The 55151-nt window shown below is 70.7% G+C and carries 55 protein-coding genes and 1 tRNA gene (1 of these 56 running past the window's edge); 27 read left to right on the top strand and 29 right to left on the bottom strand.

Annotated features, from left to right (window positions below):
• From ACFYWI_RS33960 to ACFYWI_RS33945, 4 genes are all read left to right on the top strand, one after another.
• Window positions 1-622, top strand: the 3' end of a protein-coding gene (locus tag ACFYWI_RS33960; protein WP_389239627.1) for an ABC transporter ATP-binding protein. It extends 707 nt beyond the left edge of the window; only the last 622 of its 1329 coding nucleotides appear in the window; its start codon lies beyond the left edge, outside the window; the stop codon is at window positions 620-622.
• A gap of 108 nt (window positions 623-730) precedes the next feature.
• A complete protein-coding gene (locus ACFYWI_RS33955) occupies window positions 731-2125 on the top strand; it encodes an aldehyde dehydrogenase family protein (RefSeq protein WP_389239626.1) in 1395 nt (464 codons plus the stop codon).
• Between the two features lie 17 nt (window positions 2126-2142).
• Window positions 2143-3222 carry a Zn-dependent alcohol dehydrogenase gene (locus tag ACFYWI_RS33950; protein WP_389239625.1) on the top strand — a complete coding sequence of 360 codons (1080 nt, stop codon included), beginning with the start codon at window positions 2143-2145 and terminating at the stop codon, window positions 3220-3222.
• Between the two features lie 200 nt (window positions 3223-3422).
• Window positions 3423-4754 (top strand): MFS transporter, encoded by a 1332-nt coding sequence (locus tag ACFYWI_RS33945; protein WP_389239624.1) that lies wholly within the window; start codon window positions 3423-3425, stop codon window positions 4752-4754.
• On the opposite strand, the gene ACFYWI_RS33940 is transcribed toward ACFYWI_RS33945, so the two are convergent.
• The 4 genes from ACFYWI_RS33940 to ACFYWI_RS33925 are packed head-to-tail and all read right to left on the bottom strand — an operon-like array spanning window position 4717 to window position 7459.
• Complete coding sequence (locus tag ACFYWI_RS33940) at window positions 4717-5688, bottom strand: DMT family transporter (protein ID WP_389239623.1); 972 nt, start codon at window positions 5686-5688, stop codon at window positions 4717-4719. The two genes, ACFYWI_RS33945 and ACFYWI_RS33940, sit on opposite strands and share 38 nt — an antisense overlap.
• 32 nt (window positions 5689-5720) lie before the next feature.
• Window positions 5721-6419: an ArsR/SmtB family transcription factor gene (locus ACFYWI_RS33935; protein WP_389239622.1), complete on the bottom strand. Its 699-nt coding sequence runs from the start codon at window positions 6417-6419 to the stop codon at window positions 5721-5723.
• Window positions 6420-6437: 18 nt separating this feature from the next.
• Window positions 6438-6815 (bottom strand): hypothetical protein, encoded by a 378-nt coding sequence (locus ACFYWI_RS33930; RefSeq protein WP_389239621.1) that lies wholly within the window; start codon window positions 6813-6815, stop codon window positions 6438-6440.
• Entirely contained in the window at window positions 6794-7459 is a 666-nt protein-coding gene (locus ACFYWI_RS33925) for a TetR/AcrR family transcriptional regulator (protein WP_389239620.1), read from the bottom strand. Before ACFYWI_RS33925 ends, ACFYWI_RS33930 begins: the two co-directional genes overlap by 22 nt.
• Window positions 7460-7523: 64 nt before the next feature.
• Here ACFYWI_RS33925 and ACFYWI_RS33920 point away from each other — a divergent pair, with 64 nt between their 5' ends.
• The 3 genes from ACFYWI_RS33920 (at window position 7524) to ACFYWI_RS33910 (ending at window position 9728) form a co-directional block, all read left to right on the top strand.
• Window positions 7524-8675: an acyl-CoA dehydrogenase family protein gene (locus tag ACFYWI_RS33920; RefSeq protein ID WP_389239619.1), complete on the top strand. Its 1152-nt coding sequence runs from the start codon at window positions 7524-7526 to the stop codon at window positions 8673-8675.
• A 74-nt stretch (window positions 8676-8749) separates the two neighbouring features.
• Entirely contained in the window at window positions 8750-9037 is a 288-nt protein-coding gene (locus ACFYWI_RS33915; RefSeq protein WP_389239618.1) for a YiaA/YiaB family inner membrane protein, read from the top strand.
• A 64-nt stretch (window positions 9038-9101) separates the two neighbouring features.
• Window positions 9102-9728 carry a TetR/AcrR family transcriptional regulator gene (locus ACFYWI_RS33910; RefSeq protein ID WP_389239617.1) on the top strand — a complete coding sequence of 209 codons (627 nt, stop codon included), beginning with the start codon at window positions 9102-9104 and terminating at the stop codon, window positions 9726-9728.
• Here ACFYWI_RS33910 and ACFYWI_RS33905 read toward each other — a convergent pair.
• Window positions 9716-10177, bottom strand: coding sequence for a MaoC family dehydratase (locus ACFYWI_RS33905; RefSeq protein WP_389239616.1), 462 nt, complete (start codon window positions 10175-10177; stop codon window positions 9716-9718). The genes ACFYWI_RS33910 and ACFYWI_RS33905 overlap by 13 nt on opposite strands.
• Before the next feature lie 106 nt (window positions 10178-10283).
• Here ACFYWI_RS33905 and soxR point away from each other — a divergent pair, with 106 nt between their 5' ends.
• A complete protein-coding gene (soxR, locus tag ACFYWI_RS33900; RefSeq protein WP_389239615.1) occupies window positions 10284-10763 on the top strand; it encodes a redox-sensitive transcriptional activator SoxR in 480 nt (159 codons plus the stop codon).
• 8 nt (window positions 10764-10771) lie between these two features.
• Here the strand turns inward: soxR and ACFYWI_RS33895 are convergent, their stop codons facing one another.
• The 4 genes from ACFYWI_RS33895 to ACFYWI_RS33880 form a co-directional block, all read right to left on the bottom strand.
• On the bottom strand, window positions 10772-11845 hold the full coding sequence (locus ACFYWI_RS33895; RefSeq protein ID WP_389239614.1) for an RNA ligase (ATP): 1074 nt from the start codon (window positions 11843-11845) through the stop codon (window positions 10772-10774).
• A gap of 247 nt (window positions 11846-12092) precedes the next feature.
• The gene (locus tag ACFYWI_RS33890) at window positions 12093-12704 is read right to left on the bottom strand and encodes a hypothetical protein (protein WP_389239613.1); all 612 of its coding nucleotides are present in this window, start codon (window positions 12702-12704) and stop codon (window positions 12093-12095) included.
• Window positions 12705-12933: 229 nt separating this feature from the next.
• Window positions 12934-14268 (bottom strand): serine-threonine protein kinase, encoded by a 1335-nt coding sequence (locus ACFYWI_RS33885; RefSeq protein WP_389239612.1) that lies wholly within the window; start codon window positions 14266-14268, stop codon window positions 12934-12936.
• A gap of 163 nt (window positions 14269-14431) precedes the next feature.
• Entirely contained in the window at window positions 14432-15676 is a 1245-nt protein-coding gene (locus tag ACFYWI_RS33880; protein ID WP_389239611.1) for an exo-beta-N-acetylmuramidase NamZ domain-containing protein, read from the bottom strand.
• 222 nt (window positions 15677-15898) lie between these two features.
• On the opposite strand from ACFYWI_RS33880, the gene ACFYWI_RS33875 reads away from it, so the two are divergent.
• The 3 genes from ACFYWI_RS33875 to ACFYWI_RS33865 are packed head-to-tail and all read left to right on the top strand — an operon-like array spanning window position 15899 to window position 18957.
• A complete protein-coding gene (locus ACFYWI_RS33875; protein WP_389239610.1) occupies window positions 15899-16663 on the top strand; it encodes an SDR family oxidoreductase in 765 nt (254 codons plus the stop codon).
• Window positions 16664-16689: 26 nt separating this feature from the next.
• Complete coding sequence (locus tag ACFYWI_RS33870) at window positions 16690-18312, top strand: AMP-binding protein (RefSeq protein WP_389239664.1); 1623 nt, start codon at window positions 16690-16692, stop codon at window positions 18310-18312.
• Window positions 18313-18363: 51 nt separating this feature from the next.
• The gene (locus ACFYWI_RS33865; RefSeq protein WP_389239609.1) at window positions 18364-18957 is read left to right on the top strand and encodes a TetR/AcrR family transcriptional regulator; all 594 of its coding nucleotides are present in this window, start codon (window positions 18364-18366) and stop codon (window positions 18955-18957) included.
• 174 nt (window positions 18958-19131) lie between these two features.
• Here the strand turns inward: ACFYWI_RS33865 and ACFYWI_RS33860 are convergent, their stop codons facing one another.
• From ACFYWI_RS33860 to ACFYWI_RS33830, 7 genes are all read right to left on the bottom strand, one after another.
• Window positions 19132-20343 (bottom strand): acyl-CoA dehydrogenase family protein, encoded by a 1212-nt coding sequence (locus ACFYWI_RS33860; RefSeq protein WP_389239608.1) that lies wholly within the window; start codon window positions 20341-20343, stop codon window positions 19132-19134.
• 7 nt (window positions 20344-20350) lie between these two features.
• Complete coding sequence (locus tag ACFYWI_RS33855; RefSeq protein ID WP_389239607.1) at window positions 20351-21373, bottom strand: phosphotransferase family protein; 1023 nt, start codon at window positions 21371-21373, stop codon at window positions 20351-20353.
• Between the two features lie 194 nt (window positions 21374-21567).
• Window positions 21568-22482 carry an MBL fold metallo-hydrolase gene (locus ACFYWI_RS33850; protein WP_389239606.1) on the bottom strand — a complete coding sequence of 305 codons (915 nt, stop codon included), beginning with the start codon at window positions 22480-22482 and terminating at the stop codon, window positions 21568-21570.
• A gap of 100 nt (window positions 22483-22582) precedes the next feature.
• A complete protein-coding gene (locus ACFYWI_RS33845; protein ID WP_389239663.1) occupies window positions 22583-22879 on the bottom strand; it encodes a hypothetical protein in 297 nt (98 codons plus the stop codon).
• A gap of 145 nt (window positions 22880-23024) precedes the next feature.
• Complete coding sequence (locus tag ACFYWI_RS33840) at window positions 23025-23366, bottom strand: DUF202 domain-containing protein (protein WP_389239605.1); 342 nt, start codon at window positions 23364-23366, stop codon at window positions 23025-23027.
• Window positions 23351-23740, bottom strand: a complete 390-nt coding sequence (locus tag ACFYWI_RS33835; protein WP_389239604.1) for a YidH family protein — start codon at window positions 23738-23740, stop codon at window positions 23351-23353. The genes ACFYWI_RS33840 and ACFYWI_RS33835 overlap by 16 nt, the downstream gene beginning before the upstream one ends.
• Before the next feature lie 62 nt (window positions 23741-23802).
• Window positions 23803-24324: an NUDIX domain-containing protein gene (locus ACFYWI_RS33830; protein WP_389239603.1), complete on the bottom strand. Its 522-nt coding sequence runs from the start codon at window positions 24322-24324 to the stop codon at window positions 23803-23805.
• 233 nt (window positions 24325-24557) lie between these two features.
• Between ACFYWI_RS33830 and ACFYWI_RS33825 the strand changes: the two genes are divergently transcribed.
• Together ACFYWI_RS33825 and ACFYWI_RS33820 are read left to right on the top strand one after the other, a co-directional pair.
• Window positions 24558-25223 (top strand): molybdopterin-dependent oxidoreductase, encoded by a 666-nt coding sequence (locus ACFYWI_RS33825; RefSeq protein ID WP_389239662.1) that lies wholly within the window; start codon window positions 24558-24560, stop codon window positions 25221-25223.
• Window positions 25165-25827, top strand: coding sequence for a cytochrome b/b6 domain-containing protein (locus ACFYWI_RS33820; RefSeq protein ID WP_389239602.1), 663 nt, complete (start codon window positions 25165-25167; stop codon window positions 25825-25827). The genes ACFYWI_RS33825 and ACFYWI_RS33820 overlap by 59 nt, the downstream gene beginning before the upstream one ends.
• 20 nt (window positions 25828-25847) lie before the next feature.
• On the opposite strand, the gene ACFYWI_RS33815 is transcribed toward ACFYWI_RS33820, so the two are convergent.
• A complete protein-coding gene (locus ACFYWI_RS33815) occupies window positions 25848-27245 on the bottom strand; it encodes a gluconate:H+ symporter (RefSeq protein ID WP_389239601.1) in 1398 nt (465 codons plus the stop codon).
• Window positions 27246-27304: 59 nt separating this feature from the next.
• A complete protein-coding gene (locus tag ACFYWI_RS33810) occupies window positions 27305-27817 on the bottom strand; it encodes a gluconokinase (protein ID WP_389239600.1) in 513 nt (170 codons plus the stop codon).
• A 130-nt stretch (window positions 27818-27947) separates the two neighbouring features.
• Here ACFYWI_RS33810 and ACFYWI_RS33805 point away from each other — a divergent pair, with 130 nt between their 5' ends.
• Together ACFYWI_RS33805 and ACFYWI_RS33800 are read left to right on the top strand one after the other, a co-directional pair.
• Complete coding sequence (locus tag ACFYWI_RS33805; protein ID WP_389239599.1) at window positions 27948-28649, top strand: FadR/GntR family transcriptional regulator; 702 nt, start codon at window positions 27948-27950, stop codon at window positions 28647-28649.
• Window positions 28650-28915: 266 nt separating this feature from the next.
• The gene (locus ACFYWI_RS33800) at window positions 28916-30373 is read left to right on the top strand and encodes an amino acid permease (protein ID WP_389239598.1); all 1458 of its coding nucleotides are present in this window, start codon (window positions 28916-28918) and stop codon (window positions 30371-30373) included.
• A gap of 90 nt (window positions 30374-30463) precedes the next feature.
• On the opposite strand, the gene ACFYWI_RS33795 is transcribed toward ACFYWI_RS33800, so the two are convergent.
• Both ACFYWI_RS33795 and ACFYWI_RS33790 read right to left on the bottom strand, forming a co-directional pair.
• Window positions 30464-31393: a pseudouridine synthase gene (locus ACFYWI_RS33795; RefSeq protein ID WP_389239597.1), complete on the bottom strand. Its 930-nt coding sequence runs from the start codon at window positions 31391-31393 to the stop codon at window positions 30464-30466.
• A 117-nt stretch (window positions 31394-31510) separates the two neighbouring features.
• Window positions 31511-31598 (bottom strand) — tRNA-Leu (locus ACFYWI_RS33790).
• Window positions 31599-31784: 186 nt separating this feature from the next.
• Between ACFYWI_RS33790 and ACFYWI_RS33785 the strand changes: the two genes are divergently transcribed.
• The 3 genes from ACFYWI_RS33785 to ACFYWI_RS33775 all read left to right on the top strand — a co-directional run bounded on the left by ACFYWI_RS33785 (window position 31785) and on the right by ACFYWI_RS33775 (window position 34497).
• Window positions 31785-33110, top strand: a complete 1326-nt coding sequence (locus tag ACFYWI_RS33785; protein ID WP_389239596.1) for a M20/M25/M40 family metallo-hydrolase — start codon at window positions 31785-31787, stop codon at window positions 33108-33110.
• 166 nt (window positions 33111-33276) lie between these two features.
• Window positions 33277-33510, top strand: coding sequence for a chaplin (locus ACFYWI_RS33780; RefSeq protein WP_389239595.1), 234 nt, complete (start codon window positions 33277-33279; stop codon window positions 33508-33510).
• A 141-nt stretch (window positions 33511-33651) separates the two neighbouring features.
• A complete protein-coding gene (locus ACFYWI_RS33775; protein WP_389239594.1) occupies window positions 33652-34497 on the top strand; it encodes a chaplin in 846 nt (281 codons plus the stop codon).
• 112 nt (window positions 34498-34609) lie between these two features.
• Here ACFYWI_RS33775 and ACFYWI_RS33770 read toward each other — a convergent pair whose 3' ends face one another.
• Window positions 34610-34798, bottom strand: a complete 189-nt coding sequence (locus tag ACFYWI_RS33770; protein ID WP_389239593.1) for a DUF5703 family protein — start codon at window positions 34796-34798, stop codon at window positions 34610-34612.
• Window positions 34799-34845: 47 nt separating this feature from the next.
• On the opposite strand from ACFYWI_RS33770, the gene ACFYWI_RS33765 reads away from it, so the two are divergent.
• Window positions 34846-35505 (top strand): hypothetical protein, encoded by a 660-nt coding sequence (locus tag ACFYWI_RS33765; protein WP_389239591.1) that lies wholly within the window; start codon window positions 34846-34848, stop codon window positions 35503-35505.
• 131 nt (window positions 35506-35636) lie between these two features.
• Here ACFYWI_RS33765 and ACFYWI_RS33760 read toward each other — a convergent pair whose 3' ends face one another.
• Entirely contained in the window at window positions 35637-37850 is a 2214-nt protein-coding gene (locus tag ACFYWI_RS33760) for a helix-hairpin-helix domain-containing protein (RefSeq protein WP_389239590.1), read from the bottom strand.
• Window positions 37847-38830 (bottom strand): aldo/keto reductase, encoded by a 984-nt coding sequence (locus tag ACFYWI_RS33755; protein WP_389239589.1) that lies wholly within the window; start codon window positions 38828-38830, stop codon window positions 37847-37849. Before ACFYWI_RS33755 ends, ACFYWI_RS33760 begins: the two co-directional genes overlap by 4 nt.
• 129 nt (window positions 38831-38959) lie before the next feature.
• Here ACFYWI_RS33755 and ACFYWI_RS33750 point away from each other — a divergent pair, with 129 nt between their 5' ends.
• The 3 genes from ACFYWI_RS33750 (at window position 38960) to ACFYWI_RS33740 (ending at window position 42720) form a co-directional block, all read left to right on the top strand.
• Window positions 38960-40009 carry an LLM class F420-dependent oxidoreductase gene (locus ACFYWI_RS33750; RefSeq protein WP_389239588.1) on the top strand — a complete coding sequence of 350 codons (1050 nt, stop codon included), beginning with the start codon at window positions 38960-38962 and terminating at the stop codon, window positions 40007-40009.
• 337 nt (window positions 40010-40346) lie between these two features.
• Window positions 40347-41132, top strand: a complete 786-nt coding sequence (locus ACFYWI_RS33745; protein ID WP_389239587.1) for a ferritin-like domain-containing protein — start codon at window positions 40347-40349, stop codon at window positions 41130-41132.
• Between the two features lie 73 nt (window positions 41133-41205).
• Entirely contained in the window at window positions 41206-42720 is a 1515-nt protein-coding gene (locus ACFYWI_RS33740; RefSeq protein ID WP_389239586.1) for a hypothetical protein, read from the top strand.
• Here the strand turns inward: ACFYWI_RS33740 and corA are convergent.
• The gene (gene corA / locus ACFYWI_RS33735; protein ID WP_389239585.1) at window positions 42717-43709 is read right to left on the bottom strand and encodes a magnesium/cobalt transporter CorA; all 993 of its coding nucleotides are present in this window, start codon (window positions 43707-43709) and stop codon (window positions 42717-42719) included. The two genes, ACFYWI_RS33740 and corA, sit on opposite strands and share 4 nt — an antisense overlap.
• An 82-nt stretch (window positions 43710-43791) precedes the next feature.
• Here corA and ACFYWI_RS33730 point away from each other — a divergent pair, with 82 nt between their 5' ends.
• The 5 genes from ACFYWI_RS33730 to ACFYWI_RS33710 all read left to right on the top strand — a co-directional run bounded on the left by ACFYWI_RS33730 (window position 43792) and on the right by ACFYWI_RS33710 (window position 48389).
• Entirely contained in the window at window positions 43792-44496 is a 705-nt protein-coding gene (locus tag ACFYWI_RS33730; protein WP_389239584.1) for a histidine phosphatase family protein, read from the top strand.
• An 87-nt stretch (window positions 44497-44583) separates the two neighbouring features.
• Window positions 44584-45174: a DUF3090 domain-containing protein gene (locus tag ACFYWI_RS33725; protein ID WP_389239583.1), complete on the top strand. Its 591-nt coding sequence runs from the start codon at window positions 44584-44586 to the stop codon at window positions 45172-45174.
• Complete coding sequence (locus ACFYWI_RS33720; protein WP_389239582.1) at window positions 45138-45956, top strand: SCO1664 family protein; 819 nt, start codon at window positions 45138-45140, stop codon at window positions 45954-45956. Before ACFYWI_RS33725 ends, ACFYWI_RS33720 begins: the two co-directional genes overlap by 37 nt.
• Before the next feature lie 103 nt (window positions 45957-46059).
• Window positions 46060-47289 carry a cysteine--1-D-myo-inosityl 2-amino-2-deoxy-alpha-D-glucopyranoside ligase gene (gene mshC, locus ACFYWI_RS33715; protein ID WP_389239581.1) on the top strand — a complete coding sequence of 410 codons (1230 nt, stop codon included), beginning with the start codon at window positions 46060-46062 and terminating at the stop codon, window positions 47287-47289.
• A gap of 128 nt (window positions 47290-47417) precedes the next feature.
• On the top strand, window positions 47418-48389 hold the full coding sequence (locus tag ACFYWI_RS33710) for a superoxide dismutase (protein ID WP_389239580.1): 972 nt from the start codon (window positions 47418-47420) through the stop codon (window positions 48387-48389).
• A 59-nt stretch (window positions 48390-48448) separates the two neighbouring features.
• Here the strand turns inward: ACFYWI_RS33710 and ACFYWI_RS33705 are convergent, their stop codons facing one another.
• From ACFYWI_RS33705 to ACFYWI_RS33685, 5 genes are all read right to left on the bottom strand, one after another.
• Complete coding sequence (locus ACFYWI_RS33705) at window positions 48449-49474, bottom strand: PAC2 family protein (RefSeq protein ID WP_389239579.1); 1026 nt, start codon at window positions 49472-49474, stop codon at window positions 48449-48451.
• Window positions 49475-49822: 348 nt separating this feature from the next.
• Entirely contained in the window at window positions 49823-51427 is a 1605-nt protein-coding gene (locus ACFYWI_RS33700; protein WP_389239578.1) for an FAD-dependent oxidoreductase, read from the bottom strand.
• A 6-nt stretch (window positions 51428-51433) separates the two neighbouring features.
• Entirely contained in the window at window positions 51434-52957 is a 1524-nt protein-coding gene (gene glpK / locus ACFYWI_RS33695; protein ID WP_389239577.1) for a glycerol kinase GlpK, read from the bottom strand.
• A gap of 36 nt (window positions 52958-52993) precedes the next feature.
• The gene (locus tag ACFYWI_RS33690) at window positions 52994-53764 is read right to left on the bottom strand and encodes an MIP/aquaporin family protein (RefSeq protein WP_389239576.1); all 771 of its coding nucleotides are present in this window, start codon (window positions 53762-53764) and stop codon (window positions 52994-52996) included.
• A gap of 256 nt (window positions 53765-54020) precedes the next feature.
• The gene (locus ACFYWI_RS33685; protein ID WP_389239575.1) at window positions 54021-54785 is read right to left on the bottom strand and encodes an IclR family transcriptional regulator; all 765 of its coding nucleotides are present in this window, start codon (window positions 54783-54785) and stop codon (window positions 54021-54023) included.
• Window positions 54786-55151 lie beyond the last annotated feature (366 nt).

The raw sequence follows: 55151 nt of genomic DNA, 5'->3' as shown, positions 1-55151 counted from the left end.
GACCCCGCGTATCAATCTGCTGCAGGCAGTGGTGCACGCGCCGCCGGACGGCCGGATGTCCATCGACCTCGGCCGGCAGCGGCTGCCACTGCCCGAACCCCTCAGCACCGACCACCAGTTGCTCCGTATCCAGCAGGGCCGGCAGATCGTCGTCGGGCTGCGCTCAGAGGCCACCCGCATCGCGCCGCCGAGCCAGGCCCGCCCCGGCGAGGTCGCGCTGACCGGGATCGTCCAGCACATGGAGTACCAGGGACATGAGGCGCTGGTGCACTTCAACACCGGTTCCACACCTGCGGTGGTCGCCGACCTGGAGTCGCCACGGCTACAACAGGCCGGCCGACGGCGCAGAAACGTCGGCCCCGGGGTGCTGACCCGGATCAAGGGCCGTGCGGTCGCGCATGTCTCCGGGCCCGTTGTGGTGCTCGACGAACCGGAACCTGTCCGAGAGGAGCGCCCGGCGGTCGCCGCGAGCGATCTGGTGGTGCGTACCGGCCCGGATCTGCGGCTGCGCACCGGGGCGCAGGTGCCGCTCCTGGTGGACCTCGCGCATCTGTACGTCTTCGACCATCACGGCAGGAGGATCTGCCCGGCCCCGGCGGACCTGCCGGGCCTGGACGCCTAGCCTCACCGTCCGCCCCGTACGCTCGCTCGTCGAGACGCCCCTGGCGCCAGAAAACTAACAGCGCTAGTTTGGGGCGCGGACGACGCCGGCTAGGTGTGGAGGAGTGGCATGAAGGCTCACGACGGCATGTACATCGGCGGCCGGTGGCGGCCCGCCGAGGGAGCGGACACGATCGCCGTGGTCAATCCGGCCGACGAACAGGTCATCGGCCATGTCCCGGCCGGTACCGCCGAGGACGTCGACGCCGCGGTACGGGCCGCCCGCGAGGCGTTCCCGGCCTGGGCCGCGACGCCACCCGCCGAGCGCGGCGCCCATCTCTCGGCGCTGCGCGACGAGATGGCGCGACGGGCGGACGAGATCGCCGAGACCGTCACCGCGGAGCTCGGCGCGCCGTCCGTGCTCGCCCAGCGCGTCCATGCGGGTCTGCCGCTGATGGTGGCGGGCTCGTACTCCGAGCTCGCGGCCTCGTACTCCTTCGAGGAGAGCATCGGGAACTCCACCGTTCTGCTGGAGCCGGTCGGCGTGGTCGGCGCGATCACGCCGTGGAACTACCCCCTCCACCAGGTCGTGGCCAAGGTGGCCCCCGCCCTTGCGGCCGGCTGTACGGTCGTGCTCAAGCCGGCCGAGGACACCCCGTTGACCGCCCAGCTGTTTGCCGAGGCGGTCCATGACGCGGGCCTGCCGGCCGGTGTGTTCAACCTGGTGACCGGTCTCGGGCCGGTGGCCGGCCAGGCCCTCGCCGCGCACGAGGGTGTCGACCTGGTCTCCTTCACCGGCTCCACCGCCGTCGGCAGGCAGATCGGTGCGACGGCGGGAGCCGCGATCAAGCGGGTCGCCCTGGAGCTCGGCGGCAAGTCCGCCAACGTCATCCTGCCGAGTGCCGACCTTGCCAAGGCCGTGTCCGCCGGCATCGCCAATGTGATGTCCAACTCCGGTCAGACCTGCAGTGCCTGGACCCGGATGCTGGTCCACAAGGACCAGTACGAGGAGGCCGTCGCCCTCGCGGCGGCCGCCGTCGCCGCGTACCTGCCGGGCGAGCGGGTCGGGCCGCTGGTCAACGCCAAGCAGCAGCAGCGCGTACGCGGCTACATCGAGCAGGGTCTGGCCGAGGGTGCCCGCCTGGTCGCCGGCGGCCCCGAGGCCCCGCTCGGGACGGGGTACTACGTCAGCCCGACCGTCTTCGCCGATGTCACTCCCGGTATGACCATCGCGCAGGAGGAGATCTTCGGCCCGGTCGTCTCCCTGCTGAAGTACGAGGACGAACAGGACGCCCTCCACATCGCCAACGACACCGTCTACGGTCTCGCCGGCGCGGTCTGGGCAGGGGACGAGGCCGAGGCGGTCGCCTTCGCCCGCCGGATGGACACCGGCCAGGTCGACATCAACGGCGGCCGCTTCAACCACCTGGCCCCCTTCGGCGGCTACAAGCAGTCCGGCGTGGGCCGTGAGCTCGGCCCGCACGGTCTGAGCGAGTACCTCCAGACCAAGTCCCTCCAGTTCTGAGCCGGGAGAAGCCGATCGTGGTCCGCGCCGCCGTCCTGCCCGCCGTCGGGTCTCCGCTGGAGATCACCGGCATCGAACTCCCCGAGCCCGGCCCCGGCCAGGTGAGGGTCCGCCTCGCCGCCGCCGGTGTCTGCCACTCGGATCTGTCCCTGTCCAACGGCACCATGCGGGTGCCCGTCCCCGCCGTGCTCGGTCACGAGGGCGCGGGCACCGTCGTCTCCGTCGGCAAGGGCGTCACCCACGTCGCCCCCGGGGACGGCGTGGTCCTCAACTGGGCGCCCTCCTGCGGAAGTTGCCATTACTGCACCATCGGCGAGGTCTGGTTGTGCACCGAGGCCCTGGCCGGAGCGGGCCGCGTCTACGCCATCACCGAGGACGGCACCGAGCTCCATCCCGGCCTGAACGTCGCCGCGTTCGCCGAGGAGACCGTCGTTGCCGCGAACTGTGTTCTGCCCGTCCCCGACGGCGTCCCGCTCACCGACGCGGCCCTGCTCGGCTGCGCCGTGCTCACCGGATACGGGGCCGTGCACCACTCCGCCAGGGTCCGCGAGGGCGAGTCGGTCGTGGTGTTCGGTGCCGGCGGGGTGGGCCTGGCCACGCTCCAGTCGGCCCGTATCGCGGGCGCCGGGAGTGTCATCGCCGTCGATGTGTCCGAGGAGAAGGAGGAACTCGCCCGCCGGGCGGGCGCCACCGAGTACGTCGTCGCCTCCGACATCACCGCGAAGGAGATCCGTAAGCTCACCGCGGGCCGGGGTGCGGACGTGGCCATCGAGTGCGTCGGCCGAGCCGTCACCATCCGTACCGCCTGGGACTCCACCCGGCGCGGCGGCCGCACCACCGTCGTCGGCATCGGCGGCAAGGACCAGCAGGTGACGTTCAATGCCCTGGAACTCTTCCACTGGGGGCGCACGCTCTCGGGCTGTGTCTACGGCAACTGCGACCCCGCCCAGGACCTCCCGGTCCTGGCGGAGCACATCCGCGCGGGGCGCCTGGACCTGGGTGCCCTGGTGACCGAACGCATCGGCCTGGACGGCATTCCGGCAGCCTTCGACAACATGCTCGCAGGCAGGGGCGGCCGGGCGCTGGTCGTCTTCTAGAGCCGCTCGCAGCAACACCCCGGCCGCCGAGCGGCCGGGGTGTTCGTGCTGCCCGATACCGGGTTACCGGAGGGTAATAACCTCGTAAAAAGTCCTGGTGTTCAACCCGTTGACCTACATACCCACCGGTCGGTACGGTCCCCGCAATCTCCATCGCCATACCCCGCTCCGTCCCCGCACCCCCGGAGTCTGCAACCCTCATGGACACCGCCGCTCAACTCACGGACCCCACTCCCACCGCTCCCACCGATCGTCACCGCAGGCGCGTCGCGACCGCCGCGGCCCTCGCCTCCGCGGTCGAGTGGTACGACTACTTCGTCTTCGGAATCGCCGCCGCCCTGGTCCTCGGCGATCTCTACTTCCCCACGGGCAGCTCGTCCGCCGGCGTGCTGGCCGCTTTCGCCACCTTCGCCGTCGGCTTCCTCGCCCGGCCCGTCGGCGGCGTCATCGCCGGCCAGCTCGGCGACAAGCGCGGCCGCAAGCCCATGCTGGTCATGGCGCTCGTCCTGATGGGCGTCGCCACCGTCGGCATCGGCCTCCTCCCGACGTACGAGACGATCGGCATCGCCGCCCCCGTGCTGCTGGTGCTGCTCCGCGTCGTCCAGGGCATCGCCGTCGGCGCCCAGTGGGGCGGCGCGATGCTGATGGCCACCGAGTACGCCCCCGAGGGCAAGCGCGGCCTGTACGGCAGCCTGGTCCAGCTCGGTGTGCCGATCGGTGTAGTGACTGCGAACACCACTTTCCTGGTCGCCGGCTCCGTCACCAGTGACGCGACCTTCGCCACCTGGGGCTGGCGCGTGCCGTTCTTCGTCGGGTTCCTGGTCCTCGGCCTTGCCTGGTACATCCACGCCAAGGTCGAGGAGACCCCCGCATTCCGTGAGGCCGAGCGCGCGCTGGCCGAACAGGAGAAGAGCGAGAGCGTGACCCGCTCGCCGCTGCGCACCATCCTGCGCAACCACCTCGGCACCGTCTTCCTGGCCGGCGGCTCGTTCGCGGTCAACACCGCGACCTTCTACATCATCATCACCGGCGTGCTGGACTACGCGACCCGTCATCTGGCGATGGAGCGCAGCGCGGTTCTCGCCGTCTCCCTGGGCGTCAGCCTCACCCAGCTGGTGATGATCCCGGCCGCGGCGGCCCTGTCCGACCGCATCGGACGGCTGCGCATCTACGCGGCCGGAGCCGTCGGGCTGCTGGTGTGGGCCGTGCCGATGTTCCTTCTCATCGACACCGCGTCGCTGCTGTGGCTCGGTATCGGCACCTTCGTCACCAGCTGCTTCCTCAGCATCATGTACGGGCCCCAGGCGGCGCTGTTCGCCGAGCTGTTCACCGCGGAGATGCGCTACACCGGCGCCTCCCTCGGCTACCAGATCGCCGCTGTGCTCGGCGGCGGCCTGGCCCCGTTCGTCATGGTCCTGCTGCTGGAGGTGACCGGCACCTCGATGGCCGTCTCCGCCTACATCATCGGTCTCGCCGTGATCGCCCTGATCTCCATCAAGATCCTGGCTTCACGGGCCGCCGCCGCCCGCTGACCCCGGTCCGCCCCCGGGAACTCCCGCCCTCGCGGTCCACCGACCGGCGGGGGCGGGAGCGCGAGACGGCCACGCCGGCCAGACACAGCGCTCCGCCCGCCAGGGTCAACAGCCCCGGCACCTCGTCCAGGACCAGCCAGGACATCAGGACCACCAGCGCCGGAACCGCGTACGTGGTGGCGCCCATCCGGCCCGCCGTCGTACGCGCCAGGGCGTACGCCCAGGTCGTAAAGGCGAGCGCGGTCGGGAAAACGCCCAGATAGACCATGTTGAGCGTCGCCGCGAGGGGAGCCTTCGCCGCCTCACTGAGCAACTGCCCGGTGAACGGCAGACAGGCCACCGTCCCCACCAGAGCGCCGAACGTCGTGACCTGCAGCGCGCTCGCATGCGCAAGTGCCGGCTTCTGTGCCACCACACCGCCCGCGTAACCCACCGCGGCCAGCAGACACAGCAGCACACCGAGCGCGGAGGCGCTGCCCTCACCCGACATCGACAGGCCGACGGTCACCGCACCCGCGAACGACACCGTCATCCCCGCGAGCAGCCGCGGCGGCAGCGCTTCGCCCAGCAGCCGCGCACCGAGCAGCGCGATCAGCACCGGGCCGATGTTCACCACCATCGCTGCCGTGCCCGCGTCCACCTCGCGCTCACCCCAGTTGAGCACCACCATGTAGACGCCGAACCAGAGCAGTCCCGAGACCGCGATCCCGGGCCACGCGGCACGTGGCGGCAGCCCTTCGCGCCGGACCAGCAGGACACAGCCGAGCGCGAGCGACCCGGCGAGCAGCCTGCCGAGGGCCAGTGCGCCGGGGGAGTACGTCGTACCGGCGCTGCGGATCGACACAAAGGCGGAGGCCCACAGCACCACCGTGACGGCCGCCGCGGCGAGTGCGGGCCACCGGGAACGGTGGGTGGTGCCGGTGGGGTTCGTCATGGGGCGACCGTACGGGCCGAAGGGTTCGGCGCTCACCGCAATGTCCCCGGCTCGATGCCCAGCAGCCGCGCCAGCGCCTGCTCCCCGGCCTCGGTCACCTTCACCGCGCGCTCGGAGCCGATGCGTACGCACCAGCCCGCCTCCAGCGCATGGCGGCACAGTTGCGCCCCCGCGACACCGGCCAGATGGGGGCGGCGCTCGGTCCAGTCCAGGCAGCCGCGCACCAGCGGCCGCCGCCCCGTGCGCGGCAGGGGGATGCCCAGCTCATCGAACCAGGCGGCGCCCCGGCCGGTCAGGGCGAAACCGGTGTCCTGGCTCAGCAGCCCGCGCTCGGTCATGGCCTCGGTGATCGTGATGCCCAGCCGTCCTGCGAGATGGTCGTAGCACGTGCGTCCACGGGCCATGGCGGCGGCGGTGCCGGCCGCTTTGAGGCTGTGCGGCCCCGGAGCGGATCCGGGCGGCGTCGCGTGGGCGGCGAGCTCCTCGACGAGGTGCGCGACCCGATGGTCGGCGAGCCGCACGTAGCGGTGCCGGCCCTGTCGTTCCTCGGCCAGCAGCCCGCCTGCGGCGAGCTTCCCCAGATGCTCGCTCGCGGTCGAGGGCGCGACGCCCGCATGCCGCGCCAGTTCGCCCGCGGTCCAGGCGCGCCCGTCGAGCAGGGCGAGACAGAAGTCGGCGCGGGTGTCGTCGGCGAGCAGGGCGGCGAAGGCGGCGAGGTCTCTGGGGGCCATGTCCCCAGGATCGCGCAGTCACTGTTCGGCGGCGGCCGAACCTTCTCCCGCTCCCACCTCCAGCGCCGGAGCGCGGAGTCCCGGTGGTCGTGCTCGAACTCGGGGCCGAGCGGCGCCACCCGGTTCACGGCCCAGGACGGCCCGGAAGACCGCCGGGGAGCCGGGATCGACCGCCCGCAGCAGCGTCGTCGTCCCGTCCGGCACTCGCCGGTCCTGATCCGCGCCGCCCTCCACCAGTTCGCCGGCGACCGACGCGTCGTACGCGGCCACGGCCGGGCACAGCACCGGGAGCCCGTCCTCCCCGGCCATGTCCGGGTCCGCCCCCGCCTCCAGCGGGGCCCGGATCGCCTCCGCGTCCCCGCCCCGTATCGCCGCTACGAACTCTGCGTCGCCCACTTCCCCCGTGCCCCCGTCTCGTACTGCAGCGCCAGCCCGTCGAGCAGCGCCCGCAGCCCCGTCTCGAACGCCCCCTCGTCGACCTTCTCCTGACGCTCCGCCAGCAGATGGGCCTGGCCCAGGTGAGGGTAGTCGGCAGGGTCGTACGCCGTCGCGTCGTCGACGAAGCCGCGCGCGAAGGAGCCGAGCGCGGAGCCGGTGATGAAGTAGCGCATCAGGGCGCCGATGTACGTGGCCTGGGCGGGCGGCCAGCCGGCCCTGACCATGGCGCCGAAGACGGCGTCGGCGACCTTGAGGCCGGCCGGGCGGCGGCCGGGGCCCTGGGCGAGGACCGGAACGATGTGCGGGTGGTCGGCCAGGGCGGCGCGGTAGGAGACCGCCCAGTCGTGCAGGGCGGTGCGCCAGTCGCGCCCGTCGTGCTCGTCGAACATCGAGAGGTCAACCTGCGCGCTGACCGCGTCGGCCACCGCGTCGAGGATCTCGTCCTTGTTGCGGAAGTGGTTGTAGAGGGAGGGCCCGCTGACGCCGAGCTCCGCGGCGAGGCGGCGGGTGGAGACCGCGTTCAGGCCTTCCGCGTCCACGAGCGCGCTCGCCGTGTCGACGATGCGTTCTCGGCTGAGCAGGGGCTTGCGCGGTCGGGCCATGCGGCACATAGTAGGGCCTGCGACAAAGAAACTAGCAGTGATAGTTAAAAGTGGGGTGTCCCGTATGAACCTGGAGCTCACCGAGGAGCAGACGGCCGTCCGCCGGTTGGCCAGGGAGTTCGTCGACCGTGAGATCACCCCGCATGTCGTCGGGTGGGACCGCGCCGAGAGCGTCGACCGCGCGATCGTGAAGAAGCTCGGCGCACTCGGCTTCCTCGGGCTCACCGTCGACGAGGCCTACGGCGGCTCGGGCGGCGACCATCTCGCCTACTGCCTCGTCACCGAGGAACTCGGCCGAGGCGACTCCTCGGTGCGCGGCATCGTCTCCGTCTCCCTCGGCCTGGTCACCAAGACCATCGCCGCCTACGGCGACGAGGAGCAGAAGCGCCGGTGGCTGCCCCCGCTCACCGCCGGTGAGGCGCTCGGCTGCTTCGCACTCACCGAGCCCGGCACCGGCTCCGATGCCGGCAGTCTGACCACCAAGGCGGTCCGCGACGGCGACGACTACGTCATCAACGGCTCCAAGATGTTCATCACCAACGGCACCTGGGCCGATGTGGTGCTGCTGTTCGCCCGGACCAACGACCTGTCCGGCCACAAGGGCGTCTCGGCCTTCCTCGTGCCCGCCGACGCTCCCGGGCTGAGCCGCCGCACCATCCACGGCAAGCTCGGACTGCGCGGCCAGGCCACCGCCGAGCTGATACTCGAGGACGTCCGCGTCCCCGCCACCACGATGCTCGGACCTGAGGGCAAGGGCTTCTCCATCGCCATGTCCGCGCTCGCCAAGGGGCGGATGTCCGTGGCCGCGGGCTGCGTCGGCATCGCACAGGCTGCGCTGGACGCGGCCGTCGGCTACGCGGGGGAGCGTGAGCAGTTCGGCAAGCCCATCGCCCGCTACCAGCTCGTCCAGGAGCTGATCAGCGACATCGCGGTGGACGTCGACGCGGCCCGGCTGCTCACCTGGCGGGTCGCGGATCTCATCGACCGCGGCGAGGACTTCGCCACCGCCGCGTCCAAGGCGAAGCTCTTCGCCTCCGAGGCGGCCGTGCGCTGCGCCAACAGCGCACTGCAGGTGTTCGGCGGCTACGGCTACATCGACGAGTACCCGGTCGGCAAGCTGCTGCGCGACGCCCGTGTGATGACGCTGTACGAGGGCACCAGCCAGATCCAGAAGCTGATCATCGGCCGGGCCCTGACGGGGGTCTCCGCGTTCTGAGCCGGCGGCTTTGAGTACCTCGGTGAGTACGAGCGCCCATCCCGGCCGGCACCGCGTCCCGCGAAGCTGTGCTCATGAGTGAGACACCGGTCAAGCAGCAGAACACAGCGGCGTACTACGGCCAGGCCGTCGCCTCCTTCGCCCTCGCGCTCGGAGCCGTCGCCCTCGGGATCTTCAACCTGGAGACGGACGCCTGGGTGCGTGCCTTCCTGGCCATTGCCGTCCTCTACCTCACGACCTCGGCCTTCACCCTTGCCAAGGTGGTCAGGGACCGGCAGGAGGCCGGGCAGATCGTCAGCCGCGTCGACCAGGCCCGGCTGGAGAAGCTGCTCGCCGAGCACGATCCGTTCCAGAAGCTCTAGGAAGATCTAAGCGCTCGCTCACCCTCGGGGTATGGTGTTCGTCCTGCCACGGAAGGGGCGAGCGATGAGTGCGGCGGACCAGACGCCCGACGAGGAAAACCCATGGGACGAGGTCATTCCCGAGGCGGCCAGAAAGCTGCTCGTCGCCGCCGTCGAGGCGTTCGCGGAGCGCGGCTACCACGCCACCACCACCCGGGACATCGCCGGCCGGGCCGGGATGAGCCCGGCCGCGCTCTACATCCACTACAAGACCAAGGAAGAGCTGCTCCACCGCATCAGCCGCATCGGGCACGACAAGGCCCTGGGGATTCTCGCGGCCGCGTACGACGGTGAGGGGACGCCGACCGAGCGGCTCTACGACGCCGTGCACTCCTTCGTCCGCTGGCACGCCGGACGGCACACCACCGCGCGGGTGGTTCAGTACGAACTCGACGCGCTCGGCGACGCCCACCGCACCGAGATCATGGAACTGCGCCGGCAGACCGACGCCGTGGTGCGCCGCATCCTGAACGAGGGTGTCGAATCAGGCGAGTTCGACGTACCCGATGTCCCTGGCACCGCCGTCGCCGTGCTCTCGCTGTGCATCGATGTGGCGCGGTGGTTCAACGTCCGCGGCCGCCGTACGCCCGACGAGGTCGGCGCGCTCTACGCCGACCTCGTCCTGCGCATGGTGAGCGCTCAGAAGAAGTAGCGGGACACCGACTCGGCCACGCACACCGGCTTGTCGCCGCCCTCGCGCTCGACCGTGACGAGGGCGGTCACCTGCACGCCGCCACCCGTGTCCTCGACGCTCTGCAGCACCGCGGTGGCGCGCAGCCGCGAGCCCACCGGCACGGGGGAGGGGAAGCGCACCTTGTTGGCGCCGTAGTTGATGCCCATCTTCATGTTCTCGACGCGCAGCACCTGCGGGACAAGGGCCGGCAGCAGCGACAGCGTGAGATACCCGTGCGCGATCGTCGTACCGAAGGGGCCGCTCGCGGCCCGCTCCGCGTCCACATGGATCCACTGGTGATCCCCGGTCGCGTCGGCGAAGAGATCGATCCGCTTCTGGTCGACCTCCAGCCAGTCGCTGTGCCCCAGCTGCTCGCCGACCCCGGCGCGCAGCTCGTCCGCGGAGGTGAAGATCCTCGGCTCTGCCATATCCCTGGTCCCTGCCTCTCAAGCGTTCGCCGCTCATGTCTAAGCGCTTGCTCAGCATGGTTGGGCGGAGCCCTCCTGTCAACGGACGACCAGTAGGGTTCGAGGAGTGCCGCAGATTCCCGAGAAGATCCACGAGCTCACGGTCGGCCAGCTCTCCGCGCGCAGCGGGGCCGCCGTGTCCGCCCTGCACTTCTACGAGTCCAAGGGCCTCATCGTCAGCCGCAGGACCAGCGGCAACCAGCGCCGCTACAGCAGGGACACGCTGCGACGGGTCGCTTTCGTGCGTGCCGCGCAACGGGTCGGCATTCCGCTCGCCACGATCCGCGACGCCCTGGCCGAACTGCCCGATGAGCGCACGCCCGACCGCGAGGACTGGGCGCGACTCTCGGCGGCCTGGCGCGGCGAGCTCGACAAACGCATCGAGCAGCTCGGCCGGCTCCGCGACCATCTCACCGACTGCATCGGCTGCGGCTGCCTCTCCTTGGAGACCTGCGTCCTGTCCAACCCGGACGATGTCTTCGGCGAGCGCCTGACGGGTTCGCGGTTGCTGCCGGAACGGGGGCGGCCGAAGAAGGCCGACGCCTGACGCGGCAACTACTCGTACTCCGTGCCGCCCTTGCGGGTCAGGTACGCCGGGCTGACCGCCTTGGCGATCGCCCGGCCGCCGACCACCGGGCTGTAGCGCTCGACGGCCGGCCGGATCACCACGCCCTCGCGCAGATGCAGCTCCCGCCCGGACACGGTCTCCCGGCCGCTCGCCAGCTCCAGCACGGTGCCGATGTCGTAAGGCCCCTCGTACAGCCGTGGCACCAGCGGCAGTTGACCCTCGAGCAGTTCGGCCGCGTCCATCCAGTGGACCTGGCCGTCGATCTCCGCCGAGACGTCGAACACCGCGTACCCCAGCGTGTCCTCGGCACGCGCGTTCGCCCCGTACGCCAGGTCCTGGACGCCCGCGCCGTACACCTCGCCGAAGAAGCCGATCCGGCTCGCTCCCAGCTTCTCGGCCAGGCGTGCGGCGACCGCCGGTACGTCATGGCCGAGCACCGCGCGCCAGTACAGATTCCGCGGATCGTGCGTCAGCGCGAGGCCCTTGGAGCCGAATCCCTTGGACGAGACCTGGACCGTGCCGCCGTCGGCGACGCAGTACGTCATCAGACACGCCGTGCCGTGCAGCTTCTCGGTGAGCACCACCACCTCGCCCGGTTCGAAGATCTCCGGATAGCGCTGGATGTTCTCGATGTCGACCCAGGGCAGCAGATCGGGAGCGCGTTCCACGTCCCCGCCCATCGTGGGCGGGATCGGAGGCGACCACTTGGTGATCGAGAGCCGCTCGGCGAAGTTCTCGCCGTCGGCGGCGGCCCGCGCCAGGTCGACGTCCGCGAGCGCGCGCGGCCGGCACACGATGCCCTGCGAGAGTTCGCCCCGCAGCCGTACCGCCTTGACCCGGTCGGACGCCCTGCCCGCGAGCCGCCCGGTCAGTCCCAGCTCATCGATCAACCCGGCGGGAAGTACGGCCTGTTCGGGGATGTAGACGGCGAAGTCGCCACTACGGTAGGCGCCCTTGGCGACAACCGCCCGGTACAGCCCCACCTGGGCCAGCTCGAGCGCGTCGGCGTTGGGATGCTCATGGATCGTCAGCGGTTCGGCGGTGACGCGCAGCGTCGACATGTCAGGCTCCTCGGTCGTGTTTCCTCACCGCCAACTGTCGCGGGGACGAATACCGTGGGCCATCGAATTTGCGTCTGGTAGCGTCCGCTCTCCGGCCCGGCGCAGCCCCGGACCAAGGTTCCGTTCGGGCATGTCCCGGGCCCTCCGCCGCCCTCGGCGCGGCTGTGGGCCGCCTCCGTGCCGTCCTTGCCCACGCCGGCGCACCGCGGTGGGGTCCCGGGCCCCCGGCCCCCGGGACCCGTACGGCTCACGCCACGGAGGCCAGCTCCCGGCGCCCCGCCCGCTTGGCCGCGGCCACGGCATCGGACGTCAGAACGGGCTGCGGCACGACGATGCCGCAGCCCGTGCACACCGGCCCGTACCACGGCTCGCGCTCCAGGTCCTGACGCCAGACGATGTGTGTCGCCTCGCACACCGGGCAGGCCGTCCCCGGCTCGTCCTCCAGCGCGGTGATCAGTCTGCGCAGTACCTCGCCGAGCGGCGCGGAGGGATGCGCCGCCGGGGTGTCGCAGCGGGCGACCCCGTTCCCGCCCCAGGTCCGGCGGTGCCAGTCGTCGATGTGTCCGGGCCGCCGAAGCCCCTCGTGCTTCTCCCGTTTGCGGCGGTCCGCGAAGTTCTCCTCGTACGCGAGCCAGACGGCCCGCGCCTCCTCCAGCTCCTCGAGCGCGGCCACCAGCCGCGCCGGATCGGGGGCCCTGTCCTCGGGTTCGATCCTGTGCCTCGCGCACAGATGATCCCAGGTCGCCCGGTGCCCATAGGGCGCGAAGCGCTCCAGGCACTTGCGCAGTGAATAGCGCCGAAGCGCCAGATCACACCGCGCGTCGCGCACCTGTCTCGCGAGACTCCGGAAACCGGCCATCGCACTGCCACCTCCGTCGCTGGTACATCGGCGTCGTTGAATGGACGTACGGGTGCCCGATCCGGCTCCATCGAAAATCCGATGGGGCCTATTGGTTCCGCGCCCTTGCCGCATCGTCCGAAGGCGCGCTCTTGGCGCGCATGCTGTCTGGTGATACGCAAGGTGACGCATGTTCACTCACTCGGGAGCCATGCCTTCGGTGTTCTCCGGCGCACCCGGCGAGGGCGGATCAGCGGCCGATGCGGCCGGCGGCCAGCACCATGCGTGCCAGTTCCTCATGACAGATGTCGCTGTGCGCGCCGGCGGGCGGGCCGCCGCGGCGCACCACGGAGGCCGCGTCCACGCTCGCACAGCCCGAGCGGGGCACTCCTTCGCGCAGCGCCTGCTCCAGCGTCAGCCGTGGCGCTCCGGCGACACCCCGGATGCCGTCGTGGCCCATTGCCCACCACCGCCGGTCAAGACCCACCGCGGTCGCCGAGTCGCCGGCCAGGCTGGACGCCAGCGGATAGATCACCCCGAGCGCGCTGTCGTGCCGTGAGTAGCAGGCCACCACCGGCCCGTCGACCCGGTGCTGGAGGGCGGCGAGCGCACCCGCGCTGTGGGGCGCGTGCGGCAGACTGGTCGCGAACGCGTAGTGCGAGAAGGCTCCCTGAAGGAGCGTCACCGACTTCACGTTGTGCGCGCCCTCGGGCAGTCCGCGCAGTGCGAAGGCGACCAGCCGCGCCCCCTGGCTGTGACCCACCAGATGCACACGCAGCCCCGGGGCCGAGCGGGAGAGCCGGCCGAGCAGAGGGCCGAGCCCCAGCTCCCCGACCGTGCCTGCCCGCCGCTTCATCGCGTAGTACGTCGTCTGCCGCAGGAGCTCCTTCCCACCCTTCCACACCTTGGTCAGTGCGCCTCCGGGACCGCTCCCGAGCGCGCCGCCCAGGCCGAACGCCGACGGCGCCTGTGCCTCGAGCGCCGCGGTGAAACGCCGGCACAGGGTGAGTGCGTCCTCGAACAGCACCGCCGGAGGGCTCTGCTCGTCCTGCGGCAGATCGTCCGCGAAACACGCCTCGAGCCCCCCGGGCGGCACCGCCGCCAATTGCCGTGCCAGCACGCCGAACTCCTCGAACGCCGCCTTGGAGTCGGGCTGTTCGTCCAGCAGCATGGCCAGGCGCTCCACCGTCGCACGGTGTCCGGGGAAGAGCCCGGCCAGTACGTCCTGCGTCGCCTTGTCCAGGCCCGGCGCCGAACCCACCGCCGCTTCCTCCCACGGCGGCATGGCGGCGGCCGCGGCGGGTTCGACGTCCGGGATCGGCTCGTCCGTGAACCGCATCGAGGGCCAGACGACCCCCGCGTAGCCGAGGCGTACCCCCGGCGCACCGGCCAGCAGCCGGGGGAAGGGCGCGAAGAACGCGGCGTACAACCGTGCAGCGACGGAAGGGGAGTTGTTCCATCCGTGCGCGAACATCACCAGATCGGTGACATCCATCCCGTCGAGCCGGTCGTGCCGCCCCCCGTGCACATCGCCGTCCGCGTCGAAGGTGATCTCCCGGTACGGCTGCACACCCATCCCCGCCATGACAGGCCCCTCCCCAGTGAGCTCCGCTGCTGCAACAGCATCCTGCGCAAGGGAGGAAACAGCCATACCTCATGAAGTCCCAATACTGTCCACCATGGTGCGTATGGCGGTCCCTCGCCCGGTCGGTGCGGGGTTCCGCCCGGGGCCACGCGCCGGCGAGTTCTCAGCGGTAGTGCAGGTACTGCGCGCGCACTGCCCGGAACGCCGCGAGCTCGTCCTGCCAGGCCCCCACCACGTCCTCGACACCGGCCCCCGCGTCGATCAGTGTGCGCACCTTCGTCGAGCCGGTGAGCTTGTCGATCCAGTGGTCCGCGCGCCAGGCGAAGCCGCTCCAGTTGCGCCTGGCCGTCACGAGCAGCGCGATGCCCGTGCGGACGGGGTCGTACGACTGCCGGTCGTGGACGTGCAGTTGGACGCCGCCGATCGTCCTGCCCTGGAACTTGGAGAACGTCGGGGCGAAGTACGCCTCACGGAAGCGGACCCCCGGCAGGCCGAGACCGTTCGCCGCCTCGGCCCATCCGGGGCCGATACCCTCCGCGCCCAGCAGTTCGAACGGCCGGGTCGTGCCTCGGCCCTCGGAGAGGTTGGTGCCCTCGAACAGGCAGGTGCCCGAGTAGACGAGTGCCGTTGCGGGGGTCGGCATGTTGGGGCTCGGCGGGACCCAGGGCAGAGCGGTCGTGTCGTAGAAGTCGGCGCGCCGCCAGCCGGTCATCCGCACGGTTTCCAGGTCCACGGGCCGGAGAAGGAACTCGCCGTTGAACAGCAGGGCCAGCTCGGTGACGGTCATCCCGTGCGCCTGCGAGATCGGCTCACGGCCCACGAAGGTCGCGAACGCCTTGTCCAGCACCGGTCCGAGGGCGGCCCGGCCCGTCACCGGATTGGGCCGGTCGAGGACGACGAAGCGCTTGCCCGCGAGCGCTGCCGCCTGCATGCAGTCGAAGAGTGTCCAGATGTAGGTGTAGAAGCGGGCGCCCACGTCCTGGATGTCGAAGACGACCGTGTCCACGCCCGAGGCGGTGAAGATGTCGGCGAGCGGCCGGCCGCTCTTGAGATACGTGTCGTAGACGGGCAGCCCGGTGGCCGGGTCGTCGTATCGCCCCTCGGAGCCGCCCGCCTGCGCGGTGCCGCGGAAGCCGTGCTCCGGGCCGAAGACGGCGACCAGGTTCACCCGGTCGTCGGCGTGCATGACGTCCACGATGTGCTGTACGTCCCGGGTGATGCCGGTCGGGTTGGTGACCACGCCGACCCGCTGCCCGGCCAGGGCGGCGTAGCCCCCGGCGGCCAGCCGTTCGAAGCCGGTGCGGACCCGGGACCGGCCCGAGTGGGCGGCGGCGGGCGCGGACGCCGTCGCTGTGAGCGCTCCCACCGCGCCGCCGACTGCCAGCAAACCCCGTCTGGACAGGCTCATCGAGCTACCTCCGTGATCGCTGAGTGTCATGGCCACGCACGCTAGCGCTCCTCGTGCCGACGGGGAACGATATGGACGTAGCCGTCGCCGTGGTCCGCCGCGCCGACGGGTTCCGCCCCTTCCCTCGCAACATACCGACCGGTTAGTCTGTCGCCAGGCCGGCGCGGACGACCGGCCCGTACGGTCGCCGCCGACGGTCGGCACGCAGAGGGGCGGAGCTTGATGAGTACGGTGCAGGGCGCGGGCGTTGTGGTCACGGGCGCGGGCGGTGGCATCGGCGCCGCGCTGGCCCGCAGGTTCGCCGCCGAGGGTGCCCGGGTCGTCGTCAACGACATCGACGCCGGCCGGGCCAAGACCGTCGCCGACGAGATCGGTGCACACGCGGTGCCCGGCGATGCCTCTCAGATCGTGGACGAGGCCCGTGACGCACTCGACGGCGTCGTCGACATCTACTGCGCCAACGCGGGCCTCGGCTCGCCCGGCGACGCATTCGCCGACGAGGACGTCTGGGCCTCGGCCTGGGACGTCAATGTGATGGCCCATGTGCGCGCGAGCCGGGCGCTGCTGCCGGACTGGCTGGAGCGCGGCAGCGGCCGCTTCGTCTCCACCGTGTCCGCCGCCGGACTGCTCACGATGATCGGCGCGGCCCCGTACAGCGTCACCAAGCACGGCGTTCTCGCCTACGCGGAATGGCTCTCGCTCACCTACCGCCACCGCGGCCTCAAGGTGCACGCGATCTGCCCGCAGGGCGTACGCACCGACATGCTCGCCGCGAGCGGTTCGGCCGGCGACATCGTGCTGCAGCCGACCGCGATAGAGCCCGAGGACGTGGCCGAAGCGCTCTTCGACGCGATGGCGAACGACCGGTTCCTGGTGCTGCCGCACCCCGAGGTCGCCGACTACTACCAGGCCCGCGCCACGGACCCGGACCGCTGGCTGACCAACATGAACCACATCCAGCAGAAGTGGGAAGCGGTGAAGCGGTGAACTCCCCCTACGCGGCCAAGCCCTGGATGGGCAGTCTCACCGAGGAGCAGCGGGCGCCGATCACCCCGCCCCCGACCGTGGTCCACTCGTTCCGCGCCGCCGTCGACCGCGCCCCCGAGCACACCGCGCTCGCCTACTTCGACGGACGGCTGAGCTACCGCGAGACCGATGCGCTCTCCGACTCCGTCGCGGGTCATCTCGCGGCTCGCGGTCTCGCGCGCGGCGACCGCGTGGCGATCATGCTCCAGAACTCTCCCCACTTCGTGATCGCCCTGCTCGGTGCGTGGAAGGCCGGAGCCGTCGTCGTTCCGCTCAACCCGATGTACAAGGCGGGCGAGGTCGCCCATGTACTCGCCGACGCCGAGGCCGCCGCGCTGATCTGCGCCGACCGTTCCTGGGAGTCGTATCTGCGCGACTGCGCCGCCGCCTCGCCCGTGCGGATCGTCCTCACGGCCTGCGAACTCGACCTGCAGACCCGCGGCGACGAACGGGTGCTGGGCTTCGGGCGAACACCGCAGGCCGCGGACGCCGAGGATCTGCTGACTGTGGCCCGGGCCGGTCTTCCTGCCCCTGCCGAGCGTGAACCCACCGCCGCCGACGTGGCGTTGATCAGCTACACCTCCGGCACCAGCGGCACGCCCAAGGGCGCCATGAACCTGCACGGCGGCATCACCTACAACGCCGAGCGGCAGCGGACCGGCCACCCGCTGCCCGAAGGCGCCTGCTACTTCGCGCTCGCCCCCATGTTCCACATCACCGGCATGGTCTGCCAGCTCGCCGCCTGCATCGCCAACGCGGGCACGCTGGCGCTGGCCTACCGCTTCGAGGCCGGGGTCGTACTGGACGCGTTCGCCGAGCACCGCCCCGCCTACACCGTCGGCCCGTCCACCGCCTTCATGGCGCTCGCCGCCCACCCCACCGCCACCCGCGAGCACTTCGCCTCCTTCCAGGTGATCTCCTCGGGCGGCGCTCCGGTGCCGCCCGCGCTGGTGGAGAAGTTCCGGGCAGGCTTCGGCCCCTACATCCGCAACGGATACGGGCTCACCGAGTGCACGGCCCCCTGCGCCGCCGTACCCCCGGAGCTCGAGGCACCCGTCGACCCGGCGTCGGGCACCCTGTCCGTCGGCCTGCCGGGGCCCGACACCCTCGTGCGCATCATCGACGAGACCGGCAAGGACGTGCCCCTCGGCGAGCAGGGCGAGATCGCCGTCCGTGGCCCCCAGGTCGTGCCGGGCTACTGGCGGCTGCCCGACGCCACCGCCGAGGCATTCCCCGCCGGCGAGCTGCGCACCGGCGACATCGGCTTCATGGACACGGACGGCTGGCTGTACGTCGTCGACCGCAAGAAGGACATGATCAACGCGTCGGGCTTCAAGGTCTGGCCGCGGGAGGTCGAGGACGTCCTGTACACCCACCCGGCGGTGCGCGAGGCGGCGGTCGTCGGCATCCCCGACAGCTACCGCGGCGAGAGCGTCAAGGCGTACGTCAGCCTGCGGCCCGGGGCCGACGTGGAGCCCGCCGACATCGCGGCGTACTGTGCCGAGCGGCTGGCCGCCTACAAATACCCCCGGGAAGTAGAGATCCTGCCGGAACTGCCGAAGACGACCAGTGGGAAGATCCTCAGACGAGAACTGCGCTCACGGGCGTAGCACTCTCTTCTGACAGCACTCGAGGAAATGCGCGAAAGGCGGGTGGCGGCAATGGCCAGGACGACGGACGGGGACGGCACCCCCGTACCGCAAAGGCTGCTGGCCGCCGCCACCCGGCTGTTCGCGGAACGCGGCTACGACCGTACGTCGGTGCAGGAGATCGTCGAGGCGGCGGGCGTCACCAAGGGGGCGCTCTACCACTACTTCGGCTCCAAGGAGGACCTCCTCCAGGAGGTCTACTCACGCGTGCTGCGGGTCCAGCAGGAGCGTCTCGACGCGTTCGCGGACGCGGACGAGCCGGTGGAGACGCGGCTGCGCGGCGCTGCCGCGGACGTCGTCGTCACCACGATCGACAATCTGGACGACGCCTCGATCTTCTTCCGCTCCATGCACCATCTGAGCCCGGAGAAGCACAAGCAGGTGCGTGCCGAGCGCCGCCGCTACCACGAGCGGTTCCGCGCGCTGGTGGAGGAGGGGCAGCAGAGCGGGGTGTTCTCCTCGGCGACCCCCGCGGACCTGGTGGTGGACTACCACTTCGGCTCGGTGCACCATCTGTCGACCTGGTACCGCCCCGACGGCCCGATGTCCAAGCAGGAGGTCGCCGACCAGCTCGCCGATCTGCTGCTCAGGGCCCTGCGGCCGTAGGCACAACCGCTCCGCCGGACCAAGGGCGGTACGCGATCCATGCGTTCATGGATCGCGTACCGCCCTTGTGGCTGTGTCGTACGGTTCGCGCCGGCCTCCTGGCTCCGCCCGGACGGCATGCCCGAGTGCCGGGCGGGCCGGATCGTCCGGCCCGCCCGGCACCCGGGGACTGCTCTAGAGGTACTTCTTCAGCTCGCGCCGGGCCAGCGAGCGCTGGTGCACCTCGTCCGGGCCATCGGCCAGCTTCAGGGTGCGGGCGGCGGACCACAGCTCGGCGAGCGGGAAGTCCTGGCTGACGCCACCCGCGCCGTGCACCTGGACCGCGTGGTCGAGGATCTCCACCACCGCGCGCGGGGTGGCGATCTTGATGGCCTGGATCTCGGTGTGCGCGCCCCGGTTGCCCACCGTGTCCATCAGCCAGGCGGTCTTGAGAACGAGGAGCCGCAGCTGCTCGACGGTGACCCGGGCGTCGGCGATCCAGTTCTGCACCACGCCCTGCTCGGCGATCGCCTTGCCGAAGGCATGCCGGGACACGGCCCGCTTGCACATCAGCTCGATCGCGCGCTCGGCCATGCCGATCAGGCGCATGCAGTGATGGATACGGCCGGGGCCCAGCCGCGCCTGGGCGATGGCGAAGCCGCCGCCCTCCTCGCCGATCAGGTTCGACGCCGGCACCCGTACGTCGGTGAAGACGACCTCGGCGTGGCCGCCGTGGGAGTGGTCCTCGTAGCCGTACACCTGCATGGCGCGCCGCACCTCTACACCCGGGGTGTCGCGGGGCACGAGGATCATCGACTGCTGGCGGCGGGCGTCGCCTTCGGGGTCGGACTTGCCCATCACGATGAAGATCTGACACTTCGGGTTCATCGCGCCCGAGATGTACCACTTGCGGCCGTTGATGACATAGTCGTCGCCGTCCCGCTCGATCCGGGTCTCGATGTTCGAGGCGTCGGAGGAGGCGACCTCGGGCTCGGTCATGGCGAACGCCGAGCGGATCTCACCCGCAAGCAGTGGCTCCAGCCACTCCTTCTTCTGCTCGTCGGTGCCGAACTGCGCCAGCACCTCCATGTTTCCGGTGTCGGGGGCCGCGCAGTTGAGCGCCGTCGGGGCCAGGTGCGGGCTGCGGCCGGTGATCTCGGCCAGCGGCGCGTACTGCAGATTGGTCAGCCCCGCGCCGTGCTCGGCATCCGGCAGGAAGAGGTTCCACAGCCCCTGCTTGCGGGCCTCGGCCTTGAGCTCCTCGACGATCGCCGGGGTGTCCCACGGCGACGCCAGCTGCGCCCGCTGCTCGTGCTCGGTCGCCTCGGCCGGGTAGACGTGCTCGTCCATGAAAGCGAGCAGCTTGGCCCGGAGTTCTTCGGTACGGGCGTCGAATGCGAAGTCCATGTGGTACTCAGCCTTCCTGGAGGGTGGTGAGCCCGTGCTCGATGAAGACGGGGACGAGATCGCCGATCCGGTCGAAGCCGGCGCCGACGGTCTGGCCGAGGGTGTAGCGGTAGTGGATGCCTTCGAGGATCACGGCGAGCTTGAACCAGGCGAATGACGTGTACCAGGAGATGGCGGAGGTGTCCCTGCCGGAGCGCTCGGCGTACCGCTCGATCAGCTCGGCCGCCTGCGGGTGGCCGGGGGCGGTCGCGGTGGTGCTGATGGGGGAGCCGGGCAGGTGCAGTGGCCGGCTGTACATCGCCAGCAGACCGAGGTCGGTCAGCGGGTCGCCCAGCGTGGACATCTCCCAGTCGAGGACCGCCTTGATCTGGTCGTCCTCGCCGATCAGCACGTTGTCGAGGCGGTAGTCGCCATGGATCACGGTGGCCGTGGAGGACGCAGGCAGCTCGCGCCCGAGCGCGGCGTGCAGCTCGTCGATCCCGGGGAGCTCACGGTTGCGCGAGGCGTCCAGCTGCTTGCCCCAGCGGCGCAGCTGGCGGTCGAGGAAGCCCTCGGGCCGGCCGAAGTCGCCGAGGCCCACCGACTCGGGGTCCACGGCGTGCAGGTCGACGAGCGTGTCGACCAGCGAGAACACCGCGTCGCGGGTGCGCTCGGGACCGAGCGGGACGAGCTCGTCGGCCGCGCGGTACGGGGTGCCGTCCACGAACTCCATGACGTAGAACGGCGATCCGAGCACCGAGTCGTCCTCGCACAGCACCACCGGCGTGGGCACCGGAACCGCGGTGCCGTGCAGCGCGTTGATCACCCGGTGCTCGCGCTTCATGTCATGAGCGGTCGCCAGCACATGGCCGAGCGGCGGCCGGCGTACGACCCAGCGGCCCGTGCCGTCGGTGACGGTGTACGTGAGGTTGGAACGGCCGCCCTGGATCAGCCGGGCGCTGAGCGGTCCGCTCACCAGTCCCGGGCGCTCGCGGTCGAGATAACCGCGCAGCTGCTCGGGGTCGAGGCCTGGCGGCGGGGCTGAGCTCATAATGCGCACCTCCGAGGGTGGTCCTGGGGAACGCGTTCATGATGACCGACCAGTCGGTATGTCGTCCAGTGGCGCTCACCAACCGATGCGTGGATCACACACCCGGGGGCGTACGGCGGGCAGACGAAGGCGCCGGGCCGCCCCGTGGGGGCGGCCCGTGTGTTCACCGAATCCCCAGGTCAGGGGCATAGGAGTCAGGCGTGACAGGCCACCGGCACTCCGCCGTTCAACATCGTCATGTCCGCGAACACCATGGCCGGATCCAGCGGTGAACCTTCCGGTAGCCCGCCCAGCTCCGCGTAGGCCCGGTGGAGATTGGCGACCAGCCGCTCGCTCTCCCGCAGCGCGGCGAACTCCCCGAGGTCCGCGCCGACCGCCGTCTCCAGCGGGGTGCGCCCCCTTTTGTACCCCTTCTCCGCCAGCTCCAGCACGAAGCGCAGATAGCGCTCCGTCGCGTCGAACGCGGACGGATCGGTGATCGGGCCGTGTCCGGGCACCACCGTCGTCGCATCGAGCGAGCGCAGCAGGTCCAGCGCCCGCAGCGATCCGCCGAGCGAGCCCATCGGCACGAACGGCGTGCCGCCCTGGAAGATCAGGTCACCGGTGAAGACCACGCCCTGCCGCGGCAGATGCACCACCGTGTCACCCGGGGTGTGGGCGGCGCCGCCGGGATGGAGGAGCCGTACCTCGATCTGACCGACATGGACCGTCATCCGGTCGTGGTACGTCAGCGTCGGCGCGGCGATCCGGATGTCGCCGAAGTCGTTGTGCGGCCAGATCAGATGGAGCTGATGTCCGGCCGCCAGCTGCTCGCTGCGCGAGGACTCGTGGCCGATCACCAGGGCCTCGGGCGCGAACACCGCGTTGCCGTAGGTGTGATCGCCGTGATGGTGGGTGTTGACCAGGGTCGCGGGGAGCGGGGCGCCGGTCGCCAGCAGCGCGTCGCGCAGCGCCAGGGTTCGGCGCTCGGTTGCCGTGGTGTCGACGAGCAGGGTCGAGTGCCCGTCGCTGATGAATCCCGCGTTGTTCAGGCACCAGCCGCCGTCCGGCTGGACGTAGGCATGCACTCCGGGTGCGAGCTGGACGGTGTACGGATCCGTGGCAGGCAACGGGGCTCCCCCGGGTCGACGACGAACGGTCACCCAGAGCCTGCCAGTCGGCGTCGGCCCGGAGGAAGACAGGGGCGCGTCACGGTGCGGCCGGGTGGGCTCAGTGGTCGTCCCAGTGACCGTCGTGCTGCGCGTGCCGGTGCCCGTCGTGGACGTAGTCGACATGGTCGCCGTGGGCCACCGCGGGGTGCCCGCATCCTGAGCCGTGCTCATGGGCGTGCCCACTGTGCGAGATGTGCTCGCCCGGCTCACATTCGTCCCAGTGCCCCGAGTGCTCCCGGTGCATATGCCCGTCGTGTGCGTAGTCGACGTGATCAGCGTGCGGGACCCGGGTGTGTCCGCAGTCCGGGCCGTGGATGTGCTCGTGCGTGGGGTGCTCGTGGTGGAGGACCGGCATGGGTGCTCCCCTCATTGTCCTTTTTGTAGTGGTCCGGCATGTTCCAGGCTAGGCCCGGACAGGGCCTGGCCGTCCGCCCCGTTCCGGGCCGGGAGCGGAGACGGCTCTCACTGGTGGTCCGCTCGCGCAGGCCGGGACCCGGGGGTCATGTCACGATCGCGACGGCGAACGCGGCGAGCGCGAGGACGCACCCGACCGCGGCGACCGCCCCGCCCACCGTGAGCGCGGACGGCCGGGCGGCGTCCAGCGCCTTCACGCGGCGGTGGGCCACTGCCAGAAACCCCAGCCAGACCAGCAGGCTCAGCCCCGACGCCAGTACGGCCACATCCGTCACCGAGCCGCCGACGGCCTGCCTCGCCGCCAGTGCGGCCACCACGGTGCAGGTCAGCGTGGTCCTCCGCCAGGCCAGCCGGGTCCGCTCCGGCTGCAGCCCCGGGTCCCGCCCGGACTCGGCCGCCGTGCCGGGCCCCGTCACACGCGGCCCCATGCCACGACCACGACCATGGCGATCGACACCACGGCCACGACGGCCGCCAGCAGCACAGGGAAGCGCGACACCGGAAGGTCCTCGTCACGGCGCATCGCCCGCTCGCACTGCACCCAGTGGTTGACGGCGCGCACGGCGCACATCGCCCCGATCCCGATCAGTGCGAGCGCCAGGCCGGCGCGTACGCCCCAGCGCAGATCCGGCAGAAACTGGTCCACCGCGAACCCGCCGCCGATGAGCGCCAGTGCCGTACGGATCCAGGCCAGAAACGTGCGCTCATTGGCGAGCGAGAACCGGTAGTCCGGGGTCTCGCCCTCGTCCCGGATCCGCCGGGGCGCCAGCCACAGCCGCAGGCTCTGCACGAAATCGCTCACGCCGCGCACCCTACCTGCGGCGTTGTCGGTTGCCCGGGCCAGCGTGCGGGTCCCGAGGAGTGTCAGCCCGCCTCACGGAAAGCCTTGAGCCGTACGTACGCCTCCAGCCCGTCCGGCACCCACTCCCATGCGTCGAGCCGCCGCTCCAGCTCGTCCCCGGACAGGAAGCCGTGCCAGGCGACCTCCTCCGCCTGCGGGCTGACCGGCAGGTCGCAGCGCACCTCGTACACGGACGACCACCAGGTCTGCGCCGGATCGCCACCGCCCTCGTACAGGAATGTGAACAGCGGTACCGGGCGCGGCAGTCCGCGCACCCCGAGCTCCTCCTCCGCCTCCCGCAGCGCCGCCTCGTCGTAGCTCTCGCCCGCGCCGACGACCCCGCCCACGAACATGTCGTACAGCGAAGGGAAGACCAGCTTCGTCGGCGTGCGCCGGTGTACGAAGATCCGCCCCTCGGCATCCCTGGCCTGGACGAACACACACCGGTGGCGCAGCCCGCGCGCATACGCCTCGGCGCGCGGCGCGCGGCCGACGACACGGTCCCACTCGTCGACGATGTCGAGGATCTCCTCAGCCGGATTCATGGCGCCCATCCAAGCACCAGGGGTCGGCGCGCTCCGCTTGCGCGGGCGCGAGCGGTCCACCGGGCGTCCTGCCCACGGCGTCGGGACCCGGCGGAGTGTGACGGAAGTCTGACGTCCCGGCGATACTGCTGGCCTCCGGGGCCGGTCGGTGCTCGAATCGAAGGGTGACCACACCTCGCTCCGACATTCCTGACGCCGAGGGCCCGCCGGTCGGGCGCCGTATGGTGCTCGGCATGCTGGGCCTCGGCGCGGCCGGTGTCGCATCCGCGCCCTATCTGCAGCGCGGGCTCGAGTCGCTCCTCGGCGCTGCCTCCGACAAGGACCCGACCGGCCTGACCGGACTGCTGCCCAACGGCGGTGGCTTCCGCTACTACTCGGTCGCCGCGTCCGTACCGCACAGGAACGAGCGGAACTACCACCTCACCGTCGACGGGCTGGTCGAGCGGCCGGCGACGTACACACTGGACGCGCTGCGCGAGCTGCCGCAGACCCGTGTCGTACGGGACGTCCAGTGCGTCACCGGCTGGCGTGTGCCCGACACGCCGTTCGAGGGCGTGAAACTGTCGGTCCTGCTGGATGCCGCCGGAGTGCGGTCCCAGGCGCGGGCCATCCGGTTCAGCTGCTTCGACGGCACCTACAGCGAGAGTCTCACCCTCGACCAGGCCCGCCGCTCCGACGTCCTGGTCTGCCTGCGGATGCAGGACAAGCCGCTCAACCACGCGCACGGCGGTCCGGTACGGCTCTATGTCGCGCCCATGTACTTCTACAAGTCGGCGAAATGGCTGTCCGGAATCTCCCTCACCTCGAAGGTGGACCCCGGGTACTGGGAGGAGCGAGGCTATGACGTCGACGCCTGGGTCGGCCGGTCGAACGGCCGCGACGACGCACCCACCGTCTGAACGCCCGGCCCGCGTACGCAGGTTCAGCCGCGCCGAGCGCTGGGTGCACCGCGCCACGGCCCTGCTGATGCTGATGTGCGTGGCGACGGCGGCGGCACTGTACGTACCCCAGATCGCCGAACTCGTCGGCCGCCGTCATCTCGTGGTCACCGTGCACGAGTGGTCGGGGATCCTGATCCCGGTGCCGTTCCTGCTCGGCCTCGCCTCGCGCGCCTTCCGCAAGGACCTGCGCCGCCTCAACCGGTTCGGACCGCACGACCGCACCTGGCTGCGGGCGGTGCGGCGGCGCGACAGGTCGCCCGGGGCGCGCCCGGCGGGGAAGTTCAACGCCGGGCAGAAGCTCTACGCGGCCTGGATCGCCGGCGCCGTGCTCGTGATGATCGGCACCGGGCTGCTGATGTGGTTCACGCACCTCGCCCCGCTGGTGTGGCGTACAAGTGCGACCTTCGTGCACGACTGGCTGGCGCTGACCATCGGGATCGTGCTGTTCGGGCACATCGCCATGGCGCTCGCCGACCCGGAGGCACGCCGTGGCATGCGCACCGGGTCGGTCGAGCGCCCCTGGGCCCGGTCGGAGCACTCGCTGTGGGACCCCGACGACTGACCACTGCCCCGGACCGCCCCTTACAGCACCAGGGACAGCAGCAGGACGAAGACGATGCCGACCACCGAGATGATGGTCTCCATCACCGACCAGGTCTTGACCGTCTGGCCGACGCTCATCCCGAAGTACTCCTTCACCAGCCAGAACCCTGCGTCGTTGACATGGCTGAAGAAGAGCGAACCCGCTCCGATCGCCAGCACCAGCAGTGCGGACTCGGCCGTCCCCATGCCGGCGGCGAGCGGCGCGACCAGGCCGGCCGCGGAGATCGTCGCGACCGTGGCCGAGCCGGTCGCCAGCCGGATGGCCACCGCGATCAGCCAGGCCAGCAGCAGCGTCGGGATCGCCCAGTTCTTGGAGAAGTCCATGATCATCTGGCCGACACCGATGTCGATCAGCGTGGTCTTGAAGCCGCCGCCCGCGCCGACGATCAGCAGCACGCCCGCGATCGGGGCGAGGGACTTCTCGACCGTCGAGGAGATACGCCCCTTGGTGAACCCGGCGGCACGGCCGAGGGTGAACATGCCGACGATCACAGCCGCGAGCAGTGCGATCAGCGGCGAACCGATCACGTTGGTGACCCGCTGGACGTGGTTCTCCGGGTTGTCGACGCTGATCTCGACGAGCGCCTTGACCATCATCAGGACGACGGGCAGCAGCACGGTGAAGACGGTGGCGGCAAAGCTCGGGCGCTTCTTGAGGTCCTCGGTGGCGCGCTGGGGAATCATGTCGTCGGGCGCCTGGATGTCCACCCAGCGGGCCGCGTACTTGGAGAACAGCGGACCGGCGATGATCACCGTCGGTATCGCGACGACCAGGCCGAGGGCCAGTGTGACCCCCAGGTCGGCGCCGATGGCGTCGATCGCGACCAGCGGGCCGGGGTGGGGCGGAATGAGGCCGTGCATCACGGACAGTCCGGCAAGAGCGGGGATACCGATCCGCATCAGCGAGTAGTTGCCGCGCTTGGCGACCATCAGCACGACAGGGATCAGCAGGACGATGCCGACCTCGAAGAACAGCGGCAGACCGATGATCGAGGCGATCAGCACCATGGCCCACGGCATGGACCGCCCGCTCGCCCTGTCGAGGATCGTGTCGACGATCTGGTCCGCGCCGCCCGAGTCGGCGAGCAGCTTGCCGAGTATCGCGCCGAGCGCGATCAGTACACCCACACCCGCGACGGTGGTGCCGAGGCCCGTGCTGAAGGACACGATGGTCTTGTCGAGCGGGGCTCCGGCGAACGCTCCGAGGGCGAGCGACCCGATGGTCAGCGCCAGGAACGCGTGCAGCCTGAACTTGGTGATGAGCAGGACGATGACAGCGATGCCCGCGAGGACGGCGATGCCCAGCTGCGCGTTGCCCGCCGAAGTGATCGGTTCGGCGGCGTCCGCTGCCAGCATCTCGACGCTGAGACTGGTCACGGTGATTCCTTGGATTGGGGGGACGGGTCGGGTGTGGGGGTTGAGGGCCGGCCCGGGGGTCAGAGCCGGTCGAGCCGGCGCAGCGCGGCGACGGCCCGTTCGGTGATCTCGTCGGGGGTGCCGGTCACATCGACGGCCACTCCTGCCTCGTCGTCCGCCAGCGGTTCGAGCGTGGCGAACTGCGAGTCCAGCAGTGCGGGGGGCATGAAGTGCCCCTTGCGCTCCGACATCCGCCGCTCGATGAGCGCGCGGTCGCCGGTGAGGTGGAGGAAGACGGCGCCGGGTGCGGCTGCCCGCAGCCGGTCGCGGTAGACCCGTTTGAGCGCGGAGCTGGAGACCACTCCGCCCAGCCCGGCCCGCCCCTGCGCCCACTGGCCGATGGCGTCCAGCCATGGCCACCGGTCCGCGTCGTCCAGTGGGGTGCCGGCCGCCATCTTGGCGATGTTCGCCGCGGGGTGGAAGGCGTCGCCCTCGGCGTAGGGAACGCCCAGTGCGGCGGCGAGCAGGGGGCCGATCGTGGTCTTGCCCGTGCCTGCGACGCCCATCACCACAATGACGTGGGGGGTGCTCATTGGTGCCTCGCTGTCTTCGTCGACATCGGTCCGTCGCGCCACTGAAGCCCATTAGGTATGACGTATTCAAGTCCCTGAGATGTAAACGTCATACTTTTAGTTTTCGATCCGTGCCCCGTACGCTGTGCTCATGACCACAGAGGGCCAGGGGCTCCACGCGCGCGTGCTCGACACCCTCGGCCTTGCGATCACCGCGGGCGAATACCCGCAGGGCAGCGTGGTGCGCACCGACGAGGTGGCGCAGCGCTTCGACGTCTCGCGCACCGTCGTACGCGAGGTGGTGCGGGTTCTGGAGTCGATGCACCTGGTGGAGTCCCGTCGCCGGGTCGGCGTGATCGTGCGCGCCACCGAGGAGTGGAACGTCTACGACCCGCGCGTCATCCGCTGGCGCCTCGCCGGCGCCGACCGCCCTCGCCAACTGCGCTCCCTGACCGTGCTCCGCTCTGCGATCGAGCCGGTCGCCGCCGGGCTCGCCGCCCGCAACGCCACCCCGCAGCAGTGCGCCGAGCTGACCGCGTGCGCCCTCGGCATGGTCGCCACCTCCCGCGGGCATCAGCTGGAGGGCTATCTCGAGCACGACATCGCCTTCCACCGCATCGTGCTGAACGCCTCCGGCAACGAGATGTTCGCGCGGCTCGGCGATGTGGTCGCCGAGGTCCTCTCGGGCCGCACTCACCACCATGTGATGTTCGACGACCCCGATCCGGCGGCGGTCACCCTCCATGTCCAGGTCGCCGAAGCCGTTCGCGAAGGCGACGCCGACCGGGCCGAGAGCCTGACCCGGCAGATCGCCGTCGGGGCCCTCCAGGAGCTGGACGTGCTCGCGCCCTGAGTCCGGCGTGCTACCTGAGCCGCGCCTCCCCTCCCTTGGCTGTATGGAAAACCTTTCTTCATCTTGGCGAAACCTCTGAAATACCTCAGATATGTATCTGAGTGAGGTAGGCCACTGCCAGAATCCCAGGGTTGCCCTGACTATGAACCCTCGGGCCTTTCTGCGCCCCGAGGCCATGCCGTGGTGACCACCTTCCTCACCACCGGAAGGCCGCCGGCATCACGGCCGGGTACCGCACACCCCCTCACGAAGGCGAACAACACCTCATGAGTGACCGCACCATGGCCGCGGCCGACACGCCTGTCGCCGCCGCGACGGGCGCCCCCCACGTAGACGCCGGTGACGCCGGGTACCGCAAGGACCTCAAGTCACGTCACATCAACATGATCGCCATCGGCGGCGCCATCGGTACGGGACTCTTCCTCGGCGCCGGTGGCCGTATGGCCAACGCCGGCCCTTCCCTCTTCATCGCCTACGCGGTCTGCGGCGTCTTCGCGTTCTTCGTCGTGCGCGCGCTCGGCGAGCTCGTCCTCTACCGGCCCTCCTCCGGCGCCTTCGTCTCCTACGCCCGTGAGTTCATGGGCGAGAAGGGCGCCTACACGGCCGGCTGGCTGTACTTCCTGAACTGGTCGACGACTGCCATCGCGGACATCACCGCGGCCGCGACGTACGCGCATTTCTGGGCCATGTTCAGCGACATCCCGCAGTGGGTGCTCGCCCTCATCGCGCTCGCCGTGGTCCTCACCGCCAACCTCATCTCGGTGAAGTACTTCGGTGAGATGGAGTTCTGGTTCGCGATCATCAAGGTCGCCGCGCTGGTCGTGTTCATGCTCATCGGCATCTTCCTCGTCGTCACCCAGCACGAGGTCGGCGGCCACACCCCGGGCCTGGCCACCATCGGCGACAACGGCGGCATCTTCCCGACCGGTGTCATGCCGATGCTTCTGCTGATCCAGGGTGTGGTCTTCGCCTACGCCTCCGTCGAGCTGTGCGGTGTCGCCGCTGGTGAGACCGAGAACCCCGAGAAGATCATGCCGAAGGCGATCAACTCGATCATGTGGCGCGTGGGCATCTTCTACGTCGGCTCGGTCGTGCTGCTCGCGCTGCTCCTGCCGTACACCGCGTACTCCGGCGACCAGAGCCCCTTCGTCACCGTCTTCGACAAGCTCGGCATCCCCGGCGCGGCCGGCGTGATGAACCTCGTGGTGCTCACCGCCGCCCTGTCCAGCCTGAACTCCGGCCTGTACTCGACCGGCCGCATCCTGCGCTCCATGTCGATGTCCGGCTCCGCGCCCCGGTTCACCGGCGTGATGAACAAGGGCGGCGTGCCCTACGGCGGCATCCTGCTCACCGCGGCCTTCGGTATCGTCGGTGTCGTCCTGAACAAGGTCATGCCGGGCGACGCCTTCGAGCTGGTGCTGAACTTCGCCTCCATCGGCATCATCGGCACCTGGTCGATGATCATGCTGTGTTCGCTCCTCTTCTGGCACCGCTCGAAGGACGGCCGGGTCACCCGTCCCGGCTACCAGCTGCCCTGGGCTCCGTACACCCAGATCATCACGATGGTCTTCCTCGCCTCCGTCCTCGTTCTGATGTGGATGGACGGCGGCATCAGCCGCACCACCGTGAACTGCCTGCCGCTGATCGCGGCCGCGCTGGTCGGCGGCTGGTACCTGGTCCGCAAGCGGGTCGGGAAGATGGCCTCCGAGAACCGGAACGCCTGAGCCCTGACGCGGTAGGCCGAAGCTCCGCAGTACGCACAGGACCCCCGGGACATCCCGGGGGCCCTGTGCGTACGGTGAACGGCGCACAGTTCACGGCGGCCACTCGGTCAGCCGCAGCCGACTCTCGAAACGGCGCGGTTCACCGGACACCGGATCGGTGAACTCCAGTGCCCGTGCCACGAGTTGCAGCGGCTGCCCGTAGTCCTCGGGACCCGCGTCGAGCACCACCGGATAGATCGGGTCGTGCAGGATCGGCAGTCCCAGCGCGTTCATGTGGACCCGCAGCTGATGGGTGCGGCCGGTGGCCGGCAGCAGGCGGTACTTCCCGAGCCCGCCGCGTACCTCCAGCAGCTCGATCCGGCTCTCGCTGTTCGGCTCCCCCGGCTGCTGCCGGGCGGCGAGCACCCCGCGCTCCTTCACGATCCGGCTCCGTACGGTGACGGGCAGCGCGACCTCCGGGTCGTACGGCGCGACCGCCTCGTACTCCTTGCGCACCCGCCGGTCCCGGAACATCGTCTGGTAGGCGCCCCGGTCTCCGGGCCGTACGACGAAGAGCACCAGACCCGCCGTGAGGCGGTCGAGGCGGTGCGCCGGCTGAAGCAGGGGCAGGTCGAGATCGCGGCGCAGCCGGGCCACAGCCGTCTCGGTGATATGGCTGCCGCGCGGCACAGTGGCCAGGAAGTGCGGCTTGTCGGCGATCACGACCCGCTCGTCGCGGTGGACGATCCCCACCTCGAAGGGGACCCGCTCCTCGGCGGCGAACTCCCGGTGGAAGTACAGATACCGCCCGGCCCGGTACGGCTCGTCCGCGGTGACCGGGCCGTCCACCGAGACGATGCGGCCCTCGCGGAGCATGGCGTCGACCTGTTCGGCCCCGATGGCGTTCGCGTACCGCTCGACGAGATGGTCCCGCACGGTCCCCCAGAGTCCGTCCGGGTCGGCGGGCAGCCGCAGCCGCACGGGGTCGATGCCGTCACGCTGGGGGAGCGGCGACGGCGGAGCCTTGAGTCTGCGTCTCACCGACGAGACTGTATGCGCACGGCACCAGGGGAACCGGAGGAACCCCGGCCGCCCGTTGCCGGAGGGAGCCCTCGCGGCGACAAAAAATCCCCACGGCCGAAACCGTGGGGATCTTGGTGGTGTCCGAGGGGGGACTTGAACCCCCACGCCCGATAAAGGGCACTAGCACCTCAAGCTAGCGCGTCTGCCATTCCGCCACCCGGACAAGGTGTCTGTCTCGCGGCTCTGGGCCGTTCCGACGTGGAAAACCATAGCAAACAATCGGGTGTGCCCGATCACGGCCCTGGTCGTGTGACAGCGGCATGACGGCGGGCCCTCGCCCTTGGGGGACGAGGCACGATGGCGGGAGGATGAGGACGAACCACCAGCAGCGACAGTGGGAGGAAACAGCGTGAGCGAGTCGAGCACGACCCGGGCCGTCTCGGGTGAGGACGAGGTCGTCGACCTCTGTCGTGAGCTGATCCGGATCGACACCAGCAACTACGGGGACCACTCCGGCCCGGGGGAGCGGGCCGCGGCCGAGTACGTCGCCGAGAAGCTCGCCGAGGTCGGCCTCGAGCCGCAGATCTTCGAGTCGCACAAGGGCCGGGCCTCCACGGTGGCCCGGATCGAGGGTGAGGACCCCTCCCGGCCCGCGCTGCTCATCCACGGCCACACCGACGTGGTGCCGGCCAACGCCGACGACTGGACGCACCACCCCTTCTCCGGCGAGATCGCGGACGGCTGCGTCTGGGGCCGCGGCGCGGTCGACATGAAGGACATGGACGCGATGACCCTCGCGGTCGTACGGGACCGGATGCGCAGCGGCCGCAAGCCGCCGCGCGACATCGTGCTGGCCTTCCTCGCCGACGAGGAGGCCGGCGGCACCTACGGGGCGCGCTATCTGGTCGACAACCACCCGGACCTCTTCGAGGGTGTCACCGAGGCGATCGGCGAGGTCGGCGGGTTCTCCTTCACGGTCAACGAGAACCTGCGGCTCTATCTCATCGAGACGGCGCAGAAGGGCATGCACTGGATGCGCCTGACCGTGGAGGGCACGGCGGGGCACGGCTCGATGACCAACAACGACAACGCCATCACCGACCTGTGCGAGGCCGTCGGCCGTCTCGGCCGCCATCGGTGGCCGGTCAGAGTCACCAAGACCGTCCGCTCCTTCCTCGACGAGCTCTCCGACGCGCTCGGCACCCCGCTCGACCCGGAGGACATGGACGCGACCCTCGCCAAGCTCGGCGGCATCGCCAAGATGATCGGCGCGACGCTGCGCAATTCGGCGGCCCCCACCATGCTCGGTGCGGGCTACAAGGTGAATGTGATTCCCGGACAGGCGACCGCCCATGTCGACGGCCGTTTCCTGCCGGGGTACGAGGAGGAGTTCCTGGCCGACCTCGACCGGCTGCTCGGCCCGCGGGTCAAGCGCGAGGACGTGCACGGCGACAAGGCGCTGGAGACCAGCTTCGACGGTGCGCTCGTCGACGCGATGCAGATCGCGCTCAAGGCCGAGGACCCGATCGCCAGGGCGGTTCCGTACATGCTCTCCGGCGGCACGGACGCCAAGTCGTTCGACGACCTCGGCATCCGCTGCTTCGGCTTCGCTCCGCTCAAACTGCCGCCGGAGCTGGATTTCGCGGGAATGTTCCATGGGGTGGACGAGAGGGTTCCGGTGGACGGTCTCACGTTCGGTGTACGAGTGCTTGACCGTTTCCTCGACCGGTGCTGAACCGGATCGGGTGAGGTCTGCTCATTCGAAACTCCAATAATCGTCAGTACGTGCGCACTTGACTGAAAAGAGTGAAAGGGGGATCAGGCTCGTAGCCCCGCTTCCTCCTCCTCGTTACAGGTGGTGCGGTCCGCGGCTGGGACCGCATTGCCAACAAGGAGGAACAATGATCAAGAAGGTCGTCGCTGCTGCGGCTGCCACTGGTGGTCTGGTGCTCGCTGGTGCGGGTGTGGCCATGGCCGACGCCGGCGCCCAGGGTGCCGCCGTGGGCTCCCCCGGCGTGCTCTCCGGCAATGTCATCCAGGCCCCGGTCCACGTGCCGGTGAACCTGTGCGGCAACACGGCGAGCGTCGTCGGCCTGCTGAACCCCACCTTCGGTAACGCCTGCGGCAACGCGTGACGTTGTGGCTCGGCCCATAAGGGCTTGGGTTTGAACCCGGGCGGTCCCGGAGTGCGCGCCCCGCACTCCGGGGCCGTCGGGCATTCCGACCCCGGGCATGACGTCCGGGAATTTCTGAAGCGGGAAGGCAGAGAATCACCAATGCGACAGTTCACGCGCAAGGGTCTGATCACCATGGCGGCCGCGGGCGGCGTACTCGCCATCGGCAGCAGCTATGCCCAGGCGGATGCCGGGGCATACGGAGCAGCATCGAATTCGCCGGGTGTGGCGTCCGGGAACGTGGTCCAGCTTCCGGTTCACGCTCCCGTCAACGCCTGCGGGAACACGGTCAATGTCATCGGGTTGCTCAACCCGGCGGCCGGCAACGCCTGCGGCAACGGCTCCGGATCGGACGGCGCAGCGAACGGCGGCGGCTCCTCCGCCGACGCGCAGACCAGCAACTCTCCCGGCATCGCCTCGGGCAACGTCATCCAGGCGCCGGTCGACGTCCCCGTGAACGCCTGCGGGAACACCGTCACCATCGGCGGCCTCGGCAACGCGGTCACGGGCAACGCCTGCGGCAACGGTGCCGACACGACGCCCGAGACCCCGGAGGAGCCGGGTAACCCGGAGGAGCCGGGCAGCCCCGAGGAGCCGGGCAACCCGGAGGAGCCCGGTAACCCGGAGGAGCCGGGCAACCCGGAGGAGCCGGGCAACCCGGAGGAGCCCGGTAACCCCGAGGAGCCGGGCAACCCCGAGGAGCCGGGCAACCCCGAGGAGCCCAGCAACCCCGAGGAGCCCGGGACCCCGCCCGGCGTACCGACCACGCCCGTGACGCCGGTCACCCCGGATGTGCCGAACGTCCCGGGTACGCAGAACACCCCGCCCAAGGCCGTCGACCAGCTCGCCGAGACCGGTGCCGGTCCGCTCGGCATGCTGGCCCCGGCAGGTGCCGGTCTGCTGCTGGCGGGAGCGGTGATGTACCGCCGCGCCCGCGCCTCCGCGTAACCGAACGGTCACCGCGGTATCGAGCCGCGTGAAGCGGTGCGGAGCGGTACAAAGGTGCATGAGACGGAGCGGGTCCCGCAGTCGCGGGGCCCGCTCCGTCCTGTCCACTCGGTCACCAGGTGGCGCGTACCTGGCGGATGATGCGCCGGCGCAGCCGCACCCTGCGGCTGCCGTCCCGGTGCAGGCTCAGTCGGTCCAACTCCCAGTGCCCGTACTCGGCATGGTCGGTCAGCAGACGAACCGCTTCCTGGCGGGAGACCCCGCGCGGCACATACACGTCGACAAATTCGTATTCCGGCATCGCATCTATTGTGCGGGCACAGCCCTGCTACGGATAGCGTCTGCTCTATGTCTGATGCTGCGCAGCCCACGGCTGCCGAGGTACGTGCCGCCGCCGAGGCGGTCAAAGCCGCACTGGACCGCCACCTCGAGGCGGTCGAGAACCGCACGGGAGAGGACGACCCGGCCGTCTACGACGCCTTCAACATCCTCGCCGCCGCGGCGGAGGCGTACGACGAGCGGCTCTACGACCGCTACGACGAGGTCACACCCTTCGAGATCCCCGGCGCGGACGACTCGCTGCCGCCGTACGCGGGACCCGAGGAGCCGAACGCGCTCAGTGTGCTGATCCGTCGGGACTACGCGGTGGTGGAGCCGCAACGGCTGCTCGCGCAGGCGCAGCGCATCGCCGACCTGGACCCCGACGACGACCGCCCGGCGAACGCCCCGGTCGTCGGCGGCAGCGTACACGCCGCCCTCGGCGTGCTCTTCGGGGAGTACGAACCGGACGAAATCGCTTCGCGGCACAAGGAGTTCGGGCTCGAGGAGGGCGACTCCACACTGTGGGTGTCGGCCGCGGACGAGCTGCCCGAGCCGGGCGAGTGGCTGAGTACTCCCTTCGACCAGGCGGACCCCGAGCGGGTCGTCTGCCGCTTCGATGTCAGCTCGGTCTTCGACGAGGAGGACCTGCGCGAGGACCTGGGCGATCTCGGCGAAGCGGAGTCCTGACCGGCCCGCCCCACGTCGCCTGCGTCCCGGACGGTTCCGTACGACTCGGGCCCCGATGCTGCCCCACCTGTCGGCCCCGGGCCAGGAACGACTCTCGCAGTCGTCCCCGGCCCGGGGGTCTTTGGCCGCGCTCAGTCCTGCGGCGCCAGCAGCCCCTCCAGCAGGGCCCGCAGCCGGGTGGTGCGCGCCGGATCCGCGACCTCGGCCACCGCGTGCGCAAGCGCCTGGTCCACGCCGTGCACCACGGACAGATGCCGCTCGCCGCGCCCGAAGGCGGTGTACACCCAGGCTCGGCTCAGTTGCTGGACCGCGTCCATGGGCAGGACCACGACCACCGCGGGCCACCGCATCGCCGCCGCCTGGTGCGCCGTCAGCGCCCAGCCGTGCCGCAGGGCGGATTCGACCCGCCCCCTCGGCACGACGACGGGCGAGCCCTCGCAGTCGAGGTGCAGACCGTCCGCGTCCGCCGAGACGACCGTGCCTGTCAGCGTCCGGCCCGGGGCCTGGACGTAGGCCACGCGGTCGCCCGCGTCGAAGCCGCCGAAGCGGCCGGGGCCCGGGTTCAGGCGCTGCTTGAGCGCCGCGTTCAGTGCGCGCGTGCCGGCCGGGCCGCCGTGCCCGACCGTGATCACCTGGGTCTGCTCCGCCGGTACCCCGATGGCCCGCGGCACCGAGTCCGCGACCAGCTGCACCGTACGGTGCACCGCCTCGCCCGCGTCCCGCACCGGGACGATCACGACTTCCTTGCCGGGAGCCTCGACCTGGCTCAGCTCACCGATGCCGATGCCCGAGACCAGTTCGCCGATCGGGCCCGCATCGGGTGTGCGGGACGCGATCTGCGGGCACACCCGGGCGGCCAGAACATCCGCGAACACCCGACCCGCTCCGGGCGGCCCCAGCACGCCGGGATCGCCGCTGAGCACCAGGCGACTGCCGTCCGGCATCGACTCCACCAGCATCGCCGCGCTCTCCACGTCCAGCTGCGGTGCGTCGAGCACGACCAGCAGATCGAGGTCGAATGAGCCGTCCGCGTCCCGGCCGGGACCGGCCGCGCCGCTCAGCAGCGCGGACACGCTGACCGCGTCCGCGGCGGAGCCCAGCCTGCGGCGGCTGTTGTCGCCGTGGACGGCCACGACCCCGCGCAGCCCCAGTCCGCGGGCGCTCTCGGCGAGCGCGACCGTCTCCGCCCGGGCCGCCTCGCCGCCCGTGTGCACCACAAGACCGTGCGCGCCCGCGGCCCGGACCAGCTCGGGCCCCTGCCAGGCGTCTTTCGGTCCGGTCCTGATCAGCCGGGCCAACCCGTCCGCGAGGCTCTCCTCGGCCATCGCGTACCGGTCGAGCCCCAGCAGGACCGGCACCGGGGCGGCCTCCTGCCCGGCAGTCTCCTCCTCGGTGTCCCGCTGTTCGACGCTCCCGGTCTCGTCCAGGCCGTCCTGGAACACGAGGACCGCGCCGTCGGCCACGGCACACCGCACGGCGTCCTCAGGGCTGGGCACCGAGAGCTCGGCGAGCGCCGAACGCAGCTGTGACGCCTCCAGGGCGGTGTGCCCCCGCAGCGCCGCACGCTCGAGCAGCCAGGTCACGAGCGCCGAGGCGCGCCGTTCGTCGCCGGGGCCGCACTCCGCGCCGAGCAGGGCCCGTGCGAAGCCGTCCGCCTGCTCGGGCCGGACCCCGGGCACGGCCAACAGCTGCCACGGGTCCGCCGCCAGCACGTCCGCCGCCGACTCCCCGAGCACCTGCGCGACCTGCGCCGCGAGTGCCTCGGGCGCACCGCCGGCGGCCAGTACCGCCCGTACTGCCGTCACCGTCTCGGGGGCGGCGGGCGTGGGCTCGGGCGACGGCTCGGGGACGCTGCTGCGGACGGGCGCGGCCGCGGCCGGAGCGGGCCTGCGGGGTGCGGGCGCATCCGCGGTGGGGGTCCCCCCGGCGGAGCGAGCAGGAGAGTCGAAGTAAGTGGATCCGGGCTTCTCACCGCTCTCCACGGCGCGTACTGCCGCGAGCAGATCGGCGGCCGTGCCGCGCAGCTTGCCGCCGCTTTCGATGGGCTCGTCCCGCTCGGCCTTGCGCTGCTCGATCCGGGCCCGCACCTCCCGCTGCGCGGCGAGCTCGGCCTCCGTCTCACTCACCCCACCGCCGCCGCCCGCGTCATCGGCGCGTTCGACACCTTCGGTGCCCGTGGCGTCCCCGGCCTCCTGCGCGCCGGCGTCCCCGGCCTCCTCCGGGTCGGCGTTCCCGGCCTCCTCCGCGCCGGCGGCCACCGCCTCCTGCGGGTCGGCGGCGGGGTCCCGGGCCTCGGTGTCCTCGGCCGCGGATCCGGGGGACGTCCCCCGGGAAGGCACAGTCACAACGTGCTCCAGTCCTGATCGGGATAGCGGTGCACGGGCGCCGACACATCGTCGAGCGCCTGGCAGATCTCGTCAGGAAGACTAAGGGCCTCCACCGACAACGCCTCGGTGAGCTGCTGCGCGTTGCGCGCCCCGACGATCGGGGCAGTGACGCCCGGCCGGTCCCTGACCCACGCCAGCGCCACTTCCAGCGGTGTCGCGGCCAGCCCGGCCGCGGCCGTCGTGACCGCGTCGACGATGCTGCTCGCCGCATCGTCGAGATACGGCTCCACGAACGGCGCCATGTGCTCCGACGCGCCCCGCGAGTCGACGGGCGTCGCGGTGCGGTACTTCCCCGTGAGCACCCCGCGGCCGAGAGGTGACGACGGAAGCAGGCCCACCCCCAGGTCCAGCGCGGCCGGCAGCACTTCACGCTCCACCCCGCGCTGGAGCAGCGAGTACTCCATCTGGGTGCTGGCCAGCCGGGTATGCGCACCGGGCGCGGCCAACTGCCAGGTCGCGGCCTTCGCCAGCTGCCAGCCGCAGAAGTTCGACACCCCGGCGTACCGTGCGCGCCCGCTGGTGACCGCAATGTCGAGGGCCTGCAGCGTTTCGTCCAGCGGAGTTCCGGGATCGAAAGCATGCACCTGCCACAGGTCGACATGGTCCGTCCCGAGCCGTTGCAGCGAGGCGTCCAGTGCGGCCAGCAGATGCCCGCGCGAGCCGTCGAAGCGCCGGTCCGGGTCGGGCACGCTGCCCGCCTTGGTGGCGATGACGAGATCGCGCCGGGGCACCAACCGCTCGACCAGCCGGCCCAGCAGATACTCGGCGTCCCCGCCGCCGTAGACATCGGCGGTGTCGACCAGCGTCCCGCCGGCCTCCCAGAACACCTTGAGCAGATCGGCGGCGTCGTGTTCATCGGTGTCCCGGCCCCAGGTCAGGGTGCCGAGTCCGATCCGGGACACGCGCAGGCCGGTGCGGCCGAGATGCCTCTGTTCCATGGGGGCTGAGATTACTGGCCACAGGCGCACCCCGGATGAGCCTGTGGACAACCTCCCCCTGCCGGATCCCGCTCACCCGCGCTAGAGTCCCCGCACAGGGACGTTACTGATCAGTAAGAGGGAGCGGTTATGCGGCTCGGCATCAACCTCGGCTACTGGGGCGCGGGGATGGACGGCGACAATCTCGCGGTCGCGCAAGAGGCCGACAGGCTCGGCTACGACGTCTGCTGGGCCGCAGAGGCTTACGGCTCCGATGCTCCCACGGTGCTCACGTGGGTCGCCGCCCAGACCGAGCGCATCGACGTCGGCTCCGCGATCATGCAGATCCCGGCGCGCCAGCCGGCGATGACCGCCATGACGGCCGCCACCCTGGACTCACTCTCCGGCGGCCGCTTCCGTCTGGGCCTCGGTGTCTCGGGCCCGCAGGTCTCCGAGGGCTGGTACGGCGTCAAGTTCGACAAGCCGCTCGCCCGCACCCGTGAGTACGTCGAGATCGTGCGCAAGGCGATGACCCGCGAGCGCCTCTCGTACGACGGTGAGCACTGGACCCTCCCGCTGCCCGGCGGCCCCGGCAAGCCGATCAAGCTGACCGTGCACCCCGAGCGCGAGCACATCCCGCTGTACATCGCGGCCATCGGCCCCAAGAACCTCCAGCAGACCGGCGAGATCGCCGACGGCGCCCTGCTGATCTTCCCCTCGGCCGACCACCTCGAGGAGACCGCGATCACGCACATCCGCGCGGGCCGCGAGAAGGCCGGCAAGACCATGGACGGCTTCGACGTCTGCCCGACGCTCCCGCTCGCGGTCGGCGACGACGTGACCGGCCTGGCCGACATGTTCCGTCCGTACACCGCCCTGTACGTCGGTGGCATGGGCAGCCGGAAGCAGAACTTCTACAACCAGCTCGCGCAGCGCATGGGTTACGAGAAGGAAGCCGCCGAGATCCAGGACAAGTACCTGTCCGGCGACAAGGCGGGGGCGGCCGCGGCGGTCCCGCACCAGTTGATCGACCAGACGGCGCTGCTCGGCCCGGTGGAGCGCATCGCCGAGCGGATGCAGGCCTATGCGGCGGCCGGTGTCACCACCCTGACCCTCGCCCCGGCCGGTTTCACGCTCGACGAGCGGCTCGCCGCGCTGCGCGCCGGCACCGAGGCCATGGAGCGCGCGGGGCTCGCATAGCGCCCGGCCGAAGGCCGAACCGCTTGTCCGTCGACGGGCGCTGCCGGAGGCTGTCCGGCCGGCGGCCTGCGCGGGTGGCCGGAGCCGGTGTGAGCCCCCCGGGGCCGAGCCCGTGCGGGGAAGCCGTCAAGGAGAGTCTGCGGCCGTGGTGGGGGCTCGGGGGTCTTCCCCGCCACGGCCGTTACGCCCTACAACGCGCGACGGTCCCTTCCGGTTACTCCCCTCGTGTCACGGCCTTCCTTCGCCCGTTCGGCCCAGTGGTCCGACCCACCTGTTGCCCCGTGCGGCGTCTCGCATTTGACTCGTTCTTTGCGGACGCCTTCATGGAGGTGCAGTGATGCTCTCGGCCCGAAGCCTGTTCCAGGAGATCATCGACAACGACGACTCCTTCCAGTTGTTCTGCTCCATCGCCGCCAGCGGCGAGACCCAGGGCGGTTGGGAGAACGGTCGGATCGCCGCCCTTGTGCCCGAGAGCATGCGCGGGCTCGCACCCAAGATCAGCAGGCACGGCGCCGACGAGGACAAGCACGGCCGGATCTTCGACGCACTGCTCAAGCGGCGCCACCTGGAGCCGGTGCCCGTCCCGCCCGAGACGGACTACACGTTGCTGCTGGAGCGGCACGGCATCGGGCTCGCCCATGAGAAGCTGCGCCGCGACGAGCAGTTGAGCGTCGAGGACATCGTCGTCTACCTCTCGCACAGCCGGGTCACCGAGCAGCGGGCAGCCGATCAGATGGACATGCTGGTCAAGCACTTCGGTGACCACCCCGAGCTGGGCCGTGCCATCCGGATGATCTGTGACGACGAGGACAACCACCTGGCCTACTGCCACGAGGAGTTGCTCCGTCTCGCTGCCGCCGGACACGGCCGTACGATCCACCGTGTGCTGCGGGAGAGCGCGCTCACCGAGATCAAGGTCTACCGCGATGTGAGCCTGGCCGTGATGGGCCACATGGGCCGGCTGTTGCAGTGGCCCAAGGTCAAGTCCGCGGCGCTGGCCGCAGGTATAAACGGGATGTACGGCTACGAGCGGCTCGGCGGCTGGCACCGGATGGTCAGCCTCCGGATGCCGGAGCGTCGCGGCGCCCTGGACGGACCGGCCACCCCCGCGCCCGCCTTCTGACCCGGCGGGCCCGCTCGTCCGAGTGCCGCACTCCGAATTGCCGGGTGCGGGGCCCGGTAGCAGCGTGGTCCGCATGACGCAGACCCCCGCTGTGGCCCCAGGTCCGGGCATGACGGAGTCCCGGCCCGGCATCGAGCGGCCGGCCCGGCGTGACCTTGTGTGGCCGGCGGTGGTCGCCGCGGCGTACACGGTGATCCAACTGGCGCTCGTGGTCCCGGGGACGGGGCTCGGCTGGGACGAGACGGTGTACGTCAGCCAGGTCACCCCGGGGACCGATGCCGCGTTCTTCAGCGCGCCCCGCGCCCGGGGCATCACCTACCTCGTCGCGCCGCTCACGGCCCTGACCTCGTCCGTCGAAGCACTGCGCGTCTACCTGGCGCTGCTGTCGGGCGCCGGACTGTTCCTCGCGCTGTCGGTGTGGCGACGGCTGCTCCCCGCACCCGTACTCGCTCTCGCCGGTGCGCTGTTCGGCGGACTCTGGATCACCCTTTTCTACGGTCCGCAGGTCATGCCCAATCTCTGGGTCGCGCTCGGAGCGCTCTTCACGGTCGGCTGCTTCCTGCGGGCCGCGAGGGACCCGTCCGACCGCGCCGCCCTCCTCGCTCTCGCCGCAGGCGTGGCGTTCGTCGCGCTCATGCGGCCCGCCGACGCCTTCTGGCTGGCCGTGCCGCTCGCCGCCGTCGCGCTCGTCCTTGGGGCAGGGCGGCGCCCGGCCCTGCTGCTGGCCCTTGCCGCGGGCGCGGCGATCGGCTGCGCCCCGTGGATCGTCGAGGCGTACCTCAGCTACGACGGCCTGCTCGCGCGGCTGCGGCGAGCGAGCGAGATCCAGGGACACCTGGGCCCCCACCTCGCCGTCGACGACCAGGTGCGCTCACTGGACGGGCGGTCGCTGTGCCGCCCGTGCGATGTGCCGTGGCGGCGGCCGGTCACCGCGTTGTGGTGGTTCGTCCTGCCGCTGTTCGTGGCCGGCGGCTGCGCCGTGGCGATGCGTACCCGGCAGCGGTCCGCCGTCCTGGTGCCGACGCTGACCGGTGTGTCGCTGGCCGTGCCGTACCTGCTGCTGATCGACTACGCCGCCCCGCGCTTCCTGGTGCCCGCCTACGCGCTGCTCGCGCTGCCCGCGGCGTTGTGCCTGACCCGGCTCGCGGGATTCGCGCGGCCGCGCCCGCAGCTTGCCGCCGTTCTCGCCCTGTTGCTGGCGGGACATCTGGCGATCCAGTACTCCGTCCTGAACGGCGCCGTCTCGCGCAACCGCGCCAACAGGCTGGTGTTCGACCGGATCGCCGCCGAACTGCACCGCCAGGGAGTGCGTGCTCCCTGCGTGGTCAGCGGGGCGGAAGCGCCCCGGATCGCCTTCGTCACCGGCTGCGCCTCGCGGCAGACCGGCGGCCACGACGGCAGCATCACCCCGGCCGGGCTGGCCGCACTCGCCCGTGAGCGACCGACGGCCGTCGTCGTGACGGGGGAGACGGGGCCACCGGCATACGCCCGCGGCTGGCGGCTCCGGTGCCTCCCGGATCTGCTGGGTGTGCACAATTCCCGCGTCTTTCTGGCACCGTCCGCACGGCCGGCGGAAGTCAGGTCCTAGAGCCAGCCGCGGCGCTTGAACAGCCGGTAGAGGCCGAAGACCGCGCCGGCCATCACCAGGATCACGGCCGGGTAGCCCCACTTCTGCTGCAGCTCCGGCATGTACTCGAAGTTCATCCCGTAGACCCCCGCGATCATCGTGGGGACCGCGGCCATCGCCGCCCACGCCGAGATCTTGCGCACATCGTCGTTCTGCCGCACGCCCATCTGGGCGAGATGGGCGGACAGGATGTCCGACAGCAGCCGGTCGAGCCCCTCCACCTGTTCGTTCGCTCGCGTCAGATGGTCGCTGACATCCCGGAAGAACGGCTGCGCATGCTCGTGCACGAACGGCACTCCCGCGCTCGCCAACCGCTCCATGGGACCCGCCAGCGGCCCGGTCGCCCGGCGGAACTCCAGCAGCTGACGTTTGAACGTGTAGATCCGTGCCGCGGTGTTGCGCCGGTCCCCGCCGTTCGGCGCGAATACGTCCGCCTCCATCTCCTCCAGGTCCACCTGGAGCTCGCCCGCCACCTCGATGTAGTGGTCGACGACGGTGTCGCTGACCGCGTACAGGACGGCCGTGGGGCCGTGCTTGAGCACGTTCGGATCGGCCTCCAGCCGCATCCGCACGGCATGCAGCGGCGTGCTCTCGCCGTGCCGGACCGTCACCACGAAGGAGTCACCGATGAAGACCATCACCTCGTCGGTGCTGACGGTGTCGCTCTCCGGCTCGTAGACGACGGGTTTGAGCACGACGAACAGCGAGTCGTCGTACACCTCCAGCTTGGGCCGCTGATGCGCGGTGAGCGCGTCCTCCACGGCCAGCGGGTGCAGACCGAACTCGCTGCTCACGAGGTCGAACTCCTTCTCCGTCGGCTCGTGCAGCCCGATCCACAAGAACGCGTCCCCGCTCGCCCGCGCCTCGTCGAGCGCGTCGGAGAGGTCCTCGGGCTCTTTGGCGCGGCGCCCGTCCCGGTAGATGGCACAGTCCACAATCACGGCGCGCATTCTTCCCTGCCCGGGCCCCGGGCGCACCCCCACCGGACACCGCCCACCGGCTCGGAGAGCCTCCCCTAATAAGCTGACCGGCATGGCCACGCTGATCCTCGTACGCCACGGACGTTCCACCGCCAACACCTCGGGGGTGCTCGCCGGCTGGACGCCGGGTGTCCTCCTCGACGAGCGCGGCGCCGAACAGGCCGCCGCCCTGCCGAAGCGGCTGGCCGGGGTGCCGCTCGTCGCGGCAGTCACCAGCCCGCTGGAGCGCTGCCGGCAGACCCTGGAGCCCCTGCTGGACGCCCGCCCCGAGCTCAAGCCGGTGAGCGATGAGCGGATCGGGGAATGCCACTACGGCGACTGGTCGGGCCGCAAGCTCGCCGAGCTCGCAGCCGAACCGCTGATGGAGGTGGTCCAGCACCACCCGTCCGCGGCGACCTTCCCCGGGGGCGAGTCGATGCGGGCCATGCAGGCGCGCGCCGTCGAGGCCGTACGGGACTGGAACGCGACGATCGATGCCGAGCACGGCGAGCACGCCGCGTATGTGATGTGCTCGCACGGAGACATCATCAAGTCATTGGTGGCGGACGCCCTCGGGATCCACCTCGACATGTTCCAGCGCATCCATGTCGAGCCGTGTTCCATCACCGCGATCCGCTACACCCGCACCCGCCCGTTCCTCCTGCGCCTCGGTGACACCGGCGACTTCGCCTCCCTCGTGCCGCGCGACAGCACGGAGGGCGGCGAGGACGGCGACAGCGGGGCAGCTGTCGTCGGAGGCGGCGCGGGCGCACCGTGATCGCTTCCCGCAGTAGGGTGGACGGGCCGAAAAGCTCAATATCGCTCGACCGCAGTCGATCCCGACCGATCCCAAGGGAGACAGAACGTGTCCCGTCAGGTGTTCCTCTACGACCCGCCGGAACGCTTCGTGGCCGGTACGGTCGGGCTGCCTGGCCGCCGTACGTTCTTCCTGCAGGCTTCGGCCGCCGGGCGCGTGACCAGCGTCGCCCTGGAGAAGACCCAGGTGGCCGCGCTCGCCGAGCGCATCGACGAGCTGCTGGACGAGGTGGTGCGCCGCACCGGGGGCAACGCTCCTGTACCGGCCGTGGCCCCCGCCGATGTGTCCGACACCGCCCCGCTCGACAACCCCGTCGAGGAGGAGTTCCGGGTCGGCACGATGGCGCTCGCCTGGGACGGTGAGGAACAGCGCATGATCGTCGAGGCTCAGGCGCTCGTGGAGCTGGACGCGGACTCCGAGGAGGATCTCGCGGAGGCCGAGGAGCGACTGCTGCAGGACGAGGAAAACGGCCCGCCGATGCTGCGTGTGCGACTGACCGGGGCCCAGGCCCGGGCCTTCGCCAAGCGCGCCCTGGACGTCGTGAACGCCGGCCGGCCACCGTGCCCGCTGTGCAGCCTGCCGCTCGATCCGGAAGGACATGTATGCCCGCGCCAGAACGGATACCGACGGAGCGCCTGACGGCGGTGGACCTGCTCACCAAGGGCGAGCTCACCGTACTCGGGCAGGTCCGCGAGGCGTCCAACGCGGTGCTGTACTGCTCGGTTTCGTACGAGGGCCAGGAAGCCACCTGCGTCTACAAGCCGATCGCGGGGGAGCGCCCGCTGTGGGACTTCCCGGACGGGACCCTCGCACAGCGGGAGGTCGCGGCGTACGAGCTCTCCGAGGCGACCGGCTGGGGACTGGTGCCGCCCACCGTCCTGCGGGACGGCCCGTACGGCCAGGGCATGGTGCAGCTGTGGATCGAGGCCGACGCCGAGGCGCCCCTGCTGGCGCTCGTCGAGGACGAGGAGGCGGGCGAGGGCTGGAAGGCCGTCGGCACGGCCGACGTCGGCGAGGGGCGCACGGCACTCCTGGTGCACGCGGACGACGCACGGCTGCGGCGGCTCGCGGTGCTCGACGCGGTGATCAACAACGGTGACCGCAAGGGCGGCCATCTGCTGCCGGCGCCGGACGGCACGCTGTACGCGATCGACCACGGCGTCACGTTCAACGTGGACGGCAAACTGCGCACCCTGCTGTGGGGATGGGCGGGCGAGCCCCTGCCCCCGGAGGTGGTCTCGACACTGACGACCGTGGCCGGGGCCCTGGCCACGGGCGCACCGCTTGCCACCCGGCTGGCGGAACTGCTCACCGCGAAAGAGGTGAGCGCGCTCCGCGACCGGGTCGCGGCCCTGCTGCGCACGGGCACGCACCCGATTCCGTCGGGCGAGTGGCCCGCGATCCCCTGGCCCCCGGTGTAGCCCGCCGCCTCAGCACAGCGCGCATCTGCCCGCAAGAGTGCCCAACCGGCCAGGATCGTGATCCGGTTCGTATGCGGAACTGGCGTCCGGTTACGCTCATGACATGCATGCCTGGCCCGCTTCTGAGGTCCCCGCCCTGCCCGGCAAGGGCCGCGACCTCCGGATCCACGACACCTCGACCGGCGCTCTTGCGACCCTCGAGCCCGGTCCCGTCGCCCGTATCTACGTCTGCGGCATCACACCGTACGACGCGACCCACCTGGGTCACGCGGCGACCTACAACGCGTTCGACCTCGTTCAGCGCGTGTGGCTCGACACCAAGCGGCAGGTTCACTACGTCCAGAACGTGACGGACGTGGACGATCCCCTGCTCGAGCGTGCGATCCGCGACGGGCACGACTGGACCGAACTCGCCGAGCGCGAGACGGCCCTGTTCCGTGAGGACATGACCGCCCTGCGGATGCTGCCCCCGCAGCACTACATCGGTGCCGTCGAGGCGATACCGGGGATCGTTCCGCTCGTCGAGCGGCTGCGGGACGCGGGCGCCGCCTATGACCTCGACGGCGACGTCTACTTCTCCGTCGAGGCCGACCCGCACTTCGGTGAGGTGTCGCGTCTCGACGCCGAGGTCATGCGCGCACTGTCCGCCGAGCGCGGCGGCGACCCGGACCGGCCCGGCAAGAAGAACCCGCTCGACCCGATGCTGTGGATGGCCGCCCGCGACGGCGAGCCGAGCTGGGACGGCGGCTCCCTCGGCCGCGGCCGGCCCGGCTGGCACATCGAGTGCGTGGCCATCGCCCTCGACCATCTCGGCATGGGCTTCGACGTGCAGGGCGGCGGCTCCGACCTCGCCTTCCCGCACCACGAGATGGGTGCCTCGCACGCCCAGGCCCTGACCGGCGAACACCCGTTCGCCAAGGCGTATGTGCACGCTGGCATGGTCGCCCTGGACGGCGAGAAGATGTCCAAGTCCAAGGGCAACCTGGTCTTCGTCTCCACGCTGCGCCGAGACGGTGTCGACCCGGCCGCGATCCGCCTCGCCCTGCTCTCGCACCACTACCGGGCGGACTGGGAGTGGACCGACTCCGTGCTCGATGAGGCGGTGGCGCGGCTCGGGCGCTGGCGCGCGGCCGTGTCCCGGCCCGACGGGCCGTCCGCCGACGCCCTGGTCGAGGAGATCCGCGACGCGCTCGCGAACGACCTCGACGCCCCCGCGGCACTCGCCGCCGTGGACCGCTGGGCCGCTGCTCAGCACGATCAGGGCGGCTCCGACGAGGGTGCGCCCGGCCTGGTCTCCCGCGCGGTCGACGCGCTGCTGGGCGTAGCCCTGTAGACCTCCGGTGCCGGGCGGGCCCGCGCCCGTCCGGCACCCCTTCCTCCGCTTCTTGATTCGCACTCCAGGGACACCAGGCGTGTGATGGGGTGGTTGCGTCTGTCGATGTTTTGTCGGAAGGACGCACCATGGAACGTTCCTTCGCACGCAGAGAGATCCTCGGCGCGGCGGCCGCCCTCGGCGCGGGCGCGCTGCTCGGGCCGTTGGCCGGGGCGGCGGAGGCTGCCGGACCCGCCGAAGCCGGCGGCGCCTGGCCCACCCGCTTACTCCTGCCCGACGGCTTCCGGCCCGAGGGCATCGCCATCGGACGCAGTCCGTACGCCTACTTCGGATCGCTCGGCACCGGAGATGTGTACCGGGCGAGTCTGGCCTCCGGCCGCGGCCGGGTCATCAGCAAAGGACTGGGCGCCGGACGTTCGGTTGTCGGGCTGAAGATCGACCGGCAGGAGCGGCGGCTGTTCCTCTCCGGCGGTTTCAGCCGGGAGATCAGGGTCGCCGACGCCCGCACCGGGGAGATCGTCAGGAACTTCGGCGTCGGTGCGGCCGACTCGATGGTGAACGACGTGATCCTCACGCCCGGCGCCGCCTGGTTCACCGACTCCTTCCAACCCCAGCTCTACCGGCTGCCGTTGGACCGGCACGGCGAGCCGGGCCGCGAAGTGGCCACCGTAGCGCTGAGCGGCGACTGGGAGCAGGGCACCAACTTCACGGCCAACGGCATCGAACGGACGCCGGACGGAAGCGCCCTGCTGGTGGTGAACGCCGTGGCGCAGGGCGGCTCGCTGATGCGGGTCGACCCGCGCACGGCCGTCGCCCGCAGGGTCGACCTCGGCGACCTCACCATCCCCTTCGGGGACGGACTGCTGCTGCTCGGCCGGCATCTGTACATCGTCCAGCAGCAGCGGAACCAGATCGATGTGGTCCGGCTGAACGACTCCGGGACCAAGGGCACGGCGATCGCGCGGATCACCGACCCGCGCTTCCGGATCCCGACGACGGCCGCGGCCTGGGGTCACCGGATCTATCTGCCCAACGCCCGCTTCGATGTGGAGCCCACACCCGAGACCGAGTACGACGTGGTGGCGGTCGACCAGGTCTGAGGACCCGGACATGACAGCGGGGTGGTGCCGGTCCGGCACCACCCCGCTCGTCGTATCGCTCAGTCCTCGGACGAATCCGGTGCCTCGCCGTCGTCGTCGCTCCCGGACTCGCTCCCGGACTCCGTGGCCGAGTCCGGCTCCGGCCGGGGCGGCTTCGGCGGCCGGGTGCGCCCGCTGGAGGTGTCCCGCAGATAGGAGCCGTCGCCGCTCTCCGTGGCGTGACCCCCCGGAGCCTGGCCCGGGCCTCCGTCCCGCCGCCGCAGATAGCGCTCGAACTCGCGGGCGATGGCCTCACCGGTCGCCTCGGGCAGCTCCGCGGTGTCCCGTGCCTCCTCCAGCGTCTGGACGTACTCGGCCACTTCGCTGTCCTCGGCGGCCAGTTGGTCCACACCCAGCTGCCAGGCCCGGGCGTCCTCCGGCAGTTCGCCGAGCGGGATACGCAGACCGATGAGGTCCTCGAGCCGGTTGAGCAGCGCCAGCGTCGCCTTCGGGTTGGGAGGCTGCGACACATAGTGGGGCACCGCGGCCCACAGACTCACCGCGGGAACTCCCGCGTGCGTGCACGCCTCCTGCAGGATGCCGACGATGCCGGTCGGCCCCTCGTACCGCGTCTCCTCCAGATCCATGGTCCGCGCCAGGTCCGGGTCGGAGGTGATCCCGCTGACGGGCACCGGCCGGGTGTGCGGGGTGTCGCCCAGCAGCGCGCCCAGGATCACCACCATCTCGACGCCCAGCTCATGGGCGAAGCCGAGGATCTCGTTGCAGAACGAGCGCCAGCGCATGGACGGTTCGATGCCGCGGACCAGCACCAGGTCGCGCGGTTTGTCACCGCCGATACGGACCACGGACAGCCGTGTCGTGGGCCAGGTGATCTTCCGTACCCCGCCGTCCAGCCACACGGTGGGCCGATTGACCTGGAAGTCGTAGTAGTCCTCCGCGTCGAGCGCCGCGAACACCTCGCCCTTCCACTCCCGGTCCAGGTGTGCGACCGCGGTGGAGGCGGCGTCGCCGGCGTCGTTCCAGCCCTCGAACGCGGCCACCATGACCGGGTCGATCAGCTCGGGAACCCCCTCGAGCTCGATCACCCAGTGCCTCCTTCCGAAGTTCCCTTTCGTACACGCCAACCTTACGGCTTACGGGGCCTGGCTCCGCAGCCCCCTTGCACGTCCGGGTGCACTTCCGGGCGGCACGGGTCCCGATCGCAGTCGGGCCTTCTTCCGTGTGTCCGCACGATCCGGGAGATCTTCCCGGCGAACCGCCGCGGTGTCTCGATCCGCTGCGATCGGTTCAGGCCGGAACCGCCGGAACACCGCGCGGGAGCCGAGGGTCTTGCCCCGGCATTCGCCGAGCGACGCGGCCGCGCAGTGACTGCCCTAGGGCATGAGCAAGGGGCGACCCCCCCGAGGGCCGCCCCTTGCTCATCGCTCGTGCGACTACTTGCCGAGCAGATCCTCGACCTTGGCGCGGATGTCGTCCGTCGCGAGACCACGGATCGTCAGCGTCGTACGGCGGCGCAGCACATCGTCCGCCGTCTCGGCCCACTCGTGGTCGCGCGCGTACACGACCTGGGCCCAGATCTCCGGCGCGTCCGGGTGGATACGCTCCGCCAGCGCCGGGTCGTCGTTGGCCAGGCGCGCGATGTCGAACGACAGCGAGCCGTAGTGGGTGGCCAGATGACGGGCGGTGTCGGCAGCCATCCGCGGGCCGGGCGCCGGACCGTCTATCAGCAGCCGGTGCGCGACCGCGTTCGGGTTGGAGATGCCCGGAAGCGGCAGCTTCTTCGGCAGGTTGGCGATGGGCTGCATGTCGTCCGCGAGCGGACGGCCGGGCAGTTCGGCCAGCTTGTTCATCACCGTACGGCCGATGTGGCGGAACGTCGTCCACTTTCCGCCGGCCACCGACAGCATCCCGCCGCTGCCCTCGGTGACGACCGTCTCGCGCTTGGCCTTCGAGGTGTCGCCGGGACCGCCCGGCAGCACCCGCAGACCGGCGAACGAATACGTGATCAGATCGCGCGACAGCTGCTGGTCGCGGATCGAGAACGCGGCCTCGTCCAGGATCTGCGTGACGTCCTTGTCGTTGACCGCGACATCCGCCGGGTCGCCCTCGTACTCCTCGTCGGTCGTACCGAGCAGCAGCATGTCCTCCCAGGGGAGGGCGAAGGTGATGCGGTACTTGTCGATCGGGGTGGCCAGCGCCGCCTTCCACGGGGCGGTGCGCTTGAGCACCAGGTGCGCGCCCTTGGACAGACGGATGGAGGGAGCCGCGTTCGGGTCCTCCATCTTGCGCAGGTGGTCGACCCACGGTCCGGTCGCGTTCAGCACCAGACGGGCCGTGACACCGAACTCGGTGCCGTCGGTGCGGTCCTTGAGCTCGGCACCGGTGACCCGACCCTTGGTGAACCGCAGCCCGGTGACCTCGGCGTGGTTGAGGACCGTCGCGCCGGCCTCGACCGACGCGCGGACCGTCATCAGCGCCATCCGCGAGTCGTTCATCTGGTCGTCGCCGTACACTGCCACGGCCTTCAGGTTCTCCGTACGCAGCTCGGGCACGTCACGCGCGGCCTTCGACGCGGAGATGACGTGACCGACGCCGTCACCGAACGCGGAGAGCGCGGAGTAGGCGAAGACGCCCGCACCGAGCTTGGCCGCGCCGTGCGGGCCGCCCTTGTAGACCGGCAGGTAGAACGTCAGCGGGTTGGCCAGGTGCGGTGCCACCTGACGCGACACCGCGCGCCGCTCGAAGTGGTTTTCGGCGACCAGCTTGACCGCGCCGGTCTGCAGATAGCGCAGACCGCCGTGGAGCAGCTTGGAGGAGGCGGAGGAGGTGGCGCCGGCGAAGTCGCCGGCGTCCACCAGAGCCACCCGCAGCCCGGACTGCGCCGCATGCCAGGCGGTGGAGATGCCCAGGATGCCGCCGCCGATCACCAGGAGATCGTAGGTCGCCTTGGAAAGCTGCTCCCGAGTCTCGGCGCGGCTCGGGTGGGAGCCGGAGGCCGGGTGCGTCCCGAGTGCGGGGACGCTCTGCAGGGTGGTCATCTTTTCTTACTCCTCGTCCTCGATCCAGCTCATGGTCCGCTCGACGGCCTTGAGCCAGCTCTTGTACTCGCTGTCACGCTTGTCAGCGTCCATTGCGGGGGTCCACTCGGCGGCCCGGCGCCAGTTGGCACGCAGGGCGTCGGTGTCCGGCCAGAAGCCGACGGCCAGGCCGGCGGCGTAGGCAGCGCCGAGGCAGGTCGTCTCGGCGACCATGGGGCGCACCACGGGTGCGTCCAGGAAGTCCGAGAGCGTCTGCATCAGCAGGTTGTTGGAGGTCATGCCGCCGTCGACCTTGAGTGCGGCGAGCTCGACACCGGAGTCCTTGGTCATGGCGTCGGTGATCTCGCGGGTCTGCCAGGCGGTGGCCTCGAGAACGGCGCGCGCGATGTGCGCCTTGGTGACGTACCGGGTGAGGCCGGCGATCACACCGCGGGCGTCGGAGCGCCAGTACGGGGCGAACAGTCCGGAGAAGGCCGGTACGAAGTACGCGCCACCGTTGTCCTCGACCGAGGACGCGAGGGTCTCGATCTCGGGGGCGCTGCTGATCAGGCCCATCTGGTCGCGCATCCACTGCACCAGCGAACCGGTGACGGCGATGGAGCCTTCCAGGGAGTAGACCGCCGGCGCGTCGCCGATCTTGTAGCCGACGGTGGTGATCAGGCCCGAGTACGAGTTGATGATCTTGTCGCCGGTGTTCATCAGCAGGAAGGTGCCGGTGCCGTAGGTCGACTTGGCCTCGCCCTCGGAGAAACAGGTCTGGCCGAACAGGGCCGCCTGCTGGTCACCCAGCGCGGAGGCGACCGGGATGCCGTCCAGGACGCCGCCCTTGACGTGCCCGTACACCTCGGCGGAGGAGCGGATCTCCGGCAGCACGGCGGCCGGGACCTCCATGGACTGCAGGATCTTCTCGTCCCACTCCATGGTGTGCAGGTTCATCAGCATGGTGCGGGAGGCGTTGGTGACGTCGGTGACGTGGTGACCGCCGTCGACACCGCCCGTGAGGTTCCAGATGACCCAGGAGTCCATGGTGCCGAAGAGGATGTCGCCGCGCTCCGCGCGCTCGCGCAGCCCCTCGACGTTGTCCAGCAGCCAGCGGACCTTGGGGCCGGAGAAGTAGCTCGCCAGCGGAAGGCCCGTCTCGCGACGGAAGCGGTCCTGGCCGACGTTGCGGCCGAGATCCTTGCAGAGCGCGTCGGTGCGGGTGTCCTGCCAGACGAGGGCGTTGTGGACGGGCTCACCGGTGTTCTTGTCCCAGAGGACGGTGGTTTCGCGCTGGTTGGTGATGCCGATGGCGAGGACGTCGGCGGCGGTGATGCCGCCCTTCTCGATGGCGCCCGCCACGACTTCCTGGACGTTGGTCCAGATCTCGGCGGCGTTGTGCTCGACCCATCCCGGCTTCGGGAGGATCTGCTCGTGCTCCTTCTGGTCGACGGAGACGATCCGGCCGTCCTTGTCGAAGACGATGCAGCGGCTGGAGGTGGTGCCCTGGTCGATGGCCGCGATGAACGGGCCGGCGTGTGCGTCAGTCACGGTTGCTCCTGGAGGTCTGTGAGAAGGACGTACGGCTCAGGCGAACGCGATGTTGTAGATACCCGCGGCTATCGCGGCACCGACGAGCGGGCCGACGACCGGGATCCATGCGTAGCCCCAGTCGGAACGGCCCTTGTTGGGCAGCGGGAGCAGGGCGTGCACGATGCGCGGGCCCAGGTCACGGGCCGGGTTGATGGCGTAGCCGGTCGGACCGCCGAGAGACAGGCCGATGGAGACGACCACCAGGGAGACGATCAGACCGCCGAGGAGGCCCAGACCCTTGCCGCCGTCGTTGAGGCCGAAGGAGAGGACCGCGAGCACGAGCACCACGGTGCCGATGATCTCCGTCAGGAGGTTCTGCACCACGTTACGGATCTCCGGGCCGGTGGAGAAGACGCCGAGAACCGGGCCGGCCTTGCCTTCGACCGGCTTCTCGGCCGGGTCGCCGACGATCTCGGGGTCGGTCAGGTGGGCCTGGAACTGTCCGTAGTACGTCACCCAGACCAGCGCCGCGCCGATCATGGCACCGAGCATCTGCCCGGCGAAGTAGACCGGAACGTCCGACCAGTCGCCGCTCTGGATGGCGATACCGAGCGTGACGGCCGGGTTCAGGTGTGCCCCGGAAAGGCTGCCGGTCATGTAGACCGCGGTGAGCACCGCGAAGCCCCACCCGAAGGTGACGGCCAGCCAGCCCGCGTCGCGGGCCTTGGAGCTCTTGAGGGTGAGGGCGGCACAGACGCCGCCGCCGAGCAGGATGAGAACGGCGGTACCGATGGTCTCGCCGATGAAGATGTCGGAGCTGGACACCCGCGACTCCTTTGTCCTTCGTCCAGGGGAAGGCGAACCCCGGGTCCCTCCGGTGGTTCGCGCCCTCGGGAGATTGAGAGCGATGCCCTCGGGATGAGAGCGATCCCGGCCCTCGGCGTCGTCACACCCTAACGTGTATTGCCGTTAGGTGTTCGACAATGTCGACCGGTGAACGGCAGTTTTGCCCTCCGGTTAACACGACGTCAAGGGTTGTGTCCGCGATAACCCGATCGTTATCGAAGGCGGGGCAAAACGATCAGAACCGTCCCGCGCCCAGATCACGGGAGACCGCGCGGGCGCAGTCCCGTACGGCCGCGACCAGCTCGGAACGCAGCTCCTGGCCGTCGCAGACCCTCTCCACGGCGCCCGTGATGGCCACGGCGCCCACAGGCATCCTGCGCCGGTCATGGATGGGCGCGGCCACCGCGGCCACGCCGTCCCAGGTCTCTTCCACATCGGCCGCCCAGCCGCGCGCCCGTGTGTGGTCCAGCAGCGACTCGAACTCCGTCAGGTCGGTGACCGTACGAGGGGTGAACTCCCTGCGGTCGACCTCGAGGGCCTCGGTGTGCGCCACCGGGTCGAAGGCCACGAGCACCTTGCCGAGGGCGGTGGAGTGCAGCGGCTGCATGGCCCCCACCTCCAGGACCTGGCGGCTGTCGTCGGGCCGGAAGACGTGGTGGACGATGAGGACGCCGTGCTGGTGCAGTACGCCCAGATGGACGCTCTCGCCGCTGGAGCGGGCGAGATCGTCCGTCCAGACCAGGGCCCGGGCCCGTAGCTCGTGGACGTCCAGATAGCTGTTGCCCAGCCGCAGCAGCTCGGCGCCGAGCTGGTAGCGGCCGGAGGCGGGGTCCTGCTCGACGAAGCCTTCCGCCTGGAGTGTGCGCAGGATGCCGTGGGCCGTTCCCTTGGCCAGATCCAGCGAGGAGGCAATGTCGGACAGGCCCAGTCGGCGCTCTCCGCCAGCGAGCAGTCGCAGCATCGCTGCTGCCCGCTCGAGTGACTGGATGTTCTTCGCCATCGCCTCGGCCCTTCTCCCCAACGGTTCGACAATGCTGAACACTATCGGTCGATGCCGACCTTGGTCATCGCAGAGCGAGTATCTCGCGGCCGTCGGCCTCCAGAAACCCCCGGAACATCTTGCCGTCCGCCCCGTGGGACGCCTCCGCCCGTCCGCCGCCCGCCCGGCTACTCTGGCTGAGTGCGCCTCCCACCGGGGGACGCAAAGCCGACAGCCGTCGCACTCCAGGGAGTACATCCATGGCCTCGTTGCCGACCCCTTCCGCTGACAGCCGGACCCGGATCGAAGCGCTGCGTGAAGCGCTGGCCACGCGTGTCGTCGTTGCCGATGGTGCGATGGGCACGATGCTCCAGGCTCAGGATCCGA

It is taken from the genome of Streptomyces sp. NPDC002889, from assembly GCF_042888425.1.
In the GTDB taxonomy this organism is placed as follows: Bacteria; Actinomycetota; Actinomycetes; order Streptomycetales; family Streptomycetaceae; genus Streptomyces.
The sequence above is the reverse complement of the archived record's forward strand: the minus strand, read 5'-3'. Positions and strand labels throughout refer to the sequence as shown.

Excerpts from the sequence above, each read along its gene's own strand:
- ACFYWI_RS33955 (WP_389239626.1), top strand. The coding sequence starts at position 731 with ATGAAGGCTCACGACGGCATGTACATCGGCGGCCGGTGGCGGCCCGCC.
- ACFYWI_RS33945 (WP_389239624.1), top strand. The coding sequence starts at position 3,423 with ATGGACACCGCCGCTCAACTCACGGACCCCACTCCCACCGCTCCCACC.
- ACFYWI_RS33940 (WP_389239623.1), bottom strand. The coding sequence starts at position 5,688 with ATGACGAACCCCACCGGCACCACCCACCGTTCCCGGTGGCCCGCACTC.
- ACFYWI_RS33935 (WP_389239622.1), bottom strand. The coding sequence starts at position 6,419 with ATGGCCCCCAGAGACCTCGCCGCCTTCGCCGCCCTGCTCGCCGACGAC.
- ACFYWI_RS33925 (WP_389239620.1), bottom strand. The coding sequence starts at position 7,459 with ATGGCCCGACCGCGCAAGCCCCTGCTCAGCCGAGAACGCATCGTCGAC.
- ACFYWI_RS33920 (WP_389239619.1), top strand. The coding sequence starts at position 7,524 with ATGAACCTGGAGCTCACCGAGGAGCAGACGGCCGTCCGCCGGTTGGCC.
- ACFYWI_RS33915 (WP_389239618.1), top strand. The coding sequence starts at position 8,750 with ATGAGTGAGACACCGGTCAAGCAGCAGAACACAGCGGCGTACTACGGC.
- ACFYWI_RS33910 (WP_389239617.1), top strand. The coding sequence starts at position 9,102 with ATGAGTGCGGCGGACCAGACGCCCGACGAGGAAAACCCATGGGACGAG.
- ACFYWI_RS33905 (WP_389239616.1), bottom strand. The coding sequence starts at position 10,177 with ATGGCAGAGCCGAGGATCTTCACCTCCGCGGACGAGCTGCGCGCCGGG.
- ACFYWI_RS33895 (WP_389239614.1), bottom strand. The coding sequence starts at position 11,845 with ATGTCGACGCTGCGCGTCACCGCCGAACCGCTGACGATCCATGAGCAT.
- ACFYWI_RS33890 (WP_389239613.1), bottom strand. The coding sequence starts at position 12,704 with ATGGCCGGTTTCCGGAGTCTCGCGAGACAGGTGCGCGACGCGCGGTGT.
- ACFYWI_RS33885 (WP_389239612.1), bottom strand. The coding sequence starts at position 14,268 with ATGGCGGGGATGGGTGTGCAGCCGTACCGGGAGATCACCTTCGACGCG.
- ACFYWI_RS33880 (WP_389239611.1), bottom strand. The coding sequence starts at position 15,676 with ATGAGCCTGTCCAGACGGGGTTTGCTGGCAGTCGGCGGCGCGGTGGGA.
- ACFYWI_RS33875 (WP_389239610.1), top strand. The coding sequence starts at position 15,899 with ATGAGTACGGTGCAGGGCGCGGGCGTTGTGGTCACGGGCGCGGGCGGT.
- ACFYWI_RS33870 (WP_389239664.1), top strand. The coding sequence starts at position 16,690 with ATGGGCAGTCTCACCGAGGAGCAGCGGGCGCCGATCACCCCGCCCCCG.
- ACFYWI_RS33865 (WP_389239609.1), top strand. The coding sequence starts at position 18,364 with ATGGCCAGGACGACGGACGGGGACGGCACCCCCGTACCGCAAAGGCTG.
- ACFYWI_RS33860 (WP_389239608.1), bottom strand. The coding sequence starts at position 20,343 with ATGGACTTCGCATTCGACGCCCGTACCGAAGAACTCCGGGCCAAGCTG.
- ACFYWI_RS33855 (WP_389239607.1), bottom strand. The coding sequence starts at position 21,373 with ATGAGCTCAGCCCCGCCGCCAGGCCTCGACCCCGAGCAGCTGCGCGGT.
- ACFYWI_RS33845 (WP_389239663.1), bottom strand. The coding sequence starts at position 22,879 with ATGCCGGTCCTCCACCACGAGCACCCCACGCACGAGCACATCCACGGC.
- ACFYWI_RS33840 (WP_389239605.1), bottom strand. The coding sequence starts at position 23,366 with ATGGGGCCGCGTGTGACGGGGCCCGGCACGGCGGCCGAGTCCGGGCGG.
- ACFYWI_RS33830 (WP_389239603.1), bottom strand. The coding sequence starts at position 24,324 with ATGAATCCGGCTGAGGAGATCCTCGACATCGTCGACGAGTGGGACCGT.
- ACFYWI_RS33825 (WP_389239662.1), top strand. The coding sequence starts at position 24,558 with ATGCTGGGCCTCGGCGCGGCCGGTGTCGCATCCGCGCCCTATCTGCAG.
- ACFYWI_RS33820 (WP_389239602.1), top strand. The coding sequence starts at position 25,165 with ATGACGTCGACGCCTGGGTCGGCCGGTCGAACGGCCGCGACGACGCAC.
- ACFYWI_RS33810 (WP_389239600.1), bottom strand. The coding sequence starts at position 27,817 with ATGAGCACCCCCCACGTCATTGTGGTGATGGGCGTCGCAGGCACGGGC.
- ACFYWI_RS33805 (WP_389239599.1), top strand. The coding sequence starts at position 27,948 with ATGACCACAGAGGGCCAGGGGCTCCACGCGCGCGTGCTCGACACCCTC.
- ACFYWI_RS33800 (WP_389239598.1), top strand. The coding sequence starts at position 28,916 with ATGAGTGACCGCACCATGGCCGCGGCCGACACGCCTGTCGCCGCCGCG.
- ACFYWI_RS33780 (WP_389239595.1), top strand. The coding sequence starts at position 33,277 with ATGATCAAGAAGGTCGTCGCTGCTGCGGCTGCCACTGGTGGTCTGGTG.
- ACFYWI_RS33775 (WP_389239594.1), top strand. The coding sequence starts at position 33,652 with ATGCGACAGTTCACGCGCAAGGGTCTGATCACCATGGCGGCCGCGGGC.
- ACFYWI_RS33770 (WP_389239593.1), bottom strand. The coding sequence starts at position 34,798 with ATGCCGGAATACGAATTTGTCGACGTGTATGTGCCGCGCGGGGTCTCC.
- ACFYWI_RS33765 (WP_389239591.1), top strand. The coding sequence starts at position 34,846 with ATGTCTGATGCTGCGCAGCCCACGGCTGCCGAGGTACGTGCCGCCGCC.
- ACFYWI_RS33755 (WP_389239589.1), bottom strand. The coding sequence starts at position 38,830 with ATGGAACAGAGGCATCTCGGCCGCACCGGCCTGCGCGTGTCCCGGATC.
- ACFYWI_RS33750 (WP_389239588.1), top strand. The coding sequence starts at position 38,960 with ATGCGGCTCGGCATCAACCTCGGCTACTGGGGCGCGGGGATGGACGGC.
- ACFYWI_RS33745 (WP_389239587.1), top strand. The coding sequence starts at position 40,347 with ATGCTCTCGGCCCGAAGCCTGTTCCAGGAGATCATCGACAACGACGAC.
- ACFYWI_RS33740 (WP_389239586.1), top strand. The coding sequence starts at position 41,206 with ATGACGCAGACCCCCGCTGTGGCCCCAGGTCCGGGCATGACGGAGTCC.
- corA (WP_389239585.1), bottom strand. The coding sequence starts at position 43,709 with ATGCGCGCCGTGATTGTGGACTGTGCCATCTACCGGGACGGGCGCCGC.
- ACFYWI_RS33730 (WP_389239584.1), top strand. The coding sequence starts at position 43,792 with ATGGCCACGCTGATCCTCGTACGCCACGGACGTTCCACCGCCAACACC.
- ACFYWI_RS33720 (WP_389239582.1), top strand. The coding sequence starts at position 45,138 with ATGCCCGCGCCAGAACGGATACCGACGGAGCGCCTGACGGCGGTGGAC.
- mshC (WP_389239581.1), top strand. The coding sequence starts at position 46,060 with ATGCATGCCTGGCCCGCTTCTGAGGTCCCCGCCCTGCCCGGCAAGGGC.
- ACFYWI_RS33710 (WP_389239580.1), top strand. The coding sequence starts at position 47,418 with ATGGAACGTTCCTTCGCACGCAGAGAGATCCTCGGCGCGGCGGCCGCC.
- ACFYWI_RS33700 (WP_389239578.1), bottom strand. The coding sequence starts at position 51,427 with ATGACCACCCTGCAGAGCGTCCCCGCACTCGGGACGCACCCGGCCTCC.
- ACFYWI_RS33685 (WP_389239575.1), bottom strand. The coding sequence starts at position 54,785 with ATGGCGAAGAACATCCAGTCACTCGAGCGGGCAGCAGCGATGCTGCGA.